The 57,671-nt window shown below is 40.6% G+C and carries 48 protein-coding genes and 1 pseudogene (1 of these 49 running past the window's edge); 24 read left to right on the forward strand and 25 right to left on the reverse strand.

From position 1 onward, the window contains the following. The first annotated feature begins 142 nt into the window (after window positions 1–142). Window positions 143–787, forward strand: a complete 645-nt coding sequence (locus FTT71_RS11395) for an acetoacetate decarboxylase family protein (RefSeq protein ID WP_180160988.1) — start codon at window positions 143–145, stop codon at window positions 785–787. Between the two features lie 40 nt (window positions 788–827). On the opposite strand, the gene FTT71_RS11400 is transcribed toward FTT71_RS11395, so the two are convergent. Beyond that, window positions 828–1,901 (reverse strand): alpha/beta hydrolase, encoded by a 1,074-nt coding sequence (locus FTT71_RS11400; RefSeq protein ID WP_131261892.1) that lies wholly within the window; start codon window positions 1,899–1,901, stop codon window positions 828–830. 220 nt (window positions 1,902–2,121) lie between these two features. Here FTT71_RS11400 and FTT71_RS11405 point away from each other — a divergent pair, with 220 nt between their 5' ends. The 5 genes from FTT71_RS11405 (at window position 2,122) to FTT71_RS11425 (ending at window position 7,439) form a co-directional block, all read left to right on the forward strand. After that, a complete protein-coding gene (locus FTT71_RS11405) occupies window positions 2,122–2,589 on the forward strand; it encodes a hypothetical protein (RefSeq protein WP_131261893.1) in 468 nt (155 codons plus the stop codon). Window positions 2,590–3,155: 566 nt separating this feature from the next. Next, window positions 3,156–3,728, forward strand: coding sequence for a nucleotide exchange factor GrpE (gene grpE, locus FTT71_RS11410; protein ID WP_256732321.1), 573 nt, complete (start codon window positions 3,156–3,158; stop codon window positions 3,726–3,728). 121 nt (window positions 3,729–3,849) lie between these two features. Further along, on the forward strand, window positions 3,850–5,787 hold the full coding sequence (dnaK, locus tag FTT71_RS11415; protein WP_154321227.1) for a molecular chaperone DnaK: 1,938 nt from the start codon (window positions 3,850–3,852) through the stop codon (window positions 5,785–5,787). 219 nt (window positions 5,788–6,006) lie between these two features. Beyond that, window positions 6,007–6,921 (forward strand): matrixin family metalloprotease, encoded by a 915-nt coding sequence (locus tag FTT71_RS11420; protein ID WP_180096318.1) that lies wholly within the window; start codon window positions 6,007–6,009, stop codon window positions 6,919–6,921. 140 nt (window positions 6,922–7,061) lie between these two features. Next, complete coding sequence (locus FTT71_RS11425; RefSeq protein WP_162164695.1) at window positions 7,062–7,439, forward strand: hypothetical protein; 378 nt, start codon at window positions 7,062–7,064, stop codon at window positions 7,437–7,439. Between the two features lie 70 nt (window positions 7,440–7,509). On the opposite strand, the gene FTT71_RS11430 is transcribed toward FTT71_RS11425, so the two are convergent. The 4 genes from FTT71_RS11430 to FTT71_RS11445 all read right to left on the reverse strand — a co-directional run bounded on the left by FTT71_RS11430 (window position 7,510) and on the right by FTT71_RS11445 (window position 11,688). After that, complete coding sequence (locus FTT71_RS11430) at window positions 7,510–8,796, reverse strand: lytic murein transglycosylase (RefSeq protein WP_004969803.1); 1,287 nt, start codon at window positions 8,794–8,796, stop codon at window positions 7,510–7,512. Between the two features lie 678 nt (window positions 8,797–9,474). Further along, a complete protein-coding gene (locus FTT71_RS11435; protein WP_131261895.1) occupies window positions 9,475–10,596 on the reverse strand; it encodes a 5-(carboxyamino)imidazole ribonucleotide synthase in 1,122 nt (373 codons plus the stop codon). Window positions 10,597–10,610: 14 nt separating this feature from the next. Further along, the gene (purE, locus tag FTT71_RS11440) at window positions 10,611–11,123 is read right to left on the reverse strand and encodes a 5-(carboxyamino)imidazole ribonucleotide mutase (protein ID WP_019836195.1); all 513 of its coding nucleotides are present in this window, start codon (window positions 11,121–11,123) and stop codon (window positions 10,611–10,613) included. Window positions 11,124–11,346: 223 nt separating this feature from the next. Then, window positions 11,347–11,688, reverse strand: coding sequence for a DMT family protein (locus tag FTT71_RS11445; protein WP_154321229.1), 342 nt, complete (start codon window positions 11,686–11,688; stop codon window positions 11,347–11,349). A gap of 240 nt (window positions 11,689–11,928) precedes the next feature. Between FTT71_RS11445 and mpl the strand changes: the two genes are divergently transcribed. Continuing rightward, the gene (mpl, locus tag FTT71_RS11450; RefSeq protein WP_004969796.1) at window positions 11,929–13,299 is read left to right on the forward strand and encodes a UDP-N-acetylmuramate:L-alanyl-gamma-D-glutamyl-meso-diaminopimelate ligase; all 1,371 of its coding nucleotides are present in this window, start codon (window positions 11,929–11,931) and stop codon (window positions 13,297–13,299) included. Between the two features lie 238 nt (window positions 13,300–13,537). Beyond that, window positions 13,538–14,623, forward strand: coding sequence for a zinc-dependent alcohol dehydrogenase family protein (locus FTT71_RS11455; RefSeq protein ID WP_180060687.1), 1,086 nt, complete (start codon window positions 13,538–13,540; stop codon window positions 14,621–14,623). Window positions 14,624–14,784: 161 nt separating this feature from the next. Here FTT71_RS11455 and FTT71_RS11460 read toward each other — a convergent pair whose 3' ends face one another. Then, the gene (locus tag FTT71_RS11460) at window positions 14,785–15,066 is read right to left on the reverse strand and encodes a GNAT family N-acetyltransferase (RefSeq protein WP_180160981.1); all 282 of its coding nucleotides are present in this window, start codon (window positions 15,064–15,066) and stop codon (window positions 14,785–14,787) included. Between the two features lie 398 nt (window positions 15,067–15,464). On the opposite strand from FTT71_RS11460, the gene FTT71_RS11465 reads away from it, so the two are divergent. From FTT71_RS11465 to FTT71_RS11480, 4 genes are all read left to right on the forward strand, one after another. Continuing rightward, window positions 15,465–16,430: a TerC family protein gene (locus FTT71_RS11465; RefSeq protein ID WP_104852786.1), complete on the forward strand. Its 966-nt coding sequence runs from the start codon at window positions 15,465–15,467 to the stop codon at window positions 16,428–16,430. 159 nt (window positions 16,431–16,589) lie between these two features. Then, a complete protein-coding gene (gene guaD / locus FTT71_RS11470) occupies window positions 16,590–17,930 on the forward strand; it encodes a guanine deaminase (protein WP_180009222.1) in 1,341 nt (446 codons plus the stop codon). A 217-nt stretch (window positions 17,931–18,147) separates the two neighbouring features. Then, the gene (hpt, locus tag FTT71_RS11475; RefSeq protein ID WP_019836204.1) at window positions 18,148–18,675 is read left to right on the forward strand and encodes a hypoxanthine phosphoribosyltransferase; all 528 of its coding nucleotides are present in this window, start codon (window positions 18,148–18,150) and stop codon (window positions 18,673–18,675) included. 196 nt (window positions 18,676–18,871) lie between these two features. Beyond that, window positions 18,872–19,129 carry a GlsB/YeaQ/YmgE family stress response membrane protein gene (locus FTT71_RS11480; RefSeq protein WP_154321231.1) on the forward strand — a complete coding sequence of 86 codons (258 nt, stop codon included), beginning with the start codon at window positions 18,872–18,874 and terminating at the stop codon, window positions 19,127–19,129. A gap of 173 nt (window positions 19,130–19,302) precedes the next feature. Here the strand turns inward: FTT71_RS11480 and FTT71_RS11485 are convergent, their stop codons facing one another. Beyond that, a complete protein-coding gene (locus tag FTT71_RS11485; RefSeq protein WP_373685904.1) occupies window positions 19,303–19,950 on the reverse strand; it encodes a DsbC family protein in 648 nt (215 codons plus the stop codon). 168 nt (window positions 19,951–20,118) lie between these two features. Further along, complete coding sequence (gene dmeF, locus FTT71_RS11490) at window positions 20,119–21,114, reverse strand: CDF family Co(II)/Ni(II) efflux transporter DmeF (protein WP_180160982.1); 996 nt, start codon at window positions 21,112–21,114, stop codon at window positions 20,119–20,121. A gap of 57 nt (window positions 21,115–21,171) precedes the next feature. Here dmeF and FTT71_RS11495 point away from each other — a divergent pair, with 57 nt between their 5' ends. Together FTT71_RS11495 and FTT71_RS11500 are read left to right on the forward strand one after the other, a co-directional pair. After that, the gene (locus tag FTT71_RS11495; protein WP_004969779.1) at window positions 21,172–21,438 is read left to right on the forward strand and encodes a metal/formaldehyde-sensitive transcriptional repressor; all 267 of its coding nucleotides are present in this window, start codon (window positions 21,172–21,174) and stop codon (window positions 21,436–21,438) included. 103 nt (window positions 21,439–21,541) lie between these two features. After that, complete coding sequence (locus FTT71_RS11500) at window positions 21,542–22,729, forward strand: MFS transporter (RefSeq protein ID WP_171287397.1); 1,188 nt, start codon at window positions 21,542–21,544, stop codon at window positions 22,727–22,729. A gap of 124 nt (window positions 22,730–22,853) precedes the next feature. Here FTT71_RS11500 and FTT71_RS11505 read toward each other — a convergent pair whose 3' ends face one another. Next, window positions 22,854–23,189 (reverse strand): DUF1622 domain-containing protein, encoded by a 336-nt coding sequence (locus tag FTT71_RS11505; RefSeq protein WP_154321234.1) that lies wholly within the window; start codon window positions 23,187–23,189, stop codon window positions 22,854–22,856. Window positions 23,190–23,798: 609 nt separating this feature from the next. On the opposite strand from FTT71_RS11505, the gene FTT71_RS11510 reads away from it, so the two are divergent. Then, complete coding sequence (locus tag FTT71_RS11510) at window positions 23,799–25,214, forward strand: PKD domain-containing protein (protein ID WP_180160983.1); 1,416 nt, start codon at window positions 23,799–23,801, stop codon at window positions 25,212–25,214. 455 nt (window positions 25,215–25,669) lie between these two features. Here the strand turns inward: FTT71_RS11510 and FTT71_RS11515 are convergent, their stop codons facing one another. Beyond that, a complete protein-coding gene (locus tag FTT71_RS11515; protein WP_180160984.1) occupies window positions 25,670–30,604 on the reverse strand; it encodes a type ISP restriction/modification enzyme in 4,935 nt (1,644 codons plus the stop codon). A gap of 1,123 nt (window positions 30,605–31,727) precedes the next feature. Continuing rightward, entirely contained in the window at window positions 31,728–32,171 is a 444-nt protein-coding gene (locus FTT71_RS11520; protein WP_180160985.1) for a hypothetical protein, read from the reverse strand. A 694-nt stretch (window positions 32,172–32,865) separates the two neighbouring features. Between FTT71_RS11520 and FTT71_RS11525 the strand changes: the two genes are divergently transcribed. Next, complete coding sequence (locus FTT71_RS11525) at window positions 32,866–33,519, forward strand: helix-turn-helix transcriptional regulator (RefSeq protein ID WP_151829563.1); 654 nt, start codon at window positions 32,866–32,868, stop codon at window positions 33,517–33,519. 444 nt (window positions 33,520–33,963) lie between these two features. Here FTT71_RS11525 and ssb read toward each other — a convergent pair. The 12 genes and pseudogenes from ssb to rpmH form a co-directional block, all read right to left on the reverse strand. After that, window positions 33,964–34,233, reverse strand: a pseudogene (gene ssb / locus FTT71_RS11530) (single-stranded DNA-binding protein); the annotation flags it as partial. Between the two features lie 239 nt (window positions 34,234–34,472). Continuing rightward, window positions 34,473–36,593, reverse strand: a complete 2,121-nt coding sequence (locus FTT71_RS11535; protein WP_257229839.1) for a YfjI family protein — start codon at window positions 36,591–36,593, stop codon at window positions 34,473–34,475. Window positions 36,594–36,605: 12 nt separating this feature from the next. After that, complete coding sequence (locus tag FTT71_RS11540; RefSeq protein WP_045795957.1) at window positions 36,606–37,259, reverse strand: hypothetical protein; 654 nt, start codon at window positions 37,257–37,259, stop codon at window positions 36,606–36,608. A gap of 3 nt (window positions 37,260–37,262) precedes the next feature. Beyond that, window positions 37,263–37,562, reverse strand: coding sequence for a hypothetical protein (locus tag FTT71_RS11545; protein WP_151829559.1), 300 nt, complete (start codon window positions 37,560–37,562; stop codon window positions 37,263–37,265). Between the two features lie 2 nt (window positions 37,563–37,564). After that, complete coding sequence (locus FTT71_RS11550) at window positions 37,565–37,774, reverse strand: helix-turn-helix domain-containing protein (protein WP_180159152.1); 210 nt, start codon at window positions 37,772–37,774, stop codon at window positions 37,565–37,567. Window positions 37,775–37,776: 2 nt separating this feature from the next. Continuing rightward, on the reverse strand, window positions 37,777–38,034 hold the full coding sequence (locus FTT71_RS11555; protein WP_045795960.1) for an AlpA family transcriptional regulator: 258 nt from the start codon (window positions 38,032–38,034) through the stop codon (window positions 37,777–37,779). Window positions 38,035–38,564: 530 nt separating this feature from the next. Continuing rightward, window positions 38,565–39,806, reverse strand: a complete 1,242-nt coding sequence (locus tag FTT71_RS11560) for a tyrosine-type recombinase/integrase (RefSeq protein WP_171496853.1) — start codon at window positions 39,804–39,806, stop codon at window positions 38,565–38,567. A gap of 203 nt (window positions 39,807–40,009) precedes the next feature. Further along, complete coding sequence (gene mnmE / locus FTT71_RS11565; protein WP_180160986.1) at window positions 40,010–41,365, reverse strand: tRNA uridine-5-carboxymethylaminomethyl(34) synthesis GTPase MnmE; 1,356 nt, start codon at window positions 41,363–41,365, stop codon at window positions 40,010–40,012. 91 nt (window positions 41,366–41,456) lie between these two features. Next, window positions 41,457–43,220 (reverse strand): membrane protein insertase YidC, encoded by a 1,764-nt coding sequence (gene yidC, locus FTT71_RS11570; RefSeq protein ID WP_004969769.1) that lies wholly within the window; start codon window positions 43,218–43,220, stop codon window positions 41,457–41,459. A 5-nt stretch (window positions 43,221–43,225) separates the two neighbouring features. After that, window positions 43,226–43,546: a membrane protein insertion efficiency factor YidD gene (gene yidD / locus FTT71_RS11575; protein WP_004969767.1), complete on the reverse strand. Its 321-nt coding sequence runs from the start codon at window positions 43,544–43,546 to the stop codon at window positions 43,226–43,228. Between the two features lie 9 nt (window positions 43,547–43,555). Beyond that, window positions 43,556–43,948, reverse strand: coding sequence for a ribonuclease P protein component (rnpA, locus tag FTT71_RS11580; protein ID WP_004969764.1), 393 nt, complete (start codon window positions 43,946–43,948; stop codon window positions 43,556–43,558). Between the two features lie 31 nt (window positions 43,949–43,979). After that, window positions 43,980–44,114, reverse strand: coding sequence for a 50S ribosomal protein L34 (rpmH, locus tag FTT71_RS11585; protein ID WP_000831329.1), 135 nt, complete (start codon window positions 44,112–44,114; stop codon window positions 43,980–43,982). Between the two features lie 660 nt (window positions 44,115–44,774). Here rpmH and dnaA point away from each other — a divergent pair. The 5 genes from dnaA (at window position 44,775) to FTT71_RS11610 (ending at window position 51,565) form a co-directional block, all read left to right on the forward strand. Then, the gene (gene dnaA / locus FTT71_RS11590; RefSeq protein ID WP_004969761.1) at window positions 44,775–46,151 is read left to right on the forward strand and encodes a chromosomal replication initiator protein DnaA; all 1,377 of its coding nucleotides are present in this window, start codon (window positions 44,775–44,777) and stop codon (window positions 46,149–46,151) included. Between the two features lie 108 nt (window positions 46,152–46,259). Continuing rightward, window positions 46,260–47,408, forward strand: a complete 1,149-nt coding sequence (gene dnaN, locus FTT71_RS11595) for a DNA polymerase III subunit beta (protein WP_004969759.1) — start codon at window positions 46,260–46,262, stop codon at window positions 47,406–47,408. 37 nt (window positions 47,409–47,445) lie between these two features. Beyond that, window positions 47,446–48,528: a DNA replication/repair protein RecF gene (gene recF / locus FTT71_RS11600; protein ID WP_154320150.1), complete on the forward strand. Its 1,083-nt coding sequence runs from the start codon at window positions 47,446–47,448 to the stop codon at window positions 48,526–48,528. Between the two features lie 44 nt (window positions 48,529–48,572). Next, on the forward strand, window positions 48,573–51,041 hold the full coding sequence (gene gyrB / locus FTT71_RS11605; protein ID WP_154320151.1) for a DNA topoisomerase (ATP-hydrolyzing) subunit B: 2,469 nt from the start codon (window positions 48,573–48,575) through the stop codon (window positions 51,039–51,041). A 161-nt stretch (window positions 51,042–51,202) separates the two neighbouring features. Further along, entirely contained in the window at window positions 51,203–51,565 is a 363-nt protein-coding gene (locus FTT71_RS11610) for a hypothetical protein (protein WP_180160987.1), read from the forward strand. Window positions 51,566–52,021: 456 nt separating this feature from the next. Here FTT71_RS11610 and FTT71_RS11615 read toward each other — a convergent pair whose 3' ends face one another. Beyond that, window positions 52,022–53,962 carry an ATP-binding cassette domain-containing protein gene (locus FTT71_RS11615; protein WP_104852778.1) on the reverse strand — a complete coding sequence of 647 codons (1,941 nt, stop codon included), beginning with the start codon at window positions 53,960–53,962 and terminating at the stop codon, window positions 52,022–52,024. A 387-nt stretch (window positions 53,963–54,349) separates the two neighbouring features. On the opposite strand from FTT71_RS11615, the gene FTT71_RS11620 reads away from it, so the two are divergent. The 3 genes from FTT71_RS11620 to erpA all read left to right on the forward strand — a co-directional run bounded on the left by FTT71_RS11620 (window position 54,350) and on the right by erpA (window position 57,024). Then, window positions 54,350–55,366 (forward strand): putative solute-binding protein, encoded by a 1,017-nt coding sequence (locus FTT71_RS11620; RefSeq protein ID WP_167845624.1) that lies wholly within the window; start codon window positions 54,350–54,352, stop codon window positions 55,364–55,366. Window positions 55,367–55,547: 181 nt separating this feature from the next. Further along, window positions 55,548–56,555, forward strand: a complete 1,008-nt coding sequence (locus FTT71_RS11625) for a putative solute-binding protein (RefSeq protein ID WP_167845625.1) — start codon at window positions 55,548–55,550, stop codon at window positions 56,553–56,555. Window positions 56,556–56,688: 133 nt separating this feature from the next. Next, window positions 56,689–57,024, forward strand: a complete 336-nt coding sequence (gene erpA, locus FTT71_RS11630; protein ID WP_004969742.1) for an iron-sulfur cluster insertion protein ErpA — start codon at window positions 56,689–56,691, stop codon at window positions 57,022–57,024. Between the two features lie 131 nt (window positions 57,025–57,155). Here the strand turns inward: erpA and FTT71_RS11635 are convergent, their stop codons facing one another. Continuing rightward, a protein-coding gene (locus FTT71_RS11635) for an anhydro-N-acetylmuramic acid kinase (protein WP_004969740.1) crosses the window boundary here: on the reverse strand, window positions 57,156–57,671 show its 3' end. 612 nt of this gene lie beyond the right edge of the window; the window shows 516 of its 1,128 coding nt (coding positions 613–1,128); the start codon falls outside the window, past its right edge; its stop codon occupies window positions 57,156–57,158.

Genomic DNA, 57,671 nt, shown 5'->3' on the forward strand with positions numbered 1-57,671 from the left:
TTTCATGTACTTATATTAACAATCAAAACTCAAGGAAAATAGTCCTTAGTTAAATCAAACGACACTTCATGTCGTGTCGCTTATATCTCTGACCTGAAGGACTGAGTTTTACGCTCCATTTGATAAAAATAATTCAGATCAGATCCGACTGTGTCCAGCACCTTGGCAACTTCAAGGTGAAGCCTATATTTTAAATTATTGGCTCAGCCCGCATTTTTTAAATCTGGCACAGCCTTTTGGCTTAGCACCTTCTTTTTTAGGGCGTCTTGTTCAAGTCATGTGGGTACGTTATAACGCTAGCCCCATTGGCGCTTATGATGAGCTGCTGATTTTAGATCATCCTCTATTTAGGCAGCGTCGTTTATCTACCATTCCTAAAATTTTTGTTTCAACTGAGCCTTCTGTGCAACACGGACAACAGCTTTGGGGTATTCCGAAAGAACTGGCAAGCTTTGATTGGGATATTCAAGATCGACAGATGAGTTGCAAAATACAACACGCAGATTTGCAATTCGCCATTCAACTTGAAAAATGCAATACGCAACGTAGCTTTATTGATAGTCATTACATCCCTGCTGCGCTTTTAAAAATTCAGCAAACATGGCAAGGGAAATCTTATCAATTTAATCCTTCTTTTCGCGGCAGATTAATCCCACTCAAACATGCGTCTTGGCAATCGAATCCAAGTTTGTTTCCTGATTTTAATCAGGCACGCTTCATCAATGGTTTTTACGTGCCTGAGTTCGAACTGACTTTTCCAGAAGCCGAAATCTCTACTCTGGTTTAACCGTTCCACGTGAAACAGATTAACAAAGACAACCCAAGGTTTAGCTACGTGGTCGATCCCAAAATTTTCTAAAGTTTTTACACATTTCAATGCTGATTTTTTTGGCGCGACGCGACACAAAGGTCATGCTAATAAAACCATGTGTTTGATCTAAATATTCTACATATTTTACCGTGACAGCATGTTGACGTAATTTATGTGCATAAATTTCAGCTTCATCATGCAAAACGTCATGCCCTGCTGTGACCACAAAGGCAGGCGCTAGTTTTTTCAATTTGCCAAAAGTTGGCGAAATGATTGGATCATCCAAAGCGACCTGATGCTGTGTGACATAGTGCTGGGTGACAAAATCAATATCTTGTCCCGTCAACACCAAACCATCTTTATAAGCAAAGAATGAAGGATGGCGACTCTTAAAATCTAAGGCTGGATAAATTAAAAATTGTGCGTCAGGTGCATAGGCTGAATGAGCACTACGCTGTGCAACCACCGCTGCAATATTACCACCCGCACTATCGCCTGCCACCGCTATGCGATTTTTTAAAATTTTCATTTCTCGACGATGTTGATATGCCCATGCCAAAGCATCTTCACAGACTTGAATAATCTGCTGTGGACTAGCTTCAGGCGCGAGTGGATATTCCACACTCAACACTTGTGCATGGGCATGTACCGCCATTAAGCGGCAAAATTCGTCATGACTGTCTAAACCACCCACCACAAAACCACCACCATGATAAAACACGATTAAAGGCAATTTTTTATGTGGTGCAGGATGATAATAACGCGCTGCGATATTGCCACTGGCTAAGTTTAAACGGATTTCTTCAACTCGTTTGACCGCAGTTGGAGTGCTCAGAATAGATTGCATTTGTCGATCAAATGCCTGTCTAGACTGTACAGGGTCAGCACCAATAAAACCAATTTTCCCTTGTTTTAATTGTGCCGCCATCATGCATTTAATAAATGGATCAAGGTCTGGATAATGATACGGATAACCCAAAGCTTGAGCCAAAGTATGATGTACTCGACTTGGTAACTTATTTAATGCACGTGCAGCAGCACCTTGTCCTTTGTGCAATTTATTTTTGAGAGATGAATTCAAAATTTGCATGCCTGTTCCTTTTTATATGTCTGCATGATTTGCCTAAACGCTTCATAATTTCTTCATGATCAACAGCACAGTGACCATTTTGTTATACAAGTGCTTCAATCGTTATACACATTCAAATTACCTATACGCTACCCTGCTTTTATGACGCTGTCATTGACACTATTGCAGTCTATGTTTGATGTTTCAGACAAATTCACCTCATCAGCTCAGGAGGCAGAGCATGACTAAAAAATTAATCTTACTTTCATGTGCGACTGCTTTTTTAGCCGTAGGTTGCGTAGTCGTGCCTGACGAAGGTTACTACGATGGACGATATGAGCCACGCTATGATGATGATCATCGACGTTATGACAATGATCGGCAGCGTTGGGAATATCAACAAGGTAAAAATCGGGTTGAGTTAGAGCGTCGTAAACGTGAACTAGAACGTCGTGAATGGGAACAAAAACGACAACAGCAATTACAGCAACAACGCTATGAACAAGAGCGACAACGTTTAGCAGAGCAGCGTAAACGCTTATCGGAACAGCAGCGTAAACAGCTTGAGCAAAAGCGTAAGCAGCAAATTGAAGCTGAACAAAAAAAGCGTGAGGAAGCACGTAAACGCTGGCAACAACAACGTGATGCACAACAAAAGCGCTGGCAGGAAAACCGTAAAGACCGTGAACAACGACGTGATCGTGATTGAGTCTTGCAGCAAAGCAAAACAAATGAGGTAAAAAAAGGGCTTATTCAGAAGTTAGATAAGCCCCGAAAACACATTTAGCAATACACAAGAAACTACAGCGATATAGCATCTATGCGCAAAGAATAAGCAGTGTTAGGTTTTGTGTAAAATATATAATTACTCTCGATTAAGCTGTTTTAGCGATTAATCAACCAAAACTTAAAAACTCTAATCATACGCATGCACAATATAGTGAACAAACACCCAGTCGAATCCTGTTGATAAAACAGTGTTTTTAGCTATCTCCGTAATAAAAGCACTGGTTTAGCTGAATAATCAGCTCCCTATTACCATACTTTTTTAAACAAAAAAATATTATAAGTTTCAAAGTTTAATTTGCTTCATTCATCCGCCGACATCTTGATTCAAAATGTATTGTTTTGACCAAATTTCATGGCAATGAAAATTAATCTACTGGCACGCTTGAATTTTGCCTGCCCTGCCCCGATTTCTTAGCTAATTACGAACTTCTCTAACCATGGCAGTTCAGCAATAACGCAGTTAGCACTGACGCCAAAGGACTGTACATGTTTAAAAACCCATTTAAACGGAGTAAATCAATGGCAACTGAGCAAAACGAACAAACTCAAGACCTTGAGCAAGAGCAGACGGAACAACAAACAGCGCAAGATACTGAGCAAGCAGAAGTTTCCGTTGAGTCTTTACAAGAACAACTGAGCAAACTTGAAGAAAACCTAAAATTGGAAAAAGCACGTACTGCCAATGCAGTTTACGAAGCGGAAAAAACCAAAGAGCGTTTAGAACGTGAAGCAGATACAGCTAAAAAGTTTGCTTTAGAAAAGTTTGCTAAAGAATTATTGGATTCTGTAGACAACCTTGAGCGTGCTATTGCCGCCAATGGTGATGAAAAAACTGCCTTGTCTGAAGGTGTGGAACTGACCTTGAAATCATTACTGACCACTTTAGAAAAGTTTGGTGTGGTGGTGATTGATACAGCCAATGGTTTCAATGCAGACCTGCATCAAGCCGTAGGGATTGATCCAAATGCAAAAGCCAATGAAATTGGCAACGTATTACAAAAAGGCTACACCTTACATGGTCGCTTACTCCGCCCTGCAATGGTGATGGTTGGCGCTTAAGCCTTATAAAATCGAGAGTTGATAAAAAATTTTCATCTAAACAACTTGAAAAATTTTGATTGGCTCTCATATCGAATAACAAGTGAAAACATTGCAAAAGAATTTTTGAGGAAACATCCAAATGGCTAAAATCATTGGTATTGACTTAGGTACAACTAACTCATGTGTAGCGGTACTTGAAGGCGACAAAGTTAAAGTAATTGAAAACGCAGAAGGCGCACGTACAACTCCATCTATTATTGCTTATAAAGATGGCGAAATTCTTGTAGGTCAATCTGCAAAGCGTCAGGCTGTAACTAACCCGAAAAACACATTATTCGCAATTAAGCGTTTGATTGGTCGTCGTTATGAAGACCAAGCGGTACAAAAAGACATTGGTCTTGTGCCTTACAAAATCATCAAAGCAGACAATGGCGATGCTTGGGTTGAAGTGAATGACAAGAAACTTGCACCACAGCAAATTTCTGCAGAAACTTTGAAAAAGATGAAAAAGACTGCCGAAGATTATTTGGGCGAAACAGTTACTGAAGCCGTGATTACTGTACCTGCGTACTTTAACGATGCACAGCGCCAAGCAACCAAAGATGCGGGTAAAATTGCAGGCTTAGAAGTTAAACGTATCATCAACGAACCAACTGCTGCTGCGCTTGCATTTGGTATGGACAAGAAAGAAGGCGACCGTAAAGTTGCTGTATATGACTTGGGTGGTGGTACTTTTGACGTATCGATCATTGAAATTGCAGACCTTGATGGCGACCAACAAATTGAAGTGTTATCAACCAACGGTGATACCTTCCTTGGTGGTGAAGACTTTGACAATGCCTTGATCGAATACTTGGTTGAAGAGTTCAAAAAAGAGCAAAACTTCAACTTGAAACAAGATCCATTGGCATTACAACGTCTGAAAGAAGCGGCTGAGAAAGCAAAAATCGAGCTTTCATCTTCAAATGCGACTGAAATCAACTTGCCATATATCACTGCAGACGCAACAGGTCCGAAGCACTTGGTGATGAACGTGACTCGCGCCAAACTTGAAGGTTTGGTTGCTGATTTAGTCGCTCGTACCATTGAGCCATGTAAAGTTGCGCTACAAGATGCAGGACTTTCAACTTCTGACATCTCTGACGTGATTTTGGTGGGTGGTCAATCACGTATGCCACTTGTACAACAAAAAGTACAAGAATTCTTTGGCAAAGAGCCACGTAAAGACGTAAACCCAGACGAAGCTGTTGCAATTGGTGCAGCAATTCAGGGTGCCGTATTGTCTGGTGACAAAACTGACGTATTGCTTCTAGACGTAACTCCGTTAACGCTTGGTATTGAAACTATGGGTGGCGTGTTGACGCCAATCATTGAGAAAAACACCACGATTCCTGCGAAGAAATCTCAAGTGTTCTCAACAGCGGCAGACAACCAGCCTGCAGTAGACATTTCAGTTTACCAAGGTGAGCGTAAAATGGCTCAACAAAACAAATTGTTGGGTAACTTCCAATTAGGTGACATTCCACCAGCGCCACGCGGTGTGCCACAAATTGAAGTTTCGTTCGACATTAACGCTGACGGTATCTTGAAAGTGTCTGCAAAAGACAAGAGCACAGGCAAAGAACAATCGATTCAAATTAAAGCAAACTCTGGTTTGAGCGATGCTGAAATTGAAGCGATGATTAAAGATGCTGAAGCAAATGCTGAAGAAGACCGTAAGTTTGAAGAACTTGCAAAAGCACGTAACGAAGCGGATGCTTTAGTTTCTTCTGCTCAAAAAGCAGTAAAAGACCTTGGTGAACAAGTGACTGCCGATGAAAAAACTGCGATTGAAACTGCAGTCACTGAGCTTGAAGCGACAACCAAAGAAAATGATGTAGATGCAATCAAAGCAAAAACTGAAGCATTGCAAAACATCATCATGCCAATTACGCAACGTGCGTATGAAGCTGCACAAGGTCAAGGCGGTGCACAAGGTTTCGACCCAAATGCATTTGGCGGTGACGCAGGTCAACAAAAAGCCGATGATGGCGTTGTGGATGCTGAATTCACTGAAGTCAAAGATGATAAAAAATAATTTGTCGCTTTAACGCACATCAAAAACCGCGCTGCAAGCAATTGCAGCGCGGTTTTTCTTTTCGATATCCATACACTGACTTCAAGATTTAAATGAAAGAGCACAGACAATTGGACGCTCAACCGAGTACAATAGATAAAATGATGCTCTAACTGCAAATAGATTGAGTTTCTGCCCTACTTTCGGCTACAGTAAACCCAAAAAAGGATGCCGCTAGCAATGCGTTTGTTTCTATTGGGTGCAATCATACTGTTTTCTATCTTGCTGATTTATCAAAATATTCAACATCCTCATACACGACACAATACAGTACTGGATAGTTTGCAACATCCTTTAGATACTCGCTTACGTTATCGTATTGGAGAAATCGATCCGCGTTTTGGCTTAAGCCATGCCGATGTACTACAACTAAGTCAGGAAGCCACCCTGATCTGGACACAAGGGACGGGACAGGATTATTTTGTATATGATCCAAATGCCAAGCTCGCCATTCACTTGATTTATGATCAACATCAAGATGAATCCAACCAACGACAACAGCAACTTACAGCCATTGAACAACGCCAACAACACTGGAGCAATCAAAACCAAAATATTCAAGCACTAAAACAAGAAATTGCAGATAAAAATCAACAGCTTGATGCAAAAAAAATGCTATTTGAACAACAACTTGAACAATACAATCGTCAAGTACAGCAAATTAACCAAAGTGGTGGGCTACATCCTTCGCAACAGGAAGTTTTTGCAGCCAAAAAACAAGAAATCCAGCAAAACATGTGGAGTTTAGAACACGAAATGGCGCAATTTAATCAACAAATTAACCAACTCAACCAACAAGTCGATGCCCTCAATCAACTCAATCAGGACATTGATATTTCCATCCAGCAATTTAATGCACGTTTTCAGCCACGTTTATTTGATAAAGGCAGCTTTGATGGTCAGGCCATTCGGATTTATGAGTTTCAATCTAAAGATGATTTACGCTTAACTTTGGCGCATGAATTCGGCCATGCTTTAGGTTTAGCACACCATAATGATCCTTATGCCTTAATGTATCCAATGCTAAAAGATCAGCAGTTGCAGAATTTCCAACTGCGCCCTGCCGATCTCGATTTACTCCATGCACGGCATTGAGCAATCTGGCAAACTGAAGTGACTAAAACACAAAACTCCCCTCACCCTGTACGATAGTTGCATATCCATTACACGTGCAAAGGCAGCAAATTTACTCATTTCATGTTATTGTGAAGGCTCTGTATAACCCTGAACGATCTGTGGAGATTCATGTGAGTTACTACCATATCCTGATTGAAGTAAATGACCACATCAGCACGATTGAACAAAGCCGTGATATCGAAATTTTTGATATTGTTGAGCTTCAACCTTGTCTCCACTCGATTTTATTGCCGTATTTTAATGAGCAAGTGATTGAACTTGAAGATGAAAATATTGAATACAAAGATATTTTGCATCTTGAGGTTAGACAGACCTTATTACCAATTGAACACCTGATTGAAGAAGAACAGCGTTTGCTGCCAAGTGATACCGACATCACCATTTCAGCTTATGAAATTTTTAATAACAAAGAATTAAGCCAAGATGTCACGACTGTGATTTTTGATTTGCTTGAAGCAGTGAAAATTGAACCTTAATCCCCTGTTTTAAGACAAAAATTAAAAAGGTCTGCACATTTGCAGACCTTTTTTATGCAATCGCAACAACTTATTGCATCATTTGTTTGGCCGCTTCATTACGAAACGCTCTTAAAATTTGCTGCCCTGCCCGACCTGTTGCAGCCAAGCCGAGTCGAGTCTGTTCCTGACGAATCGCTTGACGGGTTTTGTCGCCAATTAAACCATCCACTTCACCAATGTCATAACCACGACTTAACAAAAAGCGTTGAATTTCACGGCGTTCTGCGCGGGATGTACCTGCATCATCGGTTGGCCAAGCGGTGCGGAATGCAGACTGCCCCATTAAACGATCTGATAAATGCGCAATCGCTAAGGCATAACTTTCTGCTGCGTTATAGCTATAAATGGCATCGAAGTTTCTAAACACTAAGAATACAGGGCCATTCGCACCTGCAGGTGCCATCAAGCCTGCCTGACTACTGCCCGATAAATTGCCCTGAATTAATGCCGAACCATCTGCACGAGTCAACCCACGATTAACCCAACTGCTGAGGGATTTTTTATTGCGTCGCCCTTCACCACTCAAAGACATGCCTGCAGGCACTTTGACTTCAAAGCCCCACGGCTGCCCTGTTTGCCAGCCGCGACGTTTTAAAAAGTTAGCGGTGGAAGCCAAAGCATCTGGAATACTAGATACTAAGTCACGGCGACCATCACCATCAAAATCGACCGCCAACTCATCATAGGTCGATGGCATAAACTGAGTATGCCCAAACGCCCCTGCCCATGAGCCTTTTAATTGTGATTCAGTGACATCACCACGTTGCAATAAACGCATGGTGGTAAAAAACTCACCTCGGAAATAGCTTTGACGGCGTCCTTCACAGCTCAAGGTACCTAGCGCTTGCAATAATGGATAGGATCCTGAAATCGCACCAAAGTTACTTTCTACACCCCAAACCGCCACTACGGTTTCTGCAGGTACGCCATAGGCTGCTGCAACACGATTGAGCACATCACGGTGCTGTGCCAATTTCTGCTGTCCTGCCTGCACGCGCTCATCATCGACCAAGCCTGAGAGATAATCCCAGATTGGCGTAGAAAATTCAGGTTGGTAATTTAAACGCTCAATGACGGAATAATCTGGGCTGAGATTTTGAGTATAGCGATCATAACTGCTGCCACTCACCCCTTTGGCAATGGCTTGGCTGCGTAAATTGGCCAAACAACTTTGAAAATGGTTTTGTGGTTGAAAATTTGCAGATGTACTGACCGTTGGTGTTACGGTGACAGATTTTCCATTGATAATCAGTTCTGCCTGAACCTGAGTAGCTGCCATTGCAGCTGTCGCAAAAATCACAGCGAAACGATGCATAATACCCTTTGATGTGTTTTGAATTTAAATCTTGGCTTTACCATAACACCTTCAGCCACAGAGATCAGATGAAAATCTGTAACTTTAAATTCATTTACACAGTTTTAAATTCATTTTCTCGTTTTAAATTTAAAACACTTATCCACAAGTACGGCATCTCACATTTTTAAATTCAAAATCACAACACATGATAAGACTTTTAAATTTAAAAGTTTAAATTCAAATTAAACCAACCCAAGTTATCCACAAAACACGACATTCACTGCATATTTACGATGTATTACTTTGAATTTAAAAGTAGCTTTTTAAATTTAAAGATCAAAAGAGCCGCTACTTTATTTAAATTCAAAACTGCAGATCTATCTTTAAATTCATTTCTGATATTTAAATTCAAAGTTGAAGCATCGCTTTAAATTTAAAACGCGCTATTTGAATTTAAAGTTTTGAATTCATAATTATCATCTGTTTCCCATCAGACTTGTGCGCATTTTTATTTTAAGTATTGCTTTGCTACGGTGATGGTTGCTTATTCAGCCTGATCTATCTTAATCAACCTAAAATTACAGCGTCAATCCTAGACAGATTAACGGTAGAACACCTTAAAAATGGGCAGAATAAAAAATGTGAGAGCATAAAAAAGCGCTCATCGTGATGAGCGCTTTGGCGTCATTTTTAAATTTACAAGCTCATATCAGCACTGAGCGCCAATGGATTTGGCAAAATTTTTGCCAATTGGCGGCATAAATCTGTCAACTCAGCAGCATCATTCGGCATTAAAGTAATATGCCCAATTTTACGACCTTCACGCTCAGTTTTATTGTACAAATGCAAATGTGCGCCATTCAATGCCAACACATCTTCAGTTTTGGGATGCTGACCAATAATATTGACCATCACCGTTGGACGTACCACTTCAGTTGAGCCTAACGGTAAACCTGCTACAGCACGAATATGGTTCTCAAACTGCGAACACACCGCGCCTTCAATTGACCAGTGACCTGAGTTATGCACACGAGGTGCCATCTCGTTGGCATACAAGCCCTTGTCAGTGACAAATAGCTCTAACGTCAACACACCTACATAATTCAAGTGATTGAGCAGGCGAGTGATATAGTCTTGTGCCGCAGGCTGCAAGTCAGCGCTGTTTGGTGCAGGGACAATCGAATGCGACAAAATACCGTTGTGATGATGGTTTTCTGCCAATGGCCAAGTTTTTACTTCACCATTTTGACCACGCACCGCAATAATAGATACTTCACGTGAAAAAGTAACAAAACTTTCTGCGATCAAGCTGCCTGCAGGGCCAAGTTCTGCCCATGCTTGTTCAATCTGATCTGCACTGCGCAAGACAAACTGACCTTTGCCATCATAGCCGCCTGTTGCGGTTTTTAGCACAATTGGCAGACCAAGTTCAGCTACAGCAGCCTGTAAACTTTCCAGCGAGTTGACCGCTTTATACGGCGCAACAGGAATCGCCAATTCATCAAATAAGCCTTTTTCCAGCAAGCGGTTTTGGGCAATTGCCAAAGCCTGACGTGGTGGATGCAAGTCTTTGTGCTTAATCAATACATCAACATCAGCCAACGGAGTATTTTCAAACTCAAGGCTGAATACATCGGCACTGTGTATAAAATCTTGTAGGCTATTTTCGCTTTTGCTGGCAAAAACCTGACCCAAGGTTGCCGCTGGGCAATCTGGACTGGCTTCAAAAAAGGTACATTGAATATTTAAGGGTAAAGCCGCTTGTGCCATCATGCGACCCAATTGACCGCCACCAAAAATACCGATGGTCTTATCCATAGTAATTGTCCCGCTTAAGCCTGACCTGGAATATTGTTGCTTGAAACTTTCTCAGTTTGCGCGGCACGGAAATTGGCAACATTTTGTGCAATTTCTGGACGGGTTAAACCTAAAATTTGGGCTGCCATAATTGCCGCATTGGTTGCTCCCGCAGGACCAATCGCCAATGTACCTACGGCAATACCTGCAGGCATTTGCACAATTGAAAGTAATGAATCGACACCATTTAAAATTGAAGATTTCACTGGCACACCTAAAACAGGTAAATCAGTTTTAGCTGCACACATACCTGGTAAGTGTGCGGCACCACCAGCGCCTGCAATAATCACCTGAATGCCACGATCACGCGCTTGTTCAGCATATTCAAATAAGCGATCTGGGGTACGGTGTGCAGAAACGACTTCCGCTTCAAATGGGACACCAAGCTGCTTCAGCATATTGGCAGTGTGTTCGAGAGTTGCCCAATCCGATTGAGAACCCATGATAATTCCAACGAGAGGAGCGTCTTGTGCAGCGGCCGCGTTCATTACAAATATTCCAGAAACGAAACTAAGGAAAGAGAAATTCAGGCGAGAAAGCCAAGCTTGAATAAGAACTCCACATTATAGACTTATTTTTCGACTTGTTAAAATTGAACACGGCGACTCAACCGACTTTTTTGATTATTTTTATCGGGTTATTTTAAAGAATTGAAAACAGTTAAACAAAATAGGTGAACCTAAAGCTATTCAAGCGAGCTAAAACTCGTCTTTAAGGCGCACGAAATACAAAATACACGCAACCACATAAACATAAGGCTGCCCATAAATAATCCAGTTTAAAAGGTTGCTTAAACAAAAAAATCATAAACGGGACAAACACCAATAAAGTCACAACTTCTTGGGTAATTTTCATTTGACCTACCGCCCAGCCATGCTGCGCCAGCAAACGGGTAGCAGGAATCATCAAACTGTATTCAAACAGGGCGATCACCCAACTGAATAAAATAGCCTGCCACAGCGGCGCATCATGTGGTAAAAACTTGAGATGACCATACCACGCCAAGGTCATAAAACAGTTTGCAACCACCAAAAGTAAAAATGCTGAAGACATTGTGTCGTACTATCTTAAAAATTCAGTTTTATTTTACGAGCTATTTGCCATGAAAAATGCAAGAGCAGCAATTTTTTACATCGTTTGGCGCAGATTCAGCGCTGAAAAATCCCTGAAAGGAGATACAAGAATCACTATCTTTTCGCCAAAACCCTTGCTATCGTTGCTTCAAATCAAGTTAATCACGACAACAGCACAAAAATACGTGATGTGTCTATAAAAGCAGTGGAGTAAGGCGGAATGCATCTGCATATTTTGGGTATTTGTGGCACATTTATGGGCTCATTGGCACTTTTGGCCCGCGATTTAGGACATACCGTCACAGGTTCAGACCAAAACGTCTATCCACCGATGTCGACTCAACTGGAAAATGCAGGCATTACCTTAATGCAAGGTTATGACCGCAGCCATTTACAACCGCATCCAGATTTAGTGATTGTGGGCAATGCCATGAAACGTGGGATTGATGCGGTTGAATACATGCTGAATGCAGGTTTACCGTATATTTCTGGCCCGCAATTTTTGGCCGATCATGTCTTGCAAGGCAAACACGTACTGGGCGTTGCAGGCACGCACGGCAAAACCACCACCACCACCATGTTGGCGTGGGTATTGGATCAGGCAGGCTTAGAACCGGGCTTTTTAATTGGCGGCGTTCCTTTAGGCTTTAGTGAAAGTGCACGTTTGGGTGCAGGCAAGTATTTCTGTGTCGAAGCCGATGAATACGACTCTGCGTTTTTTGATAAACGCTCCAAGTTCGTACATTACCATCCTAAAACCGCCATTTTAAATAACCTTGAATTTGACCATGCCGATATTTTTGATGATTTGGCCGCAATTCAAAAACAATTCCATCATTTGGTGCGTACCATCCCAAGTGAAGGGCGCATTATTGCCCCAATTACAGAAACCCATATTGATGAAGTGTTAGAAATGGGTTGCTGGACACCTGTGCTACGTACTTCGCTCAATGCAGATCCACAAGCGGAACTGTATGCAGAACAACTTGCAGCAGATGGTTCACATTTTAAAGTTCTGAAAAATGGTGTGCTACAAGGTGAAGTGCGCTGGAATATGACAGGGCAACACAGTGTCGCCAATGCCTTGGCAACCATCGCCGCAGCAGAGCATGTTGGGGTTGCAATTGAAACCGCATGTGCAGCGCTGTCCAATTTTGGTGGGGTGAAACGCCGTATGGAGTTATTAGGCACCATACGCGGCATTGAAGTCTATGATGACTTTGCCCACCATCCAACCGCAATTGAAACCACACTGGACGGCGCACGTAAGCGTTTGGGTGAGCGTAAGCTTTGGGCGATTATTGAACCACGTTCCAACACCATGCGCATGGGCAGTCATAAAGAGGGCTTGGCAGATTCAGCACGTTTGGCGGATGCTGTGATTTGGTATCAACCTGAAGGTTTAGACTGGGATTTACAGCCTGTGGTTGCGGCTGCTCGCAATCATGCGGTGGTGGCCAATACTTTGGATGAAATTATTCAAAAAATCGTGAGCCAAGCAGGTGAGGGCGATGCAGTGGTGATTATGTCAAATGGTGGATTTGGTGGTTTACATCAAAAACTCATTCAAGCGTTGCAACACACGGCTTAAAATCGCTTAAACTGATTTAAAACTCTTTCAAAAAAAATCCCCTGTTTTTGGCAAAAAATAGGGGGTTTTTATATTAATTATAAATTTATATATTATAATTATTAAAAGCAACAATACTGCTCATGAACTTGTCATCTTGACCTGTTACTTTAAAAAGATTACATCCTGCGAGCATGACGGTTGCTACAGGTTGGCTGCTGGATGTCTTTCATCATTATTACTAAGAAGGATGGTCACAATGTCAAAAACAATGAAAGCCATGGTCTACCACGGCGCCAATGATATTCGTTTTGAAGAACGCCCACGTCCAGAAATTTTACAACCAACAGATGCCGTGATTCGTCTCACCAAAACTACAATTTGCGGTACTGACTTAGGTATTTGGAAAGGTAAAAACCCAGAAATTCAAGACACTGCAGTTGCCAAGACAGGGCTATTTGATGGCCGTATTTTAGGTCACGAAGGTATCGGGATTGTTGAAGAAGTCGGTTCGGCAGTCAAAAATTTCAAAAAAGGCGACAAGGTCATTATTTCTTGTGTCAGCCGTTGTGGTACTTGTGAAAACTGTCAAAAACAACTCTATGCACACTGCCAAAATGAAGGCGGTTGGATCATGGGATATATGATTGATGGTACTCATGCAGAATATGTCCGTACTCCATTTGCAGATACTTCTTTATATTTGCTACCTGAAGGTTTAAATGAAGAAGTCGCGGTTTTCTTGTCTGATGTATTGCCAACTTCACATGAAATTGGCGTGCAATACGGCAATGTTAAACCGGGTGATACCATTGCCATTGTCGGTACAGGTCCAATTGGCATGGGTTGTCTGCTTACTGCACAGTTCTATTCTCCTGCACAAATTATTGCAGTTGATATGGATGATAACCGCTTGGCGATGGCAAAAGAATTGGGGGCAACCCATACTATTAACTCTGCCAAAGAAGATGCTGTACAACGTATTTTAGAGATTACAGGTGGTCGCGGGGTAGACTGCGCCATGGAAGCTGTAGGTGTCGAAGCCACTTGGGATATTTGCCAAAATGTCGTGAAAGAGGGCGGACATATTGCCAATGTGGGCGTACATGGTAAGTCGGTAAATTTTGAGTTAAACAAACTCTGGATTAAAAACCTAACCATCACTACGGGTTTGGTGAATGCCAATACGACAGGCATGCTGTTAAAAACCTGCTGTTCAGGCAAATTGCCTTTAGAAAAACTGGCAACGCACCATTTTAAATTCTCTGAATTTGAAAAAGCCTATGATGTGTTTAAACATGCTTCAGATGAAAATGCCATGAAAGTGATGATTAATTACGAATAATCTTGGCTTAACTATGTTACAAAAAAGCCAATCTACGCGCTGTGGATTGGCTTTTTTGGGCTTTTATAATATTTTCAAGAAAATTTTAGACTGCACGACAGACGAAGTCTGCATGCTGTTTTAATACCAACACATTAGATTATTTCAACGTAGAAAGACTTTTAAGCCACGACATCAGCATATTGTGTATCTGTTTCAAAAGCCGTCTCAATATAAGAGCACACGGGTGCAATTTTTAGCTGCTTTTCACGTGCAAAGGCGACCAAAATATCTAATAGCTGACGGGCAACCCCTTGACCTCGTAATGTCAGATCGACCCAAGTGTGATCTGCTAAAATAGTGTGATCATCTTGATATTGATAAGTAATTTCAGCGATATGCCGACCATCTCGTTCAATAAAAAACTCGCCACCGCGTTGGGTTTCTTGATGTTGAATTTGCATAAGTCCACCTATCAAACTAAATCTATTTTTTCAATTTGCCACACTCTTTACGAAATATTGTGCTGAATTTGTACAAATTAAAGTGATTTACCATACAGAATAAATTGCACAACACTTAAAATTATGTAATTCTTTACGCAGATTTAGGCAGCGTCCTAATCCCAAATTATGTTGAACAAGGGGAGTAGCCTCCTCCAAGCGTTAAAATATAACTTTAACGTGTCAGCGTTTCGTCATTACACTTTGCAAAAAGTCGGACGCTGAGCATAGTGCACATACTTGTTGATACAAGTCCGCTCTATGTAGGCAAGACCTTGATCATGTTGTTACAGATGTTTGAAATCATCTGACAACAGGTCAAGGTTTTTTTGTGGCCAGTTGTTGGATGTGGAGATTGTATGGAATCCATCGGCAATTTATGGCTATATCTGGTCTTTTTTGCAATTGTTGCAGTCATGCTCGCCATTGACTTCTTAGGCTTTAAACAAAAAGCAGGCGAATCGGTCAAAGTCAAAACCGCTGCGTATTGGAGTATCGCCTGGGTCAGTGTGGCAGCTTTATTTGGTGGCGGTTTATGGCTGTATCTTAAACACAGCGTTGGGCTAGAAGTCGCCAACACCAAAGTCATGGAATACTTTGCGGGTTATTTGCTGGAAAAATCACTGGCGATTGATAATGTATTCGTTTGGTTGATGATCTTCGCCGCATTCGCCATCCCACCGGGCTTACAGCGTAAAATTTTACTCTACGGCGTACTGGGCGCAATTATTCTCAGAACCATTTTTATTTTTATTGGAGCTTGGTTTGTACAAGAATTCTCCTGGATTTTGTATATTTTTGGCGCATTTTTGGTCTACACAGGCTTTAAATTCTTAAAAGGTCCAGAGCAAGAAGCCAGCAATATTGAAGATATGGCGTTGTTGAAATGGCTACGCAAACACATGCGTATTACCCCAACACTGGAAAAAGATCAGTTTTTTGTGCGCCAAAATGGTGTACTTTGGGCAACGCCATTATTTTTAGTTTTAATTTTGGTCGAAGCATCTGACGTTATTTTTGCCGTGGATTCTATCCCTGCAATTTTTGCCGTGACTACCGATCCGTTTATTGTACTCACTGCAAATCTTATGGCTATTTTGGGCTTACGTGCCATGTTTTTCTTGCTCTCAGGCGCAGCCACTAAAATGCATTATTTACCGTATGGACTGGGTTTAATTTTACTATTTATTGGCTTTAAAATGCTGATGTTAGATGTATTCCACATGCCTATCTGGATTTCACTCGGCTTTATTGTACTTGTGCTGACAATCACTGCGTGGTTATCAATTCGACATAGTCGAAAACACCATGAAACCACATTATAAAATTTAACAGTCCCCACCATCGTTGCAAGCCTTCTTTCGAGAAGGCTTTTTGTATTCATTTCACCAAGTTTTAATTTACCGTACGATAAATTTTATCGTACTGCTGCAAGCTACATTTAAGGTACAATCTCTTGAAAAATGAAAAATGTAGGTTGTTTTATGCCATCTCCTGTACAACGCACCGCAATTCGTGGTCGCTTTCTTGATTTCAAAAACTGTACCAGCCAAGCCGATCAAATTTCAGAACAAGTCCGTTATGTAGACGATGGCTTGTTAATTTGCGAACAAGGCAAAATTCAGTGGTTTGGTTCATGGCAAGAAGGGCAGGCACAGCTAAACGCCAACACTGAGTTCCAACATTATCCTGACCATCTCATTGTGCCTGGCTTCATCGACACCCATATTCATTTTCCACAGACTGAAATGATTGGCGCGTATGGTGAACAATTACTGGAATGGCTGAATACTTATACTTTTCCGACTGAACTGCAATTTGCAGATAAAGCCTATGCTGATCAGATTGCACAATTTTTTGTGCAGGAATTACTGAAAAATGGCACCACCACAGCTTTGGTGTTTTGTACGGTACATCCTGAATCGGTAGATGCGTTGTTTGAAGCGGCAGCACAACATCAAATGCGTTTAATTGCAGGTAAAGTGCTGATGGATCGGCATGCACCTGAAGCATTGTGTGACAGTGCAGACTCAGGCTATACAGACTCTAAAGCGTTGATTGAAAAATGGCATGGAAAAGGACGTAATCTCTACGCGATTACGCCACGTTTTGCACCGACTTCTAGCCCTGAGCAACTGGCGCGGGCAGGGCAACTCAAAGCCGAATATCCCGATGTTTATGTACATACCCATTTAAGTGAAAATCACAATGAAATTGCGTGGGTGAAACAATTATTTCCAGAGCAAAATGGATATTTAGATGTTTATCATCACTATGGTTTAACAGGTTCACGTTCGGTTTTTGCGCATTGCGTGCATTTAGAAGAACATGAATGGCAATGTCTGCATCATACCGATTCTGCAATTGCCTTTTGTCCAAGCTCCAATTTATTTTTGGGCAGCGGTTTATTTCCGCTGCATAAAACTTGGGAGCGACAGGTGAAGGTCGGTTTAGGTACAGATATTGGCGCAGGCACCACGTTTAATGTACTGCATATCCTCAATGAAGCCTATAAAGTACAACAACTGCAAGGGGCAAAACTCTCTGCTTTTGAAGCGTTGTATCACGCCACATTAGGTGCTGCCAAAGCTTTGGACTTAGACGATAAGCTGGGGAATTTTAAGGTAGGCAAAGAAGCCGATTTTGTGGTGCTGGATTTAAATGCCACCGCTTTACAACGCTTACGACAACAACGTTCCAAACATCTTGAAGATGCATTATTTGCCCTCATTACTTTAGCAGATGACCGTAATATTCATGCGACCTATATTTATGGACAACGTGCCTACTACCAACCCGATCAAAACTCAGCAGCAGGTGGCTAAACCTACGCAACCCTCGTATATAAAACCCATCGGATGGGCAATGCTGATACTCGGTTGTGCCTTGTTGTTACGCACAGATTCTCACCCAGCACAAAAATGATGCTATTTTAACCATGCAAGCACGTGCAACATCGCGCAAGATATATTAAAATTAGGGCATATTTTGGGGTGTTGCAGGTCAACACCTTTTTTATTTTTGCTTTTTAGGTATCTACCCATGACAGTTGAAATGCAGGTTTTGATTTCTGCAGAAGAAATCCAGACAAAAGTTCAGGAACTTGGTCAAAAAATTAATGCTCATTATGCCAATAGCGACAAAGAGTTGGTTTTAATTGGCTTATTACGTGGCTCTGTATTGTTCATGGCAGATTTATGCCGCACCATTCACAAGCCGCATGAACTGGATTTTATGACTGTATCCAGCTACGGCGGGGGCACGGTGTCATCGCGTGATGTGAAAATTTTAAAAGATTTAGATGGTGAAATTCGCGGTAAAGATGTTTTGGTAGTTGAAGATATTATCGACTCGGGCAACACCCTAAATAAAGTGATGGAAATTTTGCAAACCCGCGAGCCAAATTCAATTGAGCTATGTACCTTAATTAGCAAGCCATCACGCCGTGAAATTGAACTTGAAGTTAAATTCATGGGCTTTGAAATTGAAGATAAGTTTATTGTCGGTTATGGCTTAGATTACGACCAGAAATATCGTCATATTCCGTTTATTGGCGAAATTGGCTTATAAAACAAACACGCCTCGCTTAAAAAAAGTGATCGTTTCAGATCACTTTTTTTATGGCTAAAATTTGCATTTCATCTATCTAACAGGACAAAAACACAACATGCTGTAGCATTATTCGACTATTTTCCTTGGGATTTTTCAGCAAAAATAAGTCTGAAACATGATGTAAAACATAAACAAAGATAACAAGGAGCTGCTCATGTGGTCATTAATTGTCGCAATTGTGGTGGGTTTTATTGCAGGTTTAATCGCCCGTGCGATTCATCCTGGAGATGACAAAGCAGGGTTTATTGTCACCACCTTACTCGGGATTGCAGGGTCTTTATTGGCAACCTATGCAGGGCGTATGATGGGATTGTACGGTGATGGTTCTGCCGCAGGTTTTATTGCTTCCATCATTGGTGCGCTGATTATTCTGTTTATTTATAATACTATTAAGAAAAAATCACGCGCTTAAATACTGTTTAACGACTGTGATTTTTCAGTCAAACATCTTCTCTCTCAATAAAAAAACCGCCTAAAAATTGAGGCGGTTTTTTTATATCTACTTCGCAATCACAAATTTCAGGTTTGCTCCGATACACACTACACAATTTTAGTTGCCAATATCAGATAAAAAATTAGCCGTTCTTAAAGACCAAATTCTTTAAAAATCTGTTCAATTTGTGCCGCAGGATATGCTCCCATAACTTTAAAGCCATTCGAGAAAATAATCGCAGGCGTACCGTTTACACCTAAACGATGCGCTAAAACAATGTTGCGCTCCACAGGGTTGGCACAACTGCTTTGACTTGTAGGCAATTGTGCTTTTGTGATCAGGTTTTCCCAAGCAAGAGCAGGGTTTTTCTCACAATACACCTGTTTAGATGGCGCAACAGATTGCGCTTTTAACGGCAAAATAAAGGTATAGATTGTAATGTTGTCCAGCTTTTTCAGTTCAGCCTCAAGCTGTTTACAATATGGGCAATTTGGGTCAGAAAAGATCACAATCTGACGTTTTCCCGTACCTCGCACACTTTTGATCGCATCTTGTAACGGTAACTTTTTCCAATCCACACTGTTTTGTTGGATCAATAAATCTTTGGTTAAGTTATGCTGATCCTTTAAACGAATCATTGAACCCGCCAAAATATGTTGCGCATCTTCATTCAAATACACCACTTGACCATCCATAGAGGCGCTATAAATACCTTTCATTTCTGTGGCTTGAATATTATCTAATTTCAGTTGCGGATGCTGTTGTTTGACATTTTTACTAACCGTTGCAACATCTGCCATGCTCACCGCACTGCATAATCCCATTAAGGCAGCTAAACTCAATTGTTTAATCATGTGTTTCATCTAAAAGTAAATTTAGCCTGATTCTAAGCTGAAAGCTGCACAGAATTCAGTATTTTTAAGCCAGAATTACGCAATTGCTACAACTCGTTTTTGCTATGCAACGCTTTAGGTTTCACGTGGAACATTCAAGCCTGATGGCGGATTAATTTCTACTGAAATATGCACAATTTCTTCATGAATGGCGAGGGCGGTGCGGACTTGATCTGCGTCTAAATCGTGTGCGGTTTCCAATGCCAAAATACAGGAAAATTTACCCTGTCCGACTTTCCAAACATGCAAGTCTGTGATCATCACACTGACTGGTAACTCTGCAATCACTTCACGAATTTCATCCACCACAGGATGATCCATTTCTGCATCCAGCAATGTTTTCCCTGTTTCCTGCATCAAACCTATCGCCCAACGCGCCACTAAAATTGAACCAACAATACCTAACAGTGCATCTAGAAAATCCCAGCCCCAATATTTACCCGCAATTAAAGCAATAATCGCAAAAATTGAAGTCACCGCATCTGCCACCACATGCATAAAGGCGGCTTTTTGATTCAGGTCATGGCTGTCATGCGTATGCTCATGATGGTGATGGTGATGGTGATGGTGATGGTGATGGTGATGGTGATGGTGATGGTGATGGTGATGGTGATGGTGATCATCTTCATGTAATAACCATGCACAAATCAAATTGATCAATAACCCTAAAATTGCAATTGGAATAGCTTGGTTATACTGAATATCGACAGGAAAAAATAAACGCTCGATAGAGTGAATTGCCATAAATGCAGCCACCACCAACAATAAAATGGCACTGCTATAGCCAGCTAAAATTTCAATTTTCCATGTACCAAAACTAAACCGCGTATCGGCTGCATAATGACGTGCTGCCCGATAGGCAAAATAAGCCAAGCCTAACGCTAGCATGTGTGAACTCATGTGCCAGCCATCCGCCAGCAAAGCCATGGAGTGAAAAATCCAACCACCCAAGATTTCCAAGAACATCATGACAGCCGTCAGCAAAGCCGCATATAATATTTTTTTCTGCGCCAGCGGATTGCCTTGATCGAATTGATGTGGATGGATACGATGAGAGTGTTGCTGACGCATAATGGGAAATCATTGTTAAATATACTCCCATAGAGTATATAAAATTGAGGTGATGTGTTGGGTCATTTACATACAGATAAGAAAATTTTAAATCGCGTCAAACGCCTACAAGGACAAATTGGGGCAGTAGAACAAGCACTTCACAATCCTGATCATGGCTGTATTGAAGTTTTACAACAAGTCGCAGCCATTAAAGGTGCGGTCAATGGTTTGATGAATGAGTTAATCGAATCGCATTTACGCCATCATGTGATTGGTGATCAATGCGCGATTGATGAACATGAACTGGAAGAGTTTATGAAATTGCTGAAACGCTATGCTTAAACACAAATAGGCTTGACCAGATTCAAGGCTTGTCTTTACACTGAGTGATATTTCTCACTATATGAGACTAAACTCAAGAGTTTAGCCATCAATCGAGTTTTTTATGACTCAATCTCAATCTTGGCATCCTTTCGTGATGATCAGCCTCGCCCTGATTATTGGCACCATGGGCACGGCACTTGCAAGCCCGCTGTATCCAATTTATCAGGAATTGTGGCAGCTTTTACCCAGCCATATCACCTTTATTTTTGTGGCGTATATGCTCGGTTGTTTGGCTACCTTGCTCTTTTTAGGACGTACCAGCAACAGTATCGGCTTCTTAAAAACCTTAGAATTGGGTTTAGTGATCATCACCCTCGGACTGATTCTGTCGATGTTTGCCACCAATGCACTTTGGCTTGCTTTGGGGCGTTTTGTGATTGGGATTGCTTCAGGTCTTATGACTACATCGGCGTTAATTGGCTTAATGTGGAGTATCCCCGAATCACATAAAGCACATGCGCCACAGCTCAGTTCAGTCATTACCGCAGTCGGGTTTGGCTTAGGCCCTTTGCTTGGTGGCGGTGTGGCACAATTTTCAGCAGCACCTTTGTTTAGCCCATATATTCCAGTCATTTTGGGTGCTGTCCTGTGTTTTATTGGATTGTTACGTTTAGCGCCACCTGAATTTACACCACAAGCCTTCTCGATTGCCCCAAAATTAGAACGCCCAGAACCACGCTTTCATGCAGAATTTTATATTACAGGTTTAACTGCATTCTGTGCCTTTGCTGCCTTTAGTTTATTTGCTTCGCTCTCTCCCTCTTTTGTGCAAGTGATTATTCCGTGGCACGGGCCTTTGGTCAGTGGTTTGGCTATCACCTGTATTTTGCTGATTTCAGCGCTGGTGCAGTATTTTTCCAAAGCCATTCCTGCACAAAAATGTCTAAATTATGGGCTGTATTTGCTGTTATTGAGTTTATTGGTACTCGGTTTATGCATGTATTTACACTGGAGTTTTCTATTTTTTGTGAGTGATGTGCTGCTTGGCATAGGACATGGATTGGCATTGATTGGCGCTTTTGGCTTAATTCATGCCATGACCAATCTACAGAATCGCGCTGCAGTGATGTCGACCTATTTATTTGTGGGCTATTTAGGCACAATTCTGCCAATTATTGCAGTCGGTTATCTGGCCGATCATTTTGGTTTAACCACCGCCGTACTTAGCTTTTGTGCAGCCATCTGCTTACTGTGTGGCTACATCATTATTTGGTATCGCCAATTGCAGAACAAACCTGTTTTAGGATGAAGTTTCATCTAAACGACAAACTAAAATCAGGACAAGGTTTGGATCAGCTGAGTTTATTCAAATATTCAAACCTTGTAGATGAATGGGACTATGTCTTCTATTTTGATCTCAAACTCAATAGCCATTATTTTTCATTGATGGTTTGATGCTCTAATTCTTTAGTTAGGAAGTAATTTAAAAAGGTTCGAATCACTGCAATGATCGCCAGTTTAATTAGGCTATCTAAATCTGGATCTACTGTGGTGGCTAAAATATCTGCAGCCAACTGAAATTCAAGTGCCGTCGCGAGCCAATCCCCAAAACAATAACGTGCAGTACGCCCCGATTTTAACTGAACCAGCACCAATAAAGTTTTAACCAGACCAATCACCACGCAAATCACAGAAATGGCTTCGAGTGACAATTGCAAAAAATGAACCGAAGAAATGAGTATTTCACGTAAAAAAGCCAGTTCAAACATCCAAATACCTCCATCAGAGATTTCATCTCGTGCATTTAGGATTGAATTGAGCGCCAATTTTTGATTATTTTCTCATCATAGCTTTAAATGCTGCGGTTTAAAAAGACTTACGTGATTATTGATGGGTTTTCATAAAGATAAATTGAAACGTTTAAATATGACATAAGTTAGATCGGGCTTGTGCCGAATGAGAAACTAAACATTAACGAATAGGCTGATTTTTAGTAGCAGATCACCCCAAATAGGATAATAAAAAAGCACTAAGCCACTCAAACTTAATGCTATTTTTGTATCAAATCAGGAAGTAATCGCTAAAAATCATTTCCCAATACAGAATGTAATAACAATAAATAATCATATTTAAATCAATTAATTGCAAAAAACAACTATTTAAAGATACTAAACAGATACTTTTTAAAGCAATACTAGGCATTTTTTATACCCTGTGAATCTGCTTTTTAGCGTGAAAAAAAAGTCGGGTTTTAAGTCTGCCAGGCACCCATAATTTTTATTATTTAGTAACTTTTTGTTATTTTTTAATAGTTGAGTTGTATAGTTTTTTAAATATAATTCCTTATTTAACTAAAAGTAATAAATAAAGAGGGCTTTATGAAAAAATTTAAACTTAGTTTTTTAAGCTGTTCAATCATTTTTCTAACAGCTTGTGGTGGTGGTGGTGATGGGGGGACAAGTGATTATTATAATAATGAAACACCAACAACACCAACAACACCAACAACACCAACAACACCAACAACACCAACAACACCAACAACACCAACCGAGCCTGAGAACAAAGCTCCTGTTGCAGCCGCTGGTATAAACCAGAATGTTACTTTAGGTGATCTAGTTGTGCTCGATGGTTCTAAAAGTTTAGATGAAGACCAAAATTTACTTACCTATACATGGGTAATAAAAGAAAAGCCTTTATTAAGTAACGTAAACTTATCAAACTCATCAATTGTAAATCCAACATTTAAGCCTGATGTGGTCGGTAAGTATGTAGTTAGCTTAATAGTTAATGATGGAAAGTTAGATAGCTCAGAAGATACTATTGAAATTAATGTAGTCAAAGGTAACGCTGCTCCTGTAGCAGCAATTTCTCAGGTTTCAGAAACAATACAAGTCGGCAATAAAGTTATTTTTGATGGTTCATCAAGTACAGATAGCGACAACGATGCGATAAATTATATTTGGACTATTGAATCTAAACCAACAGATAGTACTGCTCAATTATCAATGGCAACAACTGTTAACCCGAGTGTTATTTTTGATAAAGTCGGTACTTATACAATTGGATTAGTTGTTTCAGATGGTGATTTATCAAGTGAAAAAGTTACCTCAACTATTCAGGTCGTACGCGGAAATTCCGCACCTTTAGCAGATGCTGGGACAGCACAGACAATACAATTAGGTCAAATCGTAACGCTTGATGGTAGTAAGAGTAATGACCCAGATAATGACCAATTAAGCTATAAATGGGCTATTAGTTCTAAACCTAATGGTAGTAATGCTTTAATTTCAAATACGACAAATGTTAAACCAACATTTACTCCTGATGTAGCGGGAAATTATGTAATTAATTTAATCGTATCTGATGGTGCATTAACTGCTAGTAGTAACGTAAATATCACTGTTCAAACAGCGCCAGAACTTGTATTAAGTACGAGTGACTTTTTTGGTTCAACAGTCCATAAATTACCGTATAGCAGCACAGCAAGTTTTAACAATACTTATAACTGCATAGGCACTGGATGTACTGGCCCATCTTTAGCAACTTTTAATTTAGAAGCTAAAGGACGTCCATATACAATTATCAATTTAAAAGCGACCTCTAATAATTCTACTTACTCTGCTTTTTTTGGAAATTTAACCAATAATCAAATCATTCAAAATGGTGAAAATGTTAAATTTGATTTAAAAGCAACACCAACTCAAGGGAATACAGTTACTTTTAATTACTCGTTTACGGTTAAAGAAACAGGGCAAACTTTTTCTTATACTGCAACAGGTAGAATTAATTAAAGTTTTAATAAAGGCATCTTAAAAGATGCCTTTATTTTTGACTAAATTTTGATATTAAAATGTAACATTTTGCCAATAAAACTACCCCTATAAATTGGACTTGACATTTTGCTCCATGAGGTTGTTTCCAAAAACACTAAAAACAACCCTGATTTTTTGTAAAAAGTTCATAAATACATGATTATTAATAATAATTTACGGCGTTATGTTTTGGTGTGAAAAAAAGGCGCATTTTGCGCCTTTGTTTTGGTACATTTTGCCAATCAATACGGCTTTTCTTCGGGCAGAAATAGGTATTTCTCCCTCACCATCTCCCAAGCTTGACACTTATAGTCCTTAGTCCTAAGGACAGCATATAAATTCAATTCATAAAAAAGAGTTTTAGTAAAAATAGTCATTTTTACTAAGTATGTAGTGTGATATCTAACAATAACTCCATTCATATATAAAAATATTTAAATATCCAACTTCGGCAACGACTTCACAATCTTCATTGTTTCAAGGCTAACCGTAATCACACGTAAGAACAGCTCAAGCGGATACGCAGGGTTGTTCATGGTTTCAATTGCCCAATCGTTTGCATCGTTTACAATACCGCTGTCCTTGTGCGTAGATACGCACTGACGCTCCATTACCCACTCAAGGGCAGGCTTACCATTCACCACGTAATCATACGCCTCTACAGGGATGTCCTTGATGGTGATGCGCTTGTTGTAAATTACCGTACCTTTCTCGCCCCTCTTGGCAAACTTCATCTTCTCAACATAGAAGTCATCGGCAGTAAGTTGGTTATACGCCGTGCTACCCGTATCCAATGTTGCTTTGTATGGTTCAACAGTTTCATAGTTCAAATGCCAATGTGCAAGCTCACGACCTGCTTTAGAGAACGCCCAGAAGTCTTCAGCTTTCTTCACACATGGAATACGTGGCAATTCTTTGGTGAGGTTGTCCGCATAGCGTATACGATATTCTTCGCTATGGAGCAAACCGTAGGTGTAATAGAAGATGTCTTCTTTGGTGATTTGCTCGCTAGGATACGCCGTTTGGAAGTGCTGTAAGCCTTCGTCACTGATGCCGTCTTTACGCTCGTACTTGGTTTCAGTCACGGTTAGATCAAGTGATTCGTCGAATAGATCCCCTGAGCCTACTTGTTTGTCTTGAGTGACTTCTTCATATATATAAAGCGGGAAGCATTGATCTCCAGCTTCAAGCATATTCAGATCAGGGATAGAATTGCTAAGCAAGCATGAAAATCCATTTCTTGACCCCACGCCTGTTATGCAAATACATATATTTTTTAATGTACTCACAGGATACATTGTTGGTATTAAAGCAACATCATTAACAACAGATCTATCGAAATAGAGATATTGTTTTATGAATGGTCTAAATAGACCTGTTGCTATTTTCGAAGAAGAAAAATGTAATTTTTTCCCTTTTTTGACACCATCTCTTAAAGCTCTAGACCAACTTATTTTTGTAGAATCCGTATTGATGAAATCTTCAACTGCTAATTTTTTTTCACTCTTCTGATAACGTCCCATCTCTTGATTATAAAATTGGATTGTAGACTCAACATTCTTCAGTACGATTCTTTCGTTAAAGTTATAGACCCAAGCATCTCGATTAGTCTTTACACCCATTGAATATGATTCGAAAAGCCTCAATTGATCTTTATCTTTTTTATTACCTATACTTATAAATTCAGAAAAGGTCTCATCTCTCTTACCAAACCAATCCTCATACTCATTTGGTATGATTTTTTCAAACTCATTAGCAGCTAATATTCCACCAATTGAATTTAGGTCTTTAATTTTATTCAATTTTTCATAAGTTGTTAAATCTTCACCAATATCGTAATAATAAATATTCCCAAATTCACCCTTAACATTCGGGTGTTTAACTAGGATTGAGATTGCAATCCCTGACATACTACCACTTCCAAAGATATTCTGTCCTTCTTTAGCTTGTCCTTTAGAAAGCATATTTTTACGAATATCCCCCCTTAGATTAATGATATAAATATCACTAAACTCTTTTCTTAGACATTTACGAATTCCGCTAGTAGCTGGTTTTTCTAAAACCACATTACCCGTTACAAAACCAATTACACCATTATCGTGGATACGATCACTAGCCCACCGCAATGCTCGAATATACGAATTGTATAGAGCATTTTTATTTGTTGATTTTGAATCATTTGCGTAAGTGTCTCGTATACGCTGATCTAGATTTATGTACTCTAGATTTGCATTATTATCATTTGCACTCTTTTGACCCACAGAATAAGGTGGGTTACCAATAATCACCTGAATATCAAGTAACTTCTGACGCTTACGGCGTGCGCTATTATCTACTAGGACTTGATCGACCAAATCCTCTTTCTCATACATTTGGAAAGTATCGGTTAAACAAATACCCTCAAACGGCGTGTACTCGTCAATGATTTCACTGTGGTAGACCGCTTCAATATTGATTGCTGCAATGTAGTAAGCGAGCAATACAAGCTCGTTGGCATGAATCTCGTTCTTGTATTTATAGGTTAATTTCTTAGGTGGAATCAGACCACTTTGAAGTAAACGAGAAATGAATGTTCCCGTACCCGTGAATGGATCAAGAACATGCACACCTTCATCGGCGAAGCTCTTGCCGAACTCTTGTTGAAGAACATCGTTGACGCTGTGAATGATGAAGTCCACCACTTCAACAGGTGTATATACAATGCCTAGACGTTCAGTCATACGAGGGAAAGCATTACGGAAGAATTTGTCGTAAAGCTCAACAATAATCTTCTGCTTACCTTCCGCACTATCAATACCCGATGCACGTAGCTTCACGCTGTCATAGAAGCGTTGTAATGCCTCGGTTTCGCTGTCGAGTTGATGCTGATCCAAGACATCCAGTACTTTTTGCATAGCAACTGCCATTGGGTTATGCGCCGCAAAGCTGTACTCATCAAATAAAGCATCGAAAACAGGCTTGGTGATGAGGTGCTGTGCCAACATCTCAATAATTTCAGCATCCGATACCGCATTGTTTAAATCGTCACGAATTTCAAAGGCAAATTCTTCAAACACGGTGCGTTCTTTGTCGCATTCAGGACGCTCTAGAATGTCGGTAATTAGCTTGATATGCGTTTGAGCAATTTTGGCAATGTCATTCGCCCAGTCTTCCCAATGGTGGCGGTTACCGACCTTCTGAACCACTTTAGCAACGATAGCACGCTCAATCTCGCCTGATTCAAAACTAAAGGATTGTTGAGTATCTTCGGTATCATCTTGCTTAGACTTTTTCGATGGTGTACCGATGGTTGTAGCACCTTTGCCTGCGGCTTTCTTCTTGGCTTTCGCAGCAACTTTATCAGTAATTGCAATGACCTCCATCTTAGATCGGTCAATGCCTGTTAAATCCATTTTATTAATCATGGCATCAAAGCGGTCATCGTGTGAACGAAGTGCATTCAGCACTTGCCAAACCACTTTGTAAGTTTGGTTGTCATCAAGCGCCTTATGTGGCTCTACCCCAGGTGGAATCACAACAGGCAAAATCACATAACCACGCTTCTTATTCGGTGCAAGGCGCATTACACGCCCAACAGATTGCACCACATCAACTTGTGAGCTGCGCGGTGTCAGGAATAAGACTGCATCAAGTGCAGGCACGTCTACACCTTCAGACAAACAACGTACGTTACTTAGAACACGACAAATCGGACGCTCTACGCCGTTTTCATCGACTTGTGGTTCAGGTGTAGCTTTTAACCAATTGAGCTTTTGCTCTTTCAGGTCTGCGCCCATACCGCCGTCGACATGCTGTGCTTCACAAATTAAGCGGTGTGAGATTTCATTACCTTCAAGCGCTTCAGCTTCTTGGTAGGCTTCAACGACAGTTTGAAAGATATTGGCAATACGTGTTGAACTCACCTGATGCTTACGTGCTTTCGCCGTTTGGTCAATCACTTGGCAAAATGCGAGTGCACGTTGCATTGGTGCTGTGTCTTCTTCTACATCTGCATGAATCCCTTGTTTAGATAACGCTTTCCAACAGCCAACAATACGTGCCGCATCATCTACAACGATTTCACTGTTCTCAGTAATAGTGCTTCCGATTTTTTTGATAATCGTGTCCGAATCCACTGTCAGTACAATGACCTTGTAATCAACCAACAAACCACGCTTCACCGCTTCTGAAAAGTTGATGGTATAAAGCGTTTCGCCAAACAGCTTTTCATCATCCATTGAAAACAATGTGAAATCGGTTGCATTGTTTTTAACATCATCTGAGAAAATACGTGGTGTTGCTGTCATGTAAAGACGTTTTTTACCCAGAATAAAGCCAGCATCGTGAATTTTTACAAAATTAGAATCGTCTTCACTATCATGCGTTGACCCCGTAGTACGGTGAGCCTCATCACATATAATTAAATCAAACTCTCCCATGCCCTCATCATTCTGTGCATCACTAACGGTATTAATAGAATGATAGGTTGAGAAAACAACTGTCATGTGCTCATCATCATGATTACTTTCTACATTTTCAGCCAGTTTTTTTGCATTTGTTGTTGCTGGATACTGTAACTCATGAGCAAGTGTAGTTACGGCGTCAATAACGCTATGATTTTTCTTTTTACCAATTTCATTATCAGAACACACAGCATAGCTATGCAATGGTGTAGTTGATTCTTGTGTCCACTCTGTGAGGGTTTGAGAAAGTAAGGACAAGCTAGGTACGAGAAATAAAACACGTTTACCTTTACCAGCACATTCTTCAGCAATTTTAAGGCTAGTAAAGGTTTTCCCTGTACCACATGCCATAATAAGTTTACCGCGTTCTAATTTTTGCTCGTATAAACCAATTTTGACATTTGTTAGGGCTGCTTTTTGATGGTCACGAAGTTGTTTTTTTGTCTTTAAAATGACTTCCTTTTTTTCTGCAAATTTTGACCAATCGATTGCACTTTGAGCCAAAGTTTCTAAGTCAATTTTCGTAACAGGCGGGTCTTGGTTTTCTAGTGTTTGAAGTGCGTTATCTGACCATTTATGTGTAGTACTAACAATAATACGGCGTTCAAAATAAGTTTTTGAAGCAGCAGCTAAAAAACTATTAATTTCCCCTTTACTAACAGTACTATCCGCATCATATAGTTTACATTGAATTGCGTGAAACTTATTTTCTTTCGTGGTAGCAACTAGATCAATACCTGTATCTTTACCTGTTAAACCTTGCTCTTTTGCCCATTCTGAATAAGTTTGAATTTTGGTAAATAGATCAGCATAGAATGGCTCATTCTCAAAATATTTAATACACAGTAATTCAAAATAAGTGCCTTTTTCACGCTCTGTTTTTGCTGTTGTTCTATATATATTGATTAAGTCAAAAAAAGAAGCCATGCCCACCCCCCAAAGATTTTTATTCAAGGAATTCTACTGAATGAGGTGTTTAAAAACTAGAATAGGGGAATAAAAATATTGCTACACACTGATTTTATAGCATTTTGTGGCATCTTTTTGGTTTATCAAAGGTTTGTCCAACATAGGCACGGAATTATTTGTCTGTAAAAATGTCAAAACAAAATAACTAAACTATAGCTACTTATAGCTAAAAATAACTCAATCATGTCAATGGTTTTGTCTAATTAGGCTTTGCCAATCTTATGCGGTCTAACATACCCCTAGTTATCAAGTAATACTTGAATACCAAGTTGCTGTTAAAAAAATACCCATACTGGGGGTATGGGCAAAACTAAAAACTACAGCTATTTTTCTTAACAGATTATAGAACGGCGTATTACTTCCTTGTACTGCAATTGGTCGGAAAGAGGAATCACCTCTCAACTGTATATAAATTCGCATGGCATAGATAACCAAGCATTAAAAGCCGCCCCGATATTGTCATCGGGCATGTAGTCCTGTTCTAGTTGGTCGGGAGTTGTGAGCAATGTCTTTGCATGGTCAAAATATACAAGCTGCTCGCTTTGAATGAGCAATCTCTCGTACTAGGATATTAGCAAATACGCCGTTTTAATTGCTACATCATCTAAATTTATCCAACACTCTTGCAAGACAAAAAACACTTGATATTTTCTTGCCTTTTATGTTTTAGCAAATAGTTTTGACCGCAGATTTACCTCCTAAAAAAAAGTGATACAACGTTACAAAACTAGGCGAGTTGTATCAAATTTAAAATTAAACAACAAAAAAACAGTAGATGAAAATATAGAACACAATCAATGCGATAGCGGTGATAATGATGACTATACGGCGCATATTAGAGAGATAGCGGAAAAAGAAAAAACCCGTTTCAAAAATGTCACTATGACCGCAAATTTTAAGCATTAAAAACCCCGTCAAAATGACAGGACTACATAAAATAATCGATGGTACAAGTTTTTTAGCAATGTTTTGACTTTCTATACCATAGTTTCTATTATCTTTACACGCCCTTGAATAAGTCCACTATGCGTAAGTGGGAACTCTTCAAGGGTTCTTTTTGGGCTACATAAAACAAGAAAAACTAAAAAATGGCTTTTAAGCGATTTTCGTACTCTAGCAAATTAATGTAATGCTGTTCATCTTCATTCAAGCACCATACCGCCGTATTGATGGGAACAATGGCTTTATGAATCTGACTAAATTGATCTGCTGCAGCAAGGGTAGCAATATCATCATCGGGTACGGTGTAAGCCTCAACCACATTTACAGGATATTGGGTACGCATATAAAAATCTGTTTCACTTTCACCGCTATGTAGTGCAATTACACGCTCAACGGCGGGCAAGTAGACGCCGTAACTCAACCATGCATCAATTTTATGTTGTGCGAGCATATTTGCACTTTTTCGGATATTTTCAATAACAGTACCCAGTACGTCCTTAGAACCTCGTTCAGTAAGTACAGCACGAATGTTGTCTGCAATCGGAGTAAGTTCTTCTATATTGGGCAAGTATTTATTAATCATAAAAATTCTCCATTTTAGTTGTTCTGATATGCACAGGCTTATTTTATGTGTTCAAGTAAACCATCTTTTTTTTATCAATATATACTTAATTTTTCTCATAGTACTTAACAGATAAAATCGATTGATATTTGAACTGTGATGCAGCACGTAGGGTTGGCTACTAGCCACCTTGTTAGCCTCTGCATGGGTGCTTGGTTTGTAAGTAGTAGCATTAAACGCCTCGATTTATTTCGGGGCGTTTTCTTTTGGGTAAATATTCTCAAGTAGCTAACGATGGATACTAAAATTTAGCCCTAAAAAAAGTGACGAAAGACTACAAAATCAGGCAAGTTGTGTCAAAACCAATAATTAAAATGCAGCACAAAATAAACTTTTAAATTATTTAAAATCAATGTGATGAAGTAAATAAAGCATCGTGATTTTGCACATTTTGAAAATGGCAGAAAAGACAAAAACCCGTTTCAAAAATGTCACTATGAACGCAAAAAATGAGCATTAAACAAGCACTTTTCAGGATGGTTTTATAAAGTACTTCAGCTGTTTGATTTACCATTTCCCCCATGTATTTTTTAAATTATTACTTGGGCTGATTGAAGTTAAAGCCTAAAAGCTGCCCATAAATGAGGGAGCGCATATCAATACAAGCAATGGGATAGTGGCAAGTATGAATCAGCATAAACTTGATATAGAACACATGAATAAACCGTTTTTTTTTGATGAAAAGCGACTCTACAAGGTAGTAGGGGAGAATAGCCGCCGTGCTAGAGAAATTGCAGGGCTTACCCGCCGCGATGCACAAAAACGGGTTTGGGGAGATGGCATAGATAAAATGCCGCCTAATATTATTTCTATACATGAGGATGGTAACAAGAAAATTGACCTTGCCACCATTTACCGCATGTGTATTGAGTATGGTTGTAGTGCTGATTATTTGCTGGGTTTGAGCAATGAATTTGAGCGTGATTTAGCGGCATCGTATAACGGGCTTGTATTTAATTCTGTACGTGGTTCAGTCTTAGAGGCGACTGCACGTATCTGTGACAATTTAAACGACTTGCTTGACCGTTTACCCCCATTTCAAGGCGAGTTGCTGCGTAGTAGTGCCAAAAATGTTGTGGAAACAATGGAACGCTTACAAAAGAATGATGAATTTAGTACCAAGTACCCCGATTTAACGGACGCCGTATATGACTTACGGGAAAAGGTACAGATGTTTGATTTATATTTCGCAAAACAGATGCGTATCATGGAATTGAATATGTTAGATCAAATTCACCATAAAGATGATGAAGCAGCCAGTGTTACCATGACCGATTATCAAGACTTGCCTAAATCTGTAAAATATTAGAACAAATTATTGTATCGATACCGATAGCCAAACTGGTTAATATTTAAACCGTGATGCGGCACGTAGGGTTGGCTACTAGCCACTAACTTAGCTCCCGCATGAGCGGTTAGCTCATAAGTAGTAGCATTAAACGCCTCGATTTATTTCGGGGCGTTTTCTTTTGGGTAAATATTCCTAAGTAGCTAATGACGGATACTGAAATTTAGCACTAAAAAAAAGTGATACAACGCTTCAAAATCAGGCGAGTTGTATCAAATTTAAAATTAAACAGCAAAAAACAATAGATGAAAATATTGAAGATAATCAATGTGATGACGGTAGCGATGATGACTATACGGCGCACATTGGAGAGATAGCGGAAAAAGAAAAAACCCGTTTCAAAAATGTCACTATGAACGCAAAAAATATATATGTTTTTAAGGTTATTTGTCTGCAGAAATGTCTTTGGTTTTTCCACTTCCTTGTTTTAAAGCTGCCCTCAATATAAACCTTGCTGCCTTTCTCGAGGTATTGGCTTGCTATCTCTGCCAGTCGGTTGTTGGTGCTGATTCTGTGCCATTCTGTCGCACTTTTACGTTCGCCAGTGGTCTTATCTTTCCAGTGTTCAGTAGTCGCCACGATAAAATTGGTCACGCTGCCGCCGTTAGGAAAGTTCTTAGTTTCAGGGTCACGACCTAGTACACCCATTACGATTGCTTTGTTCACATTTGGCATTGTTCAATTCTCAAATATATTTCATTTATCTAAAAAAGCTGACTAAATGACTAAATTGCTCTGTATGCCTTTATACATAAGGCTTTGCGTTCAGTAGTCACTAAATAATGCAATGACTAAGTGACTAAATGAATATAGTTTTTAGTCATCCACTTAGTCATTTAGTCAAAGCCATTTTTGCTGACTGCTAAGTGAAAAGCCTTGTCCTGTAAGGCTTACAGCTTAACTTAGTCACTTAGTCACGATTCCAGTAATAAAGGATTAATTACAACGTACCGAGTACGCCCCAACGATTCAATTTTGATGTGGTTAGAATCCTCTAATTGTTGGACTACCATTTCTAAAATTTTTTTACTTTTCTGCATCGGTCTAGGGCATGAAGTCTGTACCTTAGAGTAAAGAAGTCTGTCTGTTTTATCTTTTGCACAGTTACGGATAAGCCACTTAATCAGTTTTTCAGCATCACTTTCCGCTTTAACCTCAATTTCTGCATACATTGCCCATTCGTTCAATGAATGTTTAACAACCTCACAAGCTCCTTGCAGGGTTTTGCCATCAATCTGTTGCAATCCCTCAAAATAAGCAAATACTGTTGCTAGACGGCGTGCCAGTTGGCTTGCACGACTAGCGAACGCCTGCAGATATTCATAACGCTTGCCTGCACCCTGTAGAGATTCAAAAATGTTGTAGAACGCTGCATCAATTTCTATGGCTTCCTCATTCATCGGGATGACATAGCGACCATTATGCAATTCATTACCTGTTTGCACTTGTGGACAGCTATCAAGCAGATATTCACACCGTGTCCAGTAGGCAATAAGCCTGTGGTCTTTATTGGCGTTTTTATTGCGGTAAGCTGCATCCTGTAGGCGTGTGCCTGCTAAGTTTTCAGGAATGGTTAAAATGAATCTAGGCAAAAAACCCTGCCCCCTTAGCACAGGGTCTTTCAAAGCATCCGCTAAAACTTCATGCTGCCCCTGTAGATTAAATGTCAATCTAACATCATGCGCCCGACCACTGCCATTGAGGTTTGACTTTGAGCGTGTACGTTCCACATACCCATCATCAAATATCTTTGCATAACCTCCTAATGCTTGATTACGTGTATCAGCTTTCATGGTGTGACCACCAAAAAACTGCCCTGCTTCATCAGTTGAAATTGAAGCATTTCGCAAGATACCATCAATATAAAACCCTGCTATAGATTCCAATGTAAAGTCACTGTAGATAGTGCTAGGGTCATTCGGTGGTGGATTCTCTGCACAGTACGCCTCACGGTCTTTTTTTGGCAATCCTGCTTGCCCACTTTTCCATTGCTCTAAATCGGCTCGATATATTTCATACTGCTTTTTCTCAAAGTTCAAAATCGCACGATCTGCTAGATTTTTGCTTGTACTCTTACGGCTGCCACTTTGCCCCTCTGTGAGTAAAAATAGACTGCATGGCTCGCCGTGTGCATTAAATCTGTTTGGAGTATTAACTTTGCTTTGAGCAATATGTGACATCGCACCTATGACACATTGGGCGGTCATGGCTGTAGGTGATTGCACATGCTCGGAAATAGCCAATACCGCATCCCTTGCCAATAAGGGTAGTGCATCAATCGGGTATGGGTTATTTGCTACTGATTCAGCTTGTTTTAGTGGTAGCAACTCGCCCCATTCGGGTTTAGGCAATTGCTCAATCGCATCATTTAAAAAAGCCTGCACATCATCAGCGTGGTCATACTGTGAAAGGTCACATGCTAGGTCATCTTGAAATTGATTCAACAATCTGACGGCGGTGTTTTCCTCCAGTGATTTAAATGCCTCTAAGTGTTCAGGTCTTATGGGCATATAAAGCTGCTGATAGCCTGCCTGTGCTAACTGATTAATCACAAATTCAATTTGTTTCAAATCAAGCGGCTTGAGTTCTGTTTTAGGGTTGCTGCATAGGGTAGGCAGTAGCACCAAAGCAACGGCGTAACCTGTTTGGGCAATCTTAAAAAATGCCTCTAGGTCATAGGTCACAATAACAGGCTTGGCATGGTCAAAATGACCATACCTCGCAAAGCCTTTAGCTAGTCCATCAGGCATGACTGCCACTTTCTGCTCGTCTTGCATCACAGCACATTGAACAAGCTCAAGATGCCCATTGTAGATAGGCAAAACAATAGGACTGTCATAGCGAACGCCGTTGATGTTGATATTGCTATCATCAATAGAGGTGTCATCAACATGAATCTTTTGTTCAGGACTGCCAAAATGCTGTATAAGTTCATGCTCAATGTATGCCTTATCTGTTGGCATAAGTACCGTGCATTGCGCTAGAATATCATCAGGCGATGTCATGCCTTTGGGGGCTTCGTGAAATGCTGTCATGCCGCCCCCTTATTAAATATTTTTCGCTTGGTTAGGCGACGTAACGCCGTTACCTGTAGCCATTAATTCATCTCTGAATTGATTAAAATAAGACAGCATAGAATAAAAATAATTAAAACTTTCCTTTCCTGCTAGTTCAACAAGGTCTGTCATATCTCCAAAGGTGTGATGCAGTGTTTCATCGTGTAAGCCATGCTCTTTTAAGGTGTTTTCTATCCCCCGAACTTCACGACTGACTTGCTCACTTAAAACACATAAATACACAGTAATTTCTTTGGCAAGGTCAAAGTCATTTACAGCATTAGTGAAAAATGAAATGAGGGTGTCTATGGATAGAGGGTTCTTTTTATCAATGGTTTGGGGTAGTTGTTTTAAACGGGCTTGATGGGCTGCTTGGCTGTCGGTTAATTCTGCAGCTTTATCCATCGCAATGAAATTGGCTATTTCATACAGTTTATTAATGGCAAAAATTTCAGGTTGCCCACAACCGTACTCAAATAAAATATCTTGGGTATTGTTAATTTTCGCCGTCAATTCTTTAAGGGTTTCCATCAGCTTTTCAATTGCTTCAACCCCAGTTGTATAGGAGTCAAAAACTTGACTTGATAGGATGGTCTTAACTGCTGTCCAGTCTGCTTGCGGATTCATTGTATTTAATTTTTTCATGTCTTATTCCTCTACCTGTACCATTGCCATATCTACGGCTTTCTCAATATCAATAAGTTTTACGGTGTTAGTTGCCTGAAAAAGTAAGCTGTCCATTAATTCAAGTTGGGCAGATAGGCGTTCTTGGTCTTTAGGGCTGTTGTAAATACTCACCAATACGGCGCGGCATTGTTCAATAAGCCTGATACTGATTTCTTTACAGTCTTGCGGTGTGGCATCAGTCGGTAAGTCAAAAAATGCCGCCGTAGAATTACTGCGATGTGTCGTTACAGTTGATCTGATTTTTTGGATTGAATTAGGCATTGTTATTCTCCCTGTAATTCATAACGGGCATACGTGCCATTTTTGGTAGTATTTCTTACTTTATGGGTCACGATGTCATACCCTAATTGGCGTAACTGCAAAATTACTGCACTAAGGCGATAGCAATTAAACAAATGGATTGCATCCGCCTGTGTGATGGTTTTGCCATCTTTAAGGTGTTCTAGGACTTGCTGTTGATGTGTAGTACGCATGGTTACACCTCCGATAATGAGGCTGTACGGGCATTAAGACGCTCGGCTATCCATTGGTCTACCTCGGACTCAATCCATGCGACACAACGATCTGTTATAGGAACGGCTTTGGGAAATTTCCCCTTAGCCATCAAGGCATAAATTGTTGAAGTACCTAAGCCTGTTTTGTCTTGCACTTCTTTGCGGCGCATAAAGCGGATTGGTGCATCTTCTTCTTGAGTAGATGCAATATTTTCATTTTGTGGGTTAGATAATTTCATATCTAAACAACTCCATAATGGGTTTGCCTAGACACAAACTAGAGAGGGGAAAGCAATAAAGTCTTTTTTATCAATTAAATACAAGTTATAGGAATTATTCTAAACTCATGCCTGCATAAGAAACATGCATAAAAGCATAAAAATTATGCATTGATGCATAAAAGTGCTATGCTAAAAGGGCATGAGATGGTAGAAATACCCTCATGTATATAATTTCTTTGACTTCGTTACATTCTAGTTCTCCTAGTTTGTGGCTTAACAAGACACGTGGTTTCAGAAATTAGGTATTTAGCGATGTGGTGATTGCTAAACGCCAAAGTTTTTAAAAGAGTCAAGCGATGTGGTGTTGCTTGGCTCTTTTTCTTTGTATGTATCAGGTCTTTTCTTTTTCGCTCATTTCCCGATTGAAAAACTTGAGTACATACTTTCATCTTTTAGTAACTCAATGAACCCATTGAATCACTGGGAATAACTATAAGGCATAACTATTTGAAACTAAAGAACAGAATTGCCACAATGTTGCGCAACATTTAAGCAATACTTTTAACTTTTGCCTGATTAAAGAAGATTAAATTCGGCTCATAAATCACGCTAAAAATATAATCACTCCACTTTTGCAGCATTTCTATGCGCTCTTTTTCATATATAGCTTTGTTATAGATACCTCGCACACCTCTAGGGGCGTGGTTCAAACAAGCCTCAATTGCATCACTATTGAAGCCTTGCTCGTTTAAGTGCGTACTCGCCGTTCTGCGTAAATCATGCACGGTAAAATGTGCAACATCGGTAAGTCTTAACGCTGCTTTTTGTGCTTCATTCAGAACATTGTGGCTTACATGCGTTCCCGATTTACGCCCAACAAATACATAAGGCTCATCTCCAGCAATCGTTTTAAGTTCCTTAAATATCTCTACAACCTGATCTGACAGATAAACGACCATTTCACGGCTATGACCTGTCTTACTGTCTGCTTTGGTTTCAGGTATCAGCCATTTACGTTCATCAAAATTAATATGCTCCCACTTTGCAGCCTGTAGCTCTGATTTTCTAACCAATGTAAGTAGTGACAACATGAGTCCTAGCTTTCTAGCTCTATACACTCGTGAATTTAATAGGGTGGTGTAGTAGTTGCGGATTTCATCAGAACTTAAGTATCTATCTCTAGGCTTTGCCTTGTGAATGTGGCGTACTGGAATAGCTAAGACTGGGTTATAAGGTACATATCCCAACGTCATTGCATAATCAAACATGCGCTTTAACAAGCCTCGAACTTGGTTGGCTGCTGAATCGTATCCCTGTTCTTTTTTGCGCCATATTGTACGGCGTACGTCATCAACCGTGATTTGCTCTAACTGTAAATGCCCAAGCATCGGGTAAATATCATTGTTCAAATATAAAGTCATGCTGTAAGGGTCTTTACGGTCTTTCTTGATGACTTCCTCTAAATAACGCTCACCGTAGTCCTTAAACAAAATACTTTGGGGTTTGGTCTTATCCTGTTTAGGTGAAATACCTTTTGCCACCAATGACGCTGCTTCATCTCTAAGTTGTCTAGCATCCTTTATAGATACATCGGGGTAATGCCCTAAAACCAATTTATCCTGCTTACCATTCAGCGTGTAGCGATAGCACCAAGATTTGACTCCAGTTGGTAGCACTTCAATAAACAATTTTTGACTTGGTGTATATCTCACCGAGTAGCGTTTTTCTTTTGGCTTTAATGCTTCAAGCTCTCTAAATGTTGAAAAGCCAAGACTGCTATTTTTTGACATCATTTAGTACCCATGAGAAAAAAAGCTATTTTTTTAGTACCGATACCATATAGATACTGGAAAAAGCATAGCACTAGTTGAACACATAGAACATATAGGAACAATAAAAAGACAATAAAAAAGCACTAAGCCACTAAAACTTAATGCTATTTTGTTCACAATGGAACTCATGGAACGTATTGGAATATTATTTGAAATTGAAATTACTTTCCAATACAAAACGATCCAAAAATCTTGCCCAACAAATCATCTGCAGAAAAATCACCAGTGATCTCACCCAAAGCATTCTGTGCAAGACGTAACGACTCGGCTACTAATTCCCCCGCATGATAGACCACCAACTGCTCACGTGCTTCAGCCAAATACTGCTGCGTGCGCTTCATTGCGTCTAAATGACGGGTACGTGCAATAAAGGTATCTTCTTCAGGCTGAAAGCCTGCATGCGCTGTAATCGCCTCTATGAGCGATTGAACACCTGTTTCTTGTTTGGCCGACACAGTAATATGTCTAAAACCATTAAAATCTGAAATTGTAGCTTGTACACCAGTTAAATCGCATTTATTGCCAATCAACATCAAACGCTTCGGTTCAATATGTTCCGCAAAATAATGCTGTGCCAATTGCAACGGATCTTCGTTTTGGCTCAAGTCATAGACCAATAACAATAAATCTGCCTGTTCAATTTCTTTAATCGCACGGCGAATCCCTTCCTGTTCCACAATATCCCCTGTTTCACGCAAGCCTGCAGTATCAGTCAGGGTAATTGGTAAGCCATTCAGGGTAATTTTTTCATGCAATACGTCACGAGTAGTCCCTGCAATATCGGTCACAATCGCACGTTCAATACCCGCCAAGGCATTGAGTAAGGAAGATTTACCTGCATTCGGTTTGCCCGCAATCACCACCTGCAGACCTTCACGCAACAATTGTCCCTGACGCGCAGATTGTTGCACAGCAGTCACCGAAGCAGCCACTTCATCCAGCAAATTAAGGATTTTCCCATCGGCCAAAAAGTCAATTTCTTCTTCAGGAAAATCAATAGCAGCTTCAACATGCAGACGTAAGTGAATTAACTGTTCTAGCACAGTATTCACTTTGGTGGAAAAAGCCCCTTGAAGGGAACGCACTGCAGAACGCGCAGCGGCTTGTGAAGTGGCATCAATTAAATCGGCAATGGCTTCGGCCTGTACCAAATCCAGCTTGCCATTTTCAAAGGCGCGCATCGAAAATTCACCCGCTTTGGCAGCCGTTGCACCGAGTTCCAGTAAACGTGCCAATAAAGCATTTTGAATCACTGGGCCACCATGCCCTTGTAGTTCCACCACATCTTCGCCAGTAAATGAATGAGGATTTGGGAAACAAATCACCAAACCTTCATCCATGACTTCATTGGCTGCATCGTAAAACTGGCGAAAACCTGCGTAACGTGCTTTGGGTAAGTCTTTTTGGGTCAAGGCTGCGGCAATTGCATAGGCTTTGGATCCCGACAGGCGAATCACCCCCACACCACCACGGCCAGGTGGAGTCGCGATTGCGGCAATGGTGCTGCGGTTATACATAAAATTCACCTAAAACTTTCAAAATATATGCAAAGAAAAATCCGCCTAAGATTACCATCTTAAGCGGATTTATTCAGCAGCTCAGCCATACTTAATTGACTGGAGTTGCCTCTTCTCGTTTAGCGCGGTCTTTTTCAACACTTTTGTTGATCAAGCTTTGCTGCAAAATCGTAATCAAGTTGTTGACAATCCAGTACAGAACTAGACCTGCAGGGAAGAACAATAAGAATACGGTAAATACCACAGGCATAATGCGGAAGATTTTTGCCTGCATTGGATCTGTTGGCTGTGGGTTCAACATTTGTTGAACATACATGGTCACACCCATCAACAATGGCAAGATAAACCAAGGGTCCATTGCCGATAAGTCTTGAATCCAACCTAACCACGGTGCATGGCGTAACTCTACCGATTCCATCAATACCCAGTACAAGGCAAGGAAAATTGGCATTTGTAGTAACAATGGCAAACAACCTGACAGTGGATTCACTTGTTCACGTTTATAAAGTGCCATCATTTCTTGCGAGAAACGCATACGGTCTTCGCCAAATTCTTCTTTCATGCGCTGCATTTCTGGTGCAATCACACGCATTTTTGCCATAGAACGATAGCTCTTAGACGATAACGGCCAAAGAATCAGTTTGACAAGAACGGTTAATAAGATGATTGACCAACCCCAGTTGCCCACTAAACCATGGAAGAATTGCAAACCAATAAACAATAATTTTGCAATTGGCCATAACCAGCCATAATCCACAGTTTGGTTCAAACCTGTCGCCAAATCTTTCAATTCAGACTGAATTTTTGGACCAGAGTAGAAGGTCGCATCAACTTCTGCCACCGTACCTGCAGGGACATTAATGGTTGGCGAGGTAAAACCAATGATGTTCATTTCATCGCTAGATTTACGTGATTCCAACTTCGCTGCATACGGTTGACCATCGGCCTGCGTCAATTTTAACTGCCCTGGAACCCATGCACTCACGAAATAGTGCTGAACCACGGCCACCCAACCACCTGTTGCATCGACATTCAATTTTTCGTCATTAAAATTGTCAAATTTCAACTTGTTGTAGTGTTCTTCAGGTGTTCCCCATGCGCCGCCAAGGAAAGTACCCAAGGTAAAAATACCTTGATCTGACTTGCCTGGATCATCTGAATTATCACGTTTCAACTGACCAAACATCTGACCTTGCCAGTTTTGGCTGCTGCGGTTAATCACTTTGTGATTCACCAGCACAGGATATTCACCTTCAGTAAAACTAAAGGTTTTAATGATTTCTACACCATCGGCAGTTTTATATACCATTGGGACAGTTAAAGTTTTAACTGTTTCACCCGCTTTATTTTTGCTTTCTTTGGCATCGGCTAAGCTATAAGTCGATTTTTCAATTTCATAGCTTGGGCGGCCATTACGGCTACTGTCTGGACCATTCAGCCCGATTAACCCAGATTGCGCGACATAGGTGCGCTTAGCATCGCTTTCCAGCATGACGAAAGGATCGTCACTGTCTTTATTTTTGTCATGATTGAGTAATTCAACACGAACAATATCACCACCTTTCGGATTGATCCAAAGATGATAAAGGTCAGTTTGTACTGAAATAAGCTGCTGACTTACAGGTGCTGTGGCATCGGTTGTTTGCTGTGCAGGAATATTTGCTTGCGGTACATCAGAAGCTGCTGTAGCCGTTTGGGCATTCGGCAAATCTGCAGACACTTCATGTGAAACAACGGCAGTTTTTTGCTGCGGTGCTGTTTCAGCATTTCCATAATCTTTTTGCCACGCCAAAATGAGCAAATATGCGACGACAAACATGGCCCCGAGAATTGCAAACCTGGCCCATTGTTGCATATCTATTACCCCAAGTGGTTAGAGTGATTTTGGTTCAATAAACGATCACGAAAGGGTACAGTAATGTGATGCGTTTGAGAATCTATTTGCTGAAATGAAATAAAACGAATGACTTTTGGCGGCACCGGATCATAGCCCGAACCACCCCACGGATGACAACGACAAATACGTTTTGTAGCCAGCCACACACCACGTACAGCACCATGCGTATGGACTGCTTCCAAAGAATATTGAGAACATGTTGGAATATAGCGACAGCGTGGTCCCAATAAAGGACTAATCGCGATCTGATAGAAACGTATCAACCAATGCAGTAAAAGTACCATTGGCCATCTCTACTTTTGTGGGGAGGGAGCTATTTTTGAATGCTTTTTGGCGAGACGTTGTAACTTCTGCCAAGCAAATTGTAATTGCTGATGCAATTCCGCATTAGATACCGTATCTACCCCAACTTTGGGCATTACCACAATATCTAAGTCATTTAATTGCTGTTGGTGTAAGCGAAAACTTTCGCGAGCAAGTCGTTTTACTCGATTTCGTTCGTGTGCACGACGCACTTTCTTTTTTGCAACGACAAGACCCAAACGGCTATTCGGCAGTTCGGAATGTTTTGCAAGAAATAAGAAATGGGGTTGATGCACTTTAAAAAGCGCACCATCAAACACACCTTTATAATCGGCAGCACAGCGTAATCTCAACTCTGTGCTGAAGCCATAAAGTGTTGTCATAACACCCAAGAGTCGGTTCAGCGTGACTGTATTAAACAGTTAAGCTGTGACGACCTTTTGCACGACGGCGAGCCAATACTTGACGACCAGCTTTAGTAGCCATACGAGCACGGAAACCATGAACGCGCTTACGCTTTAATTCAGATGGTTGAAATGTACGTTTCATATCGAAACTCCAAAAATGATCTTTCTATAAAGGTCCGCGATTTTAGTGCTCATTGCTTGAGCTGTCAATGAAAAACACGGTTTCTTGCAAAATAAGCCTAAATTTTTCTTTTTAACAAGTTTTCGCTCAATTGACTGGTTGATCATACAAATTAAAGTATACACAAGATAAGTAATTGTTTATGCTTGACTAATAAGTTATTAACAGTATTATTCACATAATTATCCACAAGCTTATTCTGTTTAATTTTAAAATTTTCGGTTTTGAATTTAAATTTAAACTCAGATTGAATTATCCACAGTTGCAACGTTTCTTATAAATAAATTCAAATTTATAAATTTAAATTTATTACTATTAGGGACGCATTTTTCTGTTGAAAACCCACTTTTTCTTTTATAAAACAAAATCTTGAATTGTGGATATCTGTGTTTCTATAATTTTAATACTTTGTGGATAACTTTGTGCTATATTTCATCCACACCTTGCGGATAAACTTATCCACACCACGTTTTAAATTTAAATTCAGGTTTGATGATTCCTTTTTTGAGCAATTTTGCTGATTTTGTCATGACAGATGTGGATAACTTGGTTAGAATGGCGACCCGCTCAGGCGGTCGAGAGAAGTTTTAAATTTAAAAATGGATTAGATAGGGGTTTCACATGCTTTGGACGGACTGCTTAAATCGCTTGCGACAAGAGCTCTCTGGAAATGTCTTTACAATGTGGATTCGCCCATTGGTGGCAGAAGAAGTTGAAGATACATTAAAACTTTATGCGCCTAATCCTTATTGGACGCGTTACATTCAAGAACATCATCTGGAATTGATTACTATTTTGGCAGAGCAGTTGTCTGAGGGACGCGTGCGTAAGGTCGAAATTTTAGTCGATTCGCGTCCAGGTGCAATTTTATCGGCCAGTGAACAACCTGCTACCACCACTGCTGCGCTGGAATCTAGCCCTGCGCCTGTGGCCAAGCCTAAACGTGAAAAAGAAGAAAGTTCTGCAAAAAGCCGTAAACGCCAACTCAATCCGTTATTTACCTTTTCCTTATTTGTGGAAGGTCGTTCTAACCAAATGGCTGCGGAAACCTGTCGCAAGGTATTGACCCAATTGGGGGCTTCACAGCACAACCCATTATTTTTGTATGGTCCAACAGGTTTGGGTAAAACTCACTTGATGCAAGCGGTGGGCAATGCTTTGTTGCAAGCCAAACCGAATGCACGGGTGATGTACATGACTGCAGAAAGTTTTGTGCAGGATTTTGTTAGCTCCTTGCAGCAAGGCAAGGTTGAAGAATTTAAGAAAAACTGCCGTTCTTTAGATTTGTTATTGGTGGATGACATTCACTTATTGGCGGGTAAAGAAGCCAGTTTGGTCGAGTTTTTCTATACCTTTAACGCTTTATTGGATGAATCTAAACAAATTATTTTGACTTCAGACCGTTATCCAAAAGAATTAACCGAATTGGACGCACGTTTGGTGTCACGTTTTTCTTGGGGCTTATCAGTCGGGGTAGAACCGCCAGATATTGAAACCCGAATTGAAATTTTATTAAAGAAAGCAGAAAGCAGCGCCGTAGATTTACCACGCAACTGTGCTTTATTTATTGCCCAGCAAGTGGTGGCCAATGTGCGTGAACTGGAAGGTGCACTCAATAAAGTGGTGGCAATTTCCCGTTTTAAAGGCACACCTATTGATCTAGATGTGGTACGTGAATCTTTAAAAGATGTCTTGGCAATTCGCGCACGTACCATCAGCACTGAAAATATTCAGCGGGTGGTGAGTGAATATTTCCGCATTCCGCTCAAAGAATTGGTGGGGCCAAAACGTACCCGTATTTATGCGCGTCCACGTCAGTTGGCAATGGGCTTGGCACGTGAGCTGACAGGTGACAGTTTTCCAGAAATTGGGATGGCATTTGGTGGTCGCGATCACAGTACCGTAATGCATGCCTGTGAAAAAGTACAAAGCCTGCGTGAAGAAGATCCGATCTTTAACGAAGACTATAAAAACCTGCAACGATTGTTGCAAAGTTGACCGAATTTGCTCAAATTCTGTTCTTGCCATGCGGCAGCTTTTGCCGCATAGTACACTGCTAAAAAACCAATTTTATACTCCAATCTTCAGTTGTTAGAGGAATGCACCGTGCGTTTAAAAATCGCGAAAGAAAGCTTACTGAATGTTCTGTCACATGTCGTAGGAGCGGTTGAACGTCGCCATACCTTAAATATTTTATCCAATGTCAAAGTTCAGGTGACTGAGCAAGCCTTAACCATTACTGGTTCTGACTTAGAAGTGGAATTGGTTGCCAGTACGAATCTGACTGAAGGGGCATGTTTACAGGCAGGGGAAACTACAGTGCCTGCACGTAAACTGATGGATATTTGTAAATCTTTACCAAGCGCAGCTTTGATTGATTTGCAAATCACTGAAGATCAGCGCTGTATTTTAAAATCGGGCAATAGCCGCTTTGTATTAGGTACTTTGCCTGCGGAAGATTATCCATTATTGGCTACAGAAAATGCTCAAGGTACGCAAGTGACGGTTACTGAGCGTGAGCTGAAGCGTTTGTTTGAAAAAACTGCGTTTGCGATGGCAGTGCAGGATGTACGCTTTTATTTAACGGGTACTTTGTTAGAAATTGATGAAAACCAATTACGTGCTGTGACCACAGATGGTCACCGTTTGGCCTTGTGTGAAACAGCGGCATCTTCGACAGCTACTCAATTAATTCAAGCCATTGTGCCGCGTAAAGCTGTGGCTGAATTGCAGCGTTTGCTGAGCATTGAAGATGAACAACTGGCACTTTTAATTGGGCGTGAATTGCTGAATGTGACCATTCGCACCCCAAGCCGTGACAAAGAACAAGCAGAAATTACCGTGCGTTTTACCACTAAATTAATTGATGGTAAGTTCCCAGATTATCGCCGTGTGATTCCACGTGGTGGTGATAAAAACGTGCTGATCGCGCATGATGTATTTAAACAATCTTTACAGCGTGTGGCGATTTTAAGTAATGAAAAATTGCGTGGCGTATTCCTGAATTTTAGTGCGGACACCTTGCAATTACGTGCCAATAACCCAGAACAAGATGAAGCAATTGAAGATTTAGCGATTCAATATGCCGATTCGCCGTTAGAAATGTCATTTAACGCACAGTATTTATTGGACGTATTAGGGGCATTGGATGGCGATGATGTATCGATGACCATGACCGAAGCCAATCAATCGGTATTGGTACAAGATCCAGCACATCAAGATCAAACCTATGTTGTGATGCCAATGCGTGTTTAAGTGAGCGGTTTATTTCAAGATTAAATCTAGCTGAATCATGCATATTACGCGTTTACATATCGAGCGTGTTCGGAACTTAAAAGCGGTTGCACTTCATGAGTTGCAGCCGTTTAACGTCTTTTATGGGCAAAATGGTTCGGGTAAAACCTCGATTTTAGAAGCGATTCATTTATTGGCGACAGGGCGTTCTTTTCGCACCCATATTCCTAAAAATTACATTCAGAACAGTAGCCAAGATGCGATTGTATTTGCTCAGTCATTGACTGAAAAAATTGGCATGCAAAAAATGGCATCGGGTGAGCAGTTGATTAAGGTCAATGGCGACCCTGTTGCGACCCAAGGGCAATTGGCTAAAATTCTGCCTTTACAACATATTGATCCACTCAGTACCGATATTATTGACCATGGTGCAAAACCACGACGGCAACTGTTGGACTGGTTGATGTTCCACGTGGAACCAGAGTTTTATCACGCTTGGCAATATTATTCACGTGCCTTAAAACAACGTAATAGTTTGCTTAAATCACAGCGACATTTAAGTCTGTCGGACTTGGAACCGTGGAACAAAATGCTCAGTGATTATGGTGAGATTTTGCATCAGCAGCGTTTGGGAACGGTGGAACAATGGCAGCAATTTTTTGCACAAGATTTACAGTATTTATTGCCTGATTTACACATTAGTCTGGAATACAGCGCAGGCTTTCATACCGAAACAGGCTTGTTGAATGATCTGTGCAATTATCATCAAAAAGATGTGGAACGTCGCTATACCGAATATGGGCCACACCGCGCCGATTTACGCTTAAAAACCCCAATGGGTGATGCCGATGTGGTGCTGTCACGTGGGCAGAAAAAGCTATTGATTATGGCATTAAAACTGTCACAGATTGCAATGCTGCATGCGTCTAATAAGGAAACTGTGGTATTATTAGATGATCTGACAGCAGAATTAGATTTAAGCGCACAACAACGTTTAATTGAACGATTAAGCCAATTGGGTAGTCAAGTTTTTATTACCACTTTAGATCATCAATCCGTGCAACAACACTTACAAGCGTTGTCGATTCCTTATCGCTTATTTCAGGTCGATCACGGAACGGTGCAGGCTGTTGAGCAATAATTTTTTTATCTTTGGATAGACCTATTTTTCACTAGGGAGAAACCATGAGTTCAGAAGATCAATCTGTCTCTACTACAGAACAAACCAATGAAAAGGCTTATGATTCCTCTAGTATCAAAGTATTGCGTGGCCTAGATGCTGTTCGTAAACGCCCAGGCATGTATATCGGTGATACAGATGATGGTACAGGTTTGCATCACATGGTGTTCGAGGTAGTCGATAACGCTATTGATGAAGCTTTGGCGGGTCATTGTGATGAAATTTTGGTGACTATCCATGAAGATGAATCTGTCAGCGTATCTGACAATGGTCGTGGTATCCCAACAGATATTCACCCTGAAGAAGGTGTCTCTGCAGCAGAGGTCATTCTGACCATTCTGCACGCAGGTGGTAAGTTTGATGACAACAGTTATAAAGTGTCGGGCGGTTTGCACGGCGTTGGTGTGTCGGTGGTCAATGCTTTATCGAGTAAACTTGAATTAACGATTAAACGCGCGGGTCAAATTCACCAACAGGAATACCGCCATGGTGATCCACAATATCCTTTAAAAGTAGTGGGCGACACTGAGCAATCAGGTACGACTGTGCGTTTTTGGCCAAGTGCTGAAACCTTTAGCCAAACCATTTTTAATGTGGATATTTTGGCACGCCGATTGCGTGAATTGTCTTTCTTAAACGCGGGCGTGCGTATTGTATTGCGTGATGAACGTGTCAATTTAGAACATATTTTTGACTATGAAGGTGGTTTGTCTGAATTTGTGAAATATATCAATGCAGGCAAAACCCATCTGAATGAAATTTTCCATTTCACGACACAGGCTGAAAACGGAATTACCGTAGAAGTTGCTTTGCAGTGGAATGATTCCTATCAGGAAAACGTACGTTGCTTTACCAATAACATTCCACAAAAAGACGGTGGAACGCACTTGGCAGGCTTCCGTGCTGCGCTAACCCGTGGGTTAAACAACTACATGGAAAGCGAAAATATCCTGAAAAAAGAAAAAGTCGTGGTGTCGGGTGATGATGCGCGTGAAGGTTTAACCGCGATTGTGTCGGTCAAAGTGCCAGATCCAAAATTCTCATCACAGACCAAAGAAAAATTGGTATCGAGTGAAGTGAAACCTGCTGTTGAGCAGGCCATGAATAAATCTTTCTCTGAATATTTATTGGAAAATCCACAAGCGGCAAAATCCATTGCGGGTAAAATTATTGATGCAGCGCGTGCCCGTGATGCGGCGCGTAAAGCCCGTGAAATGACGCGCCGCAAGAGTGCTTTGGATATTGCAGGTTTGCCTGGTAAATTGGCTGACTGTCAGGAAAAAGACCCTGCATTATCTGAATTATATCTAGTCGAGGGTGACTCTGCAGGTGGTTCGGCTAAACAAGGTCGTAACCGTAAAATGCAGGCAATTTTGCCACTGAAAGGTAAAATCCTGAACGTGGAACGTGCCCGTTTTGACAAGATGATTTCATCGGCAGAAGTAGGTACTTTAATTACCGCTTTGGGCTGTGGTATTGGTCGTGAAGAATATAACCCAGACAAACTGCGTTATCACAAAATCATCATCATGACCGATGCTGACGTAGATGGTTCACACATTCGTACCTTGCTATTGACCTTCTTCTTCCGTCAAATGCCAGAATTGGTTGAGCGTGGTCATATTTATATCGCACAGCCACCATTGTATAAGCTGAAAAAAGGCAAGCAGGAACAATACATCAAAGATAACGATGCTTTAGAAACCTATTTAATTTCTAATGCGATTGATGAATTGGAGCTGCATGTGAGTGCTGATGCACCTGCAATTCGTGGTGAGGCTTTAGCCAAAGTCATTGCTGATTATCAAACTTCACAAAAGAGTTTGAGCCGTTTAACGCTGCGTTATCCTGCAAGTCTGTTGGATGGTTTATTAGAATTAGATGCCTTTAAAATTGATCAAGCAGCAGATCAGGCGTATGTACAACAATGGGGCGAGCAATTACGTCAAAGCATTGAACGATTACAGCCAGGTTTGCGTCCTGAATTAAGCATCGAACAGTTTGAAAAAGAAGATGCGGATGGTCAAAAATCTGCAACGTATTGGCCACGAATCACGGTATATGTGCACAACTTGCCCCATACTTATTTACTAGATACAGGTTTGCTGGGTTCAGCTGAATATGCACGTTTGCTGAAAAATTCAAAAAGCTGGTTTACGCTGCTTGAAGAAGGTGCGTATTTGGAAAAAGGCGAACGTAAAATTACGGTCAACAATTTCCATCAAGTGTGGCAACACATTTTGCAGGACTCGCGTCGCGGCATGATGATTCAGCGCTATAAAGGTTTGGGTGAGATGAATGCGGAACAACTTTGGGAAACCACGATGGACCCAGAAAACCGCAATATGTTGCAAGTCACCATTGATGATGCCATTGAAGCAGACCGCATGTTCTCTTGCTTAATGGGCGATGATGTAGAACCACGTCGTGCCTTTATTGAAGAAAATGCCTTAAATGCAGATATTGACGCTTAATTCGTCCAAATCATCCGCATAACCATAAGCACTCTACGGAGTGCTTTTTTATGTTTGGCTTTTGTTGTTGTCGTGATTCATCCAAATAACTTTTATAAAACTGACTTATTGTTCTGTCATGCTGAGCTACATTAAGCCAAAAATATAGGAGAATCATTAAGATGGATAATCAATTAGAACAAGCACGTGATGCATGGGTGAATGCTTTTTTTACTGGCAATGTGGAGCTGTTAGCACACTATGAAGATGAAGATTTTAAAGTCGTTTATACGGCAGAATCACGTGTGGAAAATCGTGAAGCACGTTATGCCAACATTCAGCATGCAGTGAATAATGGTGTCTGGAAACCGATCAAACCGAATGTTGAATTAGAAGAATATGAGTTTGATCGTGAGCAGGTTAACTGTCGGATTCAAATTGGTTTGGCGGATGATCAAGGGTATATTCAAGAAATCTGGCGCTATATTCAGGGCTGGAAAATACAAGAATTATGTATTAGCAAAGCAAAAATTACTGCCGAGTAGCAGCGATTTTCTGTGAATCACTGAGATTCAATGACTCAAAATAACCATGAAAGAATGGATTGATTTGGCTTTAATTAGAGTTTTGAATTTAAAATAACAGTTGGTTTGAGTTGTGGATAACTAAGTTTTTGCTTTTAAATTTAAATTGTAGATTTTGAATTTAAAAATCACACTGAGTTTTAAATTCAAAACTTCTTGCTTGGTAGCTATGCTGTCTTACTTTTATTCAGGGTGGGGGGTGTCATACAACTATGCTGTGGTGCAAGATTGATAAGTAAAAATAAACAAACGCAGAGAGTGACTTAAATTTCTTTGCGTGGTTATTGTGAAGATAAACTAAAGATTAAAACTATTACGAATGTGTCTTATAAGTATGGAACATACACAATGCATATTCTACGAAATATGATGAGATTTAACCCTATTTAGCATAGCGTTAAAATCTCATCGGTATGGCTATTCAAAGCTACTTTCGAGTTCTTCCAATTCCATCATCAATTCAAGCATTTGTTCTTCTGCCTGTGCCAATTTTGTTTTCAGATCATTTTGCTCATTCATGAGTTTGAGCAAATCATCTTTACGGTTGGCATCGTAAAGGGCAGGATCTGCCAGTTCGGTTTCAATTTCAGTCAGACGCGGTTGAATTTTTTCAATTTGCGCTTCGTATTTTTCAATATTTTTACGAATAGGGCGAGTTTGTTCACGGCGTTGTGCTGCCAGTTTGCGTTGAGCTTCTTTATCTACTTTGACTAGGTTAGTCTTGTTCTCAACCACTGGACTTGGATTGGATGGAGCTGTGTTGGATGTACCTTGCTTAAGCATGTCTGCACGAGCTTGGCGTAACCATTGGGCATAATCTTGTAAATCGCCTTCAAATTCTGTGCATTGTCCTGCATGAACCAAGAGTAAGTCATCGCAGACACTGGCAATTAATTGACGTTCGTGTGACACCAATACCACTGCACCTTCATAATCCTGTAATGCCATGGTTAAGGCATGTCGCATATCTAAGTCTAAATGGTTGGTCGGTTCGTCCAGAATCAGTACGTTAGGACGTTGCCAGACAATTAAAGCCAAAGCCAAACGTGCACGTTCACCTCCTGAAAAACTTTCACAAGGCGTGTCCATACGTTCGCCACTAAAACCAAAACTGCCTAAAAAGGCGCGTAAAGTGGCTTCGCTGATTTTTTTATCGGCAATGCGTGCCAGTTGTAGCATCGGGCTGGCGCTATCATCCAAAGCATCCATTTGATGCTGTGCAAAATAGCCAATATTGAGTAATTCTGAGGCTTTGCGAGTACCTGCCAATAACGCCAATTCACCCACTAAGGATTTAATTAAGGTCGATTTACCTGCGCCGTTCATCCCCAATAAACCAATACGACTGGTCGGGGTAATTTGTAGGTTAATTTTGCTGGCAATCACTTTGTCTGCATAACCAATGCTGACTTGTTCCAAGGTCAGTAAGGGTGAGCTCATTTTGGTCGGTTCACGGAAACTAAAGGTAAATGGTGTATCTACATGCGCAGGGGCAAGCAATTGCATGCGTTCCAATTGCTTGATACGGCTTTGTGCCTGCCGTGCTTTGGTGGCTTTGGCTTTAAAACGATCAATATATTTTTGTAAATGTGCACGGGTTTCTAATTGTTTTTCATACGCTTGTTGATGTTGTGCCAAGCGTTCACTGCGTGTGGTTTCAAAGGTTGAATAATTGCCTGTATATAAAGTCAGTTCACTATTTTCAATATGTAAAATATGATCGGTAATGGCATCTAAAAAATCACGGTCATGGGAAATCAGCACCAAAGTTCCCGCATAGGCTTTAAGCCAGTCTTCTAACCATAAAATTGCATCTAAGTCTAAGTGGTTGGTTGGTTCGTCCAGTAATAATAATTCGGAGCGACTCATTAAGGTACGCGCCAAATTTAAACGCATGCGCCATCCACCAGAAAAACTACTGACCGCCAAGCTGTTTTGATGTTCCATAAAACCTAAACCTGCCATCAGTTGTGCGGCTTTGGCGGGTGCGGTATAGCCATGAATTTCATCAAAACGACCATGCAAATGTGCAAGTTGGTCATTATTTAATTGTTCAGGATGTTGCAGTTGTTGTTGAATGTTCCAGTATTCTTCATCACCCGACAGCACAAAATCAATCGCAGGCAAATCCAATGCTTTAACTTCCTGTGCCATGTGCGCCACAGTCCAGCCTTGCGGACGGCTCAACGTACCTTCGTCTGGGGTTAAACTACCTAAAAGCGCAGCAAATAAACTGGATTTTCCTGCACCATTGACACCTGTAAGACCGACTTTCCAGCCTGGATGGATTTGCATAGACGCTTTTTGAAATAAAACACGTCCACCGCGGCGTAAAGAAACTTGGTCAAGTTGAATCATGGTGTTTACTGGTCACAACAAAAGTTGGGCATATTCTAATGGAAGCCCACCAGAAAACAAAAATAAGCCCAGTTTTATTTGTGATTTGCGAAAAATCTCTCTTGTGATGTTTAAAAATTATGATCTAACAACAGGCTTTTTTTATGACTTTGTAAACAAGCACAAAATACGTGCATGTTGGAAATGATCTTTATTTTGATCTAAATCTATAAAATATAAGTGAATTATGAAATAAAAATGATCGCTTAAATAAGGCAGTATAAGGTTTTGGCAGAATTGACAGATGAAATTCGAGTAAATGCTCTATTTTTTTAATTTGAACTTGCTTAATATTTGTTTCGTGTACGGACACTCAAAAATAAAAAAATCTGTAGAAGGATCGAAACAATGAAAAAAATATGGGTCAGCGCAACATTGACAGCATTCGCAGCGATCGGTTTCAGTGCTCAGGCGCAAGCAGCAAAAGTAGATGTATGTGTCTTTGACTTACTGGGTAAGTCAGGTGAATCTTTTCAGATGGCACAAGAGTGGGCGCTAGCAGCAAAAGGCTGGGGTGCAGAAGTCAATTTAATTCCACGTCAGGATGAAGCTGTCGCAGACAATGATTTTAAAGCAGGCAAATGTGATGGGGTATTTATGACCGCCATGCGTGCTCGCCAATACAATAAATTTGCAGGCTCGATTGATGCTTTAGGTGGTGCGCCAAGTAATGCGATTGCACAACGTGCCATCAGCTTTGCTTTAGATCAACGTAATGCAGCGAAAATGGTTACCAATTTAGGTGGCAAGAAATATGAAGTTGCGGGTATTTCACCTTTAGGTTCGGCCTTTATTTTTGTGCGCGACAAGAACATCAGCTCGATTGAAAAAGCAGCAGGGAAAAAGTTTGCGGTATTGGGCTATGACGATGCACAAAAAATTATGGTGCAGCGTGTAGGCGCGCAAGCCGTCATTTCTGATGTATCTAACTTTGTGGCGAAGTTTAACAATGGTCAGGTCGATATGGTCGGTGCGCCTGCCTATGCGTACAAACCTTTAGAAATCTACAAAGGTTTAGGCAATAATGGGGCAATGTTTAATTTCCCTGTATTACAAGTGACCGCAGACTTTGTGATTCGTCCTGAACAATTCCCTACGGGCTTTGGGCAAAAATCACGAGATTGGTTTGTAAAAAATCTGCCTAAAGCGATGAGTATGATTAATCGTTTGGAAGGTGAGATTCCAGCCAAATATAAAATGAACTTGAGCGCAGAAGATAAAACCAAATATCAAAAAATGCTGCGTGATGGACGTATGGATATGACCAAACGCGGCATTTATGACCCTGCCATGATGAGTGTGTTAAAACGCGCTCGTTGTTCTGTCGAAAAAACCAATTTTGAATGTTCACTAGGTGGTGAATAGATTGATTTTTAATAAAAAAGCCTAGATCTCTAGGTTTTTTATAATGAAAGATTCGTCAATTGAGCCATATCAGCCAAAAAATCAAAATTCGCTAATCTGAGCTTGATAAAAGAACAGTGATACTAAATTGAAGGTTTGGATCAACTGTGCGCAGAAAAACAAAAAATGGAAGGAACTAGAAATGAAACAATGGACGCAAGCTTTATTATTTGGCGCAGGCTTATCTTTAGTCGCTAGTGCAGCGCAGGCCAAACAAGTGGTCTGTGTATTCGATTTGGTCGGTAAAAACGGTGATGTCTATAACTTAATGCAAGACTATCAATTGGCGGCCAAAAACTGGGGTGCAGAGATTGAGTTACGCGTAGGTCAAAACGAAGGCGTGATTGCAGAAGATTTTAAAGCAGGAAAATGTGATGGTATTAGTGTGACGGGCATGCGTGGTCGTCAATTTAACCATTTTACAGGCTCATTGGATGCAATTGGCGCGATTCCAGATTTAAAACTGGCAGTCAAAGTCATGCAAGGTTTGGCAAGTCCTGCTTTCGCCAAATATATGCGCAATGGTCAGTATGAAGTTGCAGGTGTCATTCCTGTGGGCGATGCCTTTTTGATGGTGAATGACCGCAGTATTAATAGTGTCGCCAAAGCCGCGGGGAAAAAAATTGCTGTTTTAGATTATGACCAAGCGCAAAAAATTATGGTACAGCAAATTGGTGCGCAAGCAGTCAGTGCCGATGTCACCAATTTTGGCAGTAAATTTAACAATGGTCAGGTCGATATTATTGGTGCGCCTGCTGCAGTATTCCGTCCTTTGGAACTACATAAAGGCTTAGGCACTAAAGGCGCGATTGTGAATTATCCAATTTTACAGGTCACGGGCAATATCATTATCCGCTCAGATAAATTCCCTGCAGGTTTTGGGCAAAAATCACGTGAATGGGTGAAAGGGCAGTTACCACGTGCCTTTGGTATTTTAGGCAAAATGAAAGCCGATATTCCTGCAAAATATTGGATGCAAGTGCCTGCAGCAGATCAACCGGGTTATCAAAAAATGATGCGTGAATCGCGGATTGATTTAACTAAACGTGGTGTTTATGACAAACGCATGATGAAATTATTGTGGCAATTCCGCTGTAAAGAAGCGCCAACCAATTTTGAATGTGGCTTGCAGGACGAAAATTACAAATAATTGGAGAATCTTGAGGTAATTACTCAGAATTCACTTTAATTCTGCATCACCGTCCCAATATTGAGTATGCTATACTTGATAAGTGGTCTTTTTGCAGAAAAGACATCTGAATTGTACCTGAGGAAAATCCATCATGAATGCCCAAGCACTTGAGCTCACCGACAACGCTGCTAAAAAAGTTCGCCAATTGCGTGACAGTGAAGGTAATCAAGACTTAATGCTACGTGTATATGTGACAGGTGGCGGTTGTTCAGGATTTTCTTATGGCTTTAACTTTGCGGAAAGCCAAAATGAAGATGATGCAGAATTTGTGAATGGCGATGTAAAAATGCTGGTCGATTCACTCAGCTATCAATATTTAGTTGGCTCGGTAGTGGACTATATTGAAGGCTTGGAAGGTTCGCGTTTTGTGGTACAAAACCCGAATGCAACCACGACTTGTGGTTGTGGTTCTTCATTCTCAATCTAAGTATGATTTAAATATTTTTGAGTATCAGCATCTGAAAAAGTAGATTGATGCACTCAAAATGATCAAAGCCTTTCCTATATAGAAGAGGAAAGGCTTTTTTGTTGCTACTGATCTGGTTTAAAAGTGTATCCTTAAACCAAAGTCATGGTACCTAAAATGCGATCACCTTTAGCCCCTGTGACCGCAGGTAAATTGCCACTTAATTGCTGACAAAAACGCATTGCCAACCAAGCAAAGGCGGTGGCTTCGACCCATGTTGGGTTTAGCCCTAAATCGGCTGTACTTTGTACAGTCCATTGATGTTTGCGCAAACGCCAGCGCAATTGCTCTAGCAAATAAGAATTATAGGCACCACCGCCACAGACATAGACTTCACCTGTATCCATGCCTGAACGATAAATGGCTTTTTTAATCGCGCGGGTGGTGAGCTTTAATAAAGTCGCTTGAATATTTTCAGGATTATCTTCCAGCTCGTCATATTCCACATCATTGCGCCAATCGGCAACCTGTTCATCTAGCCATTCCAAGTTAAAGTCTTCGCGCCCTGTACTTTTGGGTGGTTCTTTAGAGAAAAAAGCATGGGCTTGTAAACGATCTAACAAGCTGCGAATCGGATGTCCATACGCAGCCCAATTGCCATTTTCATC

This window comes from Acinetobacter sp. YH01004 (genome assembly GCF_013420455.1).
Taxonomy (GTDB): domain Bacteria; phylum Pseudomonadota; class Gammaproteobacteria; order Pseudomonadales; family Moraxellaceae; genus Acinetobacter; species Acinetobacter towneri.

Bases quoted from the DNA above. Each gene is read 5' to 3' on its own strand.
- FTT71_RS11515 (WP_180160984.1), bottom strand. From the start codon at position 30,604: ATGGCTTCTTTTTTTGACTTAATCAATATATATAGAACAACAGCAAAA.
- erpA (WP_004969742.1), top strand. From the start codon at position 56,689: ATGAATGCCCAAGCACTTGAGCTCACCGACAACGCTGCTAAAAAAGTT.
- FTT71_RS11560 (WP_171496853.1), bottom strand. From the start codon at position 39,806: ATGTCAAAAAATAGCAGTCTTGGCTTTTCAACATTTAGAGAGCTTGAA.
- FTT71_RS11485 (WP_373685904.1), bottom strand. From the start codon at position 19,950: ATGGCAGATGTTGCAACGGTTAGTAAAAATGTCAAACAACAGCATCCG.
- FTT71_RS11555 (WP_045795960.1), bottom strand. From the start codon at position 38,034: ATGAAATTATCTAACCCACAAAATGAAAATATTGCATCTACTCAAGAA.
- hpt (WP_019836204.1), top strand. From the start codon at position 18,148: ATGACAGTTGAAATGCAGGTTTTGATTTCTGCAGAAGAAATCCAGACA.
- FTT71_RS11550 (WP_180159152.1), bottom strand. From the start codon at position 37,774: ATGCGTACTACACATCAACAGCAAGTCCTAGAACACCTTAAAGATGGC.
- FTT71_RS11445 (WP_154321229.1), bottom strand. From the start codon at position 11,688: ATGTCTTCAGCATTTTTACTTTTGGTGGTTGCAAACTGTTTTATGACC.
- mpl (WP_004969796.1), top strand. From the start codon at position 11,929: ATGCATCTGCATATTTTGGGTATTTGTGGCACATTTATGGGCTCATTG.
- FTT71_RS11610 (WP_180160987.1), top strand. From the start codon at position 51,203: ATGGATAATCAATTAGAACAAGCACGTGATGCATGGGTGAATGCTTTT.
- mnmE (WP_180160986.1), bottom strand. From the start codon at position 41,365: ATGTATAACCGCAGCACCATTGCCGCAATCGCGACTCCACCTGGCCGT.
- FTT71_RS11420 (WP_180096318.1), top strand. From the start codon at position 6,007: ATGCGTTTGTTTCTATTGGGTGCAATCATACTGTTTTCTATCTTGCTG.
- purE (WP_019836195.1), bottom strand. From the start codon at position 11,123: ATGAACGCGGCCGCTGCACAAGACGCTCCTCTCGTTGGAATTATCATG.
- yidD (WP_004969767.1), bottom strand. From the start codon at position 43,546: ATGGTACTTTTACTGCATTGGTTGATACGTTTCTATCAGATCGCGATT.
- FTT71_RS11540 (WP_045795957.1), bottom strand. From the start codon at position 37,259: ATGAAAAAATTAAATACAATGAATCCGCAAGCAGACTGGACAGCAGTT.
- guaD (WP_180009222.1), top strand. From the start codon at position 16,590: ATGCCATCTCCTGTACAACGCACCGCAATTCGTGGTCGCTTTCTTGAT.
- FTT71_RS11400 (WP_131261892.1), bottom strand. From the start codon at position 1,901: ATGCAAATTTTGAATTCATCTCTCAAAAATAAATTGCACAAAGGACAA.
- rpmH (WP_000831329.1), bottom strand. From the start codon at position 44,114: ATGAAACGTACATTTCAACCATCTGAATTAAAGCGTAAGCGCGTTCAT.
- gyrB (WP_154320151.1), top strand. From the start codon at position 48,573: ATGAGTTCAGAAGATCAATCTGTCTCTACTACAGAACAAACCAATGAA.
- yidC (WP_004969769.1), bottom strand. From the start codon at position 43,220: ATGCAACAATGGGCCAGGTTTGCAATTCTCGGGGCCATGTTTGTCGTC.
- FTT71_RS11545 (WP_151829559.1), bottom strand. From the start codon at position 37,562: ATGCCTAATTCAATCCAAAAAATCAGATCAACTGTAACGACACATCGC.
- FTT71_RS11620 (WP_167845624.1), top strand. From the start codon at position 54,350: ATGAAAAAAATATGGGTCAGCGCAACATTGACAGCATTCGCAGCGATC.
- FTT71_RS11510 (WP_180160983.1), top strand. From the start codon at position 23,799: ATGAAAAAATTTAAACTTAGTTTTTTAAGCTGTTCAATCATTTTTCTA.
- FTT71_RS11615 (WP_104852778.1), bottom strand. From the start codon at position 53,962: ATGATTCAACTTGACCAAGTTTCTTTACGCCGCGGTGGACGTGTTTTA.
- dnaK (WP_154321227.1), top strand. From the start codon at position 3,850: ATGGCTAAAATCATTGGTATTGACTTAGGTACAACTAACTCATGTGTA.
- FTT71_RS11535 (WP_257229839.1), bottom strand. From the start codon at position 36,593: ATGACAGCATTTCACGAAGCCCCCAAAGGCATGACATCGCCTGATGAT.
- grpE (WP_256732321.1), top strand. From the start codon at position 3,156: ATGTTTAAAAACCCATTTAAACGGAGTAAATCAATGGCAACTGAGCAA.
- FTT71_RS11480 (WP_154321231.1), top strand. From the start codon at position 18,872: ATGTGGTCATTAATTGTCGCAATTGTGGTGGGTTTTATTGCAGGTTTA.
- FTT71_RS11435 (WP_131261895.1), bottom strand. From the start codon at position 10,596: ATGGATAAGACCATCGGTATTTTTGGTGGCGGTCAATTGGGTCGCATG.
- dmeF (WP_180160982.1), bottom strand. From the start codon at position 21,114: ATGCGTCAGCAACACTCTCATCGTATCCATCCACATCAATTCGATCAA.
- FTT71_RS11455 (WP_180060687.1), top strand. From the start codon at position 13,538: ATGTCAAAAACAATGAAAGCCATGGTCTACCACGGCGCCAATGATATT.
- dnaA (WP_004969761.1), top strand. From the start codon at position 44,775: ATGCTTTGGACGGACTGCTTAAATCGCTTGCGACAAGAGCTCTCTGGA.
- FTT71_RS11520 (WP_180160985.1), bottom strand. From the start codon at position 32,171: ATGATTAATAAATACTTGCCCAATATAGAAGAACTTACTCCGATTGCA.
- FTT71_RS11505 (WP_154321234.1), bottom strand. From the start codon at position 23,189: ATGTTTGAACTGGCTTTTTTACGTGAAATACTCATTTCTTCGGTTCAT.
- FTT71_RS11405 (WP_131261893.1), top strand. From the start codon at position 2,122: ATGACTAAAAAATTAATCTTACTTTCATGTGCGACTGCTTTTTTAGCC.
- FTT71_RS11460 (WP_180160981.1), bottom strand. From the start codon at position 15,066: ATGCAAATTCAACATCAAGAAACCCAACGCGGTGGCGAGTTTTTTATT.
- rnpA (WP_004969764.1), bottom strand. From the start codon at position 43,948: ATGACAACACTTTATGGCTTCAGCACAGAGTTGAGATTACGCTGTGCT.
- FTT71_RS11625 (WP_167845625.1), top strand. From the start codon at position 55,548: ATGAAACAATGGACGCAAGCTTTATTATTTGGCGCAGGCTTATCTTTA.
- FTT71_RS11430 (WP_004969803.1), bottom strand. From the start codon at position 8,796: ATGCATCGTTTCGCTGTGATTTTTGCGACAGCTGCAATGGCAGCTACT.
- recF (WP_154320150.1), top strand. From the start codon at position 47,446: ATGCATATTACGCGTTTACATATCGAGCGTGTTCGGAACTTAAAAGCG.
- FTT71_RS11465 (WP_104852786.1), top strand. From the start codon at position 15,465: ATGGAATCCATCGGCAATTTATGGCTATATCTGGTCTTTTTTGCAATT.
- FTT71_RS11525 (WP_151829563.1), top strand. From the start codon at position 32,866: ATGAATAAACCGTTTTTTTTTGATGAAAAGCGACTCTACAAGGTAGTA.
- FTT71_RS11500 (WP_171287397.1), top strand. From the start codon at position 21,542: ATGACTCAATCTCAATCTTGGCATCCTTTCGTGATGATCAGCCTCGCC.